At 39.5% G+C, this 57,671-nt stretch carries 54 protein-coding genes (2 of these 54 cut by a window edge); 26 read left to right on the top strand and 28 right to left on the bottom strand.

What is annotated here, in order from left to right; genetic code table 11:
- The 9 genes from purH to rsmD all read right to left on the bottom strand — a co-directional run.
- A protein-coding gene (gene purH, locus H5157_RS06120; RefSeq protein ID WP_024603688.1) for a bifunctional phosphoribosylaminoimidazolecarboxamide formyltransferase/IMP cyclohydrolase crosses the window boundary here: on the bottom strand, positions 1-1,226 show its 5' portion. Its footprint begins 361 nt before the window's first position; 1,226 of the gene's 1,587 nt are visible here — the first part of the coding sequence; its start codon is at positions 1,224-1,226; its stop codon lies beyond the left edge, outside the window.
- Between the two features lie 325 nt (positions 1,227-1,551).
- The gene (fis, locus tag H5157_RS06115; RefSeq protein ID WP_002957804.1) at positions 1,552-1,842 is read right to left on the bottom strand and encodes a DNA-binding transcriptional regulator Fis; all 291 of its coding nucleotides are present in this window, start codon (positions 1,840-1,842) and stop codon (positions 1,552-1,554) included.
- A gap of 19 nt (positions 1,843-1,861) precedes the next feature.
- The gene (gene dusB, locus H5157_RS06110; protein WP_182724402.1) at positions 1,862-2,833 is read right to left on the bottom strand and encodes a tRNA dihydrouridine synthase DusB; all 972 of its coding nucleotides are present in this window, start codon (positions 2,831-2,833) and stop codon (positions 1,862-1,864) included.
- Between the two features lie 282 nt (positions 2,834-3,115).
- Positions 3,116-3,997, bottom strand: coding sequence for a 50S ribosomal protein L11 methyltransferase (gene prmA, locus H5157_RS06105; protein WP_002957801.1), 882 nt, complete (start codon positions 3,995-3,997; stop codon positions 3,116-3,118).
- Positions 3,998-4,065: 68 nt separating this feature from the next.
- On the bottom strand, positions 4,066-5,916 hold the full coding sequence (gene rpoD / locus H5157_RS06100; RefSeq protein WP_002957800.1) for an RNA polymerase sigma factor RpoD: 1,851 nt from the start codon (positions 5,914-5,916) through the stop codon (positions 4,066-4,068).
- Between the two features lie 390 nt (positions 5,917-6,306).
- Positions 6,307-8,058, bottom strand: a complete 1,752-nt coding sequence (gene dnaG, locus H5157_RS06095) for a DNA primase (RefSeq protein ID WP_165744708.1) — start codon at positions 8,056-8,058, stop codon at positions 6,307-6,309.
- Positions 8,059-8,302: 244 nt separating this feature from the next.
- Positions 8,303-8,749 carry a GatB/YqeY domain-containing protein gene (locus H5157_RS06090; RefSeq protein ID WP_007376027.1) on the bottom strand — a complete coding sequence of 149 codons (447 nt, stop codon included), beginning with the start codon at positions 8,747-8,749 and terminating at the stop codon, positions 8,303-8,305.
- A gap of 19 nt (positions 8,750-8,768) precedes the next feature.
- A complete protein-coding gene (gene rpsU / locus H5157_RS06085; RefSeq protein ID WP_002957797.1) occupies positions 8,769-8,984 on the bottom strand; it encodes a 30S ribosomal protein S21 in 216 nt (71 codons plus the stop codon).
- Positions 8,985-9,129: 145 nt separating this feature from the next.
- Positions 9,130-9,735: a 16S rRNA (guanine(966)-N(2))-methyltransferase RsmD gene (gene rsmD / locus H5157_RS06080; protein WP_182724366.1), complete on the bottom strand. Its 606-nt coding sequence runs from the start codon at positions 9,733-9,735 to the stop codon at positions 9,130-9,132.
- 207 nt (positions 9,736-9,942) lie between these two features.
- Here rsmD and ftsY point away from each other — a divergent pair, with 207 nt between their 5' ends.
- The 4 genes from ftsY (at position 9,943) to rpoH (ending at position 14,776) form a co-directional block, all read left to right on the top strand.
- Entirely contained in the window at positions 9,943-11,850 is a 1,908-nt protein-coding gene (gene ftsY, locus H5157_RS06075; protein WP_182724365.1) for a signal recognition particle-docking protein FtsY, read from the top strand.
- Between the two features lie 87 nt (positions 11,851-11,937).
- A complete protein-coding gene (gene ftsE, locus H5157_RS06070; RefSeq protein ID WP_002957793.1) occupies positions 11,938-12,615 on the top strand; it encodes a cell division ATP-binding protein FtsE in 678 nt (225 codons plus the stop codon).
- Positions 12,612-13,598: a permease-like cell division protein FtsX gene (gene ftsX / locus H5157_RS06065; RefSeq protein ID WP_002957792.1), complete on the top strand. Its 987-nt coding sequence runs from the start codon at positions 12,612-12,614 to the stop codon at positions 13,596-13,598. The genes ftsE and ftsX overlap by 4 nt, the downstream gene beginning before the upstream one ends.
- A 314-nt stretch (positions 13,599-13,912) precedes the next feature.
- Positions 13,913-14,776, top strand: a complete 864-nt coding sequence (gene rpoH, locus H5157_RS06060) for an RNA polymerase sigma factor RpoH (RefSeq protein ID WP_002957791.1) — start codon at positions 13,913-13,915, stop codon at positions 14,774-14,776.
- A gap of 344 nt (positions 14,777-15,120) precedes the next feature.
- On the opposite strand, the gene H5157_RS06055 is transcribed toward rpoH, so the two are convergent.
- Genes H5157_RS06055 through gpmM form a run of 4 tightly spaced genes read right to left on the bottom strand, consistent with a single transcriptional unit; the run spans position 15,121 to position 19,920 of the window.
- Positions 15,121-15,882, bottom strand: coding sequence for a divergent polysaccharide deacetylase family protein (locus H5157_RS06055; protein WP_024597557.1), 762 nt, complete (start codon positions 15,880-15,882; stop codon positions 15,121-15,123).
- A gap of 50 nt (positions 15,883-15,932) precedes the next feature.
- Positions 15,933-17,198, bottom strand: coding sequence for a S41 family peptidase (locus H5157_RS06050; protein WP_024597558.1), 1,266 nt, complete (start codon positions 17,196-17,198; stop codon positions 15,933-15,935).
- A gap of 34 nt (positions 17,199-17,232) precedes the next feature.
- On the bottom strand, positions 17,233-18,372 hold the full coding sequence (locus H5157_RS06045; RefSeq protein ID WP_182724364.1) for a murein hydrolase activator EnvC: 1,140 nt from the start codon (positions 18,370-18,372) through the stop codon (positions 17,233-17,235).
- 3 nt (positions 18,373-18,375) lie between these two features.
- The gene (gene gpmM / locus H5157_RS06040) at positions 18,376-19,920 is read right to left on the bottom strand and encodes a 2,3-bisphosphoglycerate-independent phosphoglycerate mutase (RefSeq protein ID WP_002957786.1); all 1,545 of its coding nucleotides are present in this window, start codon (positions 19,918-19,920) and stop codon (positions 18,376-18,378) included.
- A 603-nt stretch (positions 19,921-20,523) separates the two neighbouring features.
- On the opposite strand from gpmM, the gene H5157_RS06035 reads away from it, so the two are divergent.
- The 4 genes from H5157_RS06035 to gpsA are packed head-to-tail and all read left to right on the top strand — an operon-like array spanning position 20,524 to position 22,775.
- Positions 20,524-20,955, top strand: a complete 432-nt coding sequence (locus H5157_RS06035) for a rhodanese-like domain-containing protein (protein ID WP_002957784.1) — start codon at positions 20,524-20,526, stop codon at positions 20,953-20,955.
- Between the two features lie 31 nt (positions 20,956-20,986).
- Positions 20,987-21,244, top strand: coding sequence for a glutaredoxin 3 (grxC, locus tag H5157_RS06030; protein ID WP_182724363.1), 258 nt, complete (start codon positions 20,987-20,989; stop codon positions 21,242-21,244).
- Between the two features lie 34 nt (positions 21,245-21,278).
- A complete protein-coding gene (secB, locus tag H5157_RS06025; protein ID WP_002957782.1) occupies positions 21,279-21,764 on the top strand; it encodes a protein-export chaperone SecB in 486 nt (161 codons plus the stop codon).
- Positions 21,765-21,767: 3 nt separating this feature from the next.
- Positions 21,768-22,775, top strand: a complete 1,008-nt coding sequence (gene gpsA / locus H5157_RS06020; RefSeq protein ID WP_024597561.1) for an NAD(P)H-dependent glycerol-3-phosphate dehydrogenase — start codon at positions 21,768-21,770, stop codon at positions 22,773-22,775.
- A 68-nt stretch (positions 22,776-22,843) separates the two neighbouring features.
- Here the strand turns inward: gpsA and trmL are convergent, their stop codons facing one another.
- Complete coding sequence (trmL, locus tag H5157_RS06015; RefSeq protein WP_002957780.1) at positions 22,844-23,308, bottom strand: tRNA (uridine(34)/cytosine(34)/5-carboxymethylaminomethyluridine(34)-2'-O)-methyltransferase TrmL; 465 nt, start codon at positions 23,306-23,308, stop codon at positions 22,844-22,846.
- 160 nt (positions 23,309-23,468) lie between these two features.
- Here trmL and H5157_RS06010 point away from each other — a divergent pair, with 160 nt between their 5' ends.
- The gene (locus H5157_RS06010; RefSeq protein WP_076914922.1) at positions 23,469-24,332 is read left to right on the top strand and encodes a cation diffusion facilitator family transporter; all 864 of its coding nucleotides are present in this window, start codon (positions 23,469-23,471) and stop codon (positions 24,330-24,332) included.
- Here the strand turns inward: H5157_RS06010 and H5157_RS06005 are convergent.
- Genes H5157_RS06005 through H5157_RS05995 form a run of 3 tightly spaced genes read right to left on the bottom strand, consistent with a single transcriptional unit; the run spans position 24,295 to position 27,328 of the window.
- Positions 24,295-25,242, bottom strand: coding sequence for an alpha/beta fold hydrolase (locus H5157_RS06005; protein ID WP_182724362.1), 948 nt, complete (start codon positions 25,240-25,242; stop codon positions 24,295-24,297). The genes H5157_RS06010 and H5157_RS06005 overlap by 38 nt on opposite strands.
- Before the next feature lie 3 nt (positions 25,243-25,245).
- Positions 25,246-26,661: an ATP-binding protein gene (locus H5157_RS06000; RefSeq protein ID WP_182724361.1), complete on the bottom strand. Its 1,416-nt coding sequence runs from the start codon at positions 26,659-26,661 to the stop codon at positions 25,246-25,248.
- Positions 26,639-27,328, bottom strand: coding sequence for a response regulator (locus tag H5157_RS05995; protein WP_002957776.1), 690 nt, complete (start codon positions 27,326-27,328; stop codon positions 26,639-26,641). Before H5157_RS05995 ends, H5157_RS06000 begins: the two co-directional genes overlap by 23 nt.
- 164 nt (positions 27,329-27,492) lie before the next feature.
- On the opposite strand from H5157_RS05995, the gene H5157_RS05990 reads away from it, so the two are divergent.
- On the top strand, positions 27,493-27,981 hold the full coding sequence (locus tag H5157_RS05990) for a periplasmic heavy metal sensor (protein ID WP_039488264.1): 489 nt from the start codon (positions 27,493-27,495) through the stop codon (positions 27,979-27,981).
- Between the two features lie 72 nt (positions 27,982-28,053).
- Here the strand turns inward: H5157_RS05990 and yacG are convergent, their stop codons facing one another.
- The 8 genes from yacG to nadC all read right to left on the bottom strand — a co-directional run bounded on the left by yacG (position 28,054) and on the right by nadC (position 36,371).
- Positions 28,054-28,284: a DNA gyrase inhibitor YacG gene (yacG, locus tag H5157_RS05985; RefSeq protein WP_024597564.1), complete on the bottom strand. Its 231-nt coding sequence runs from the start codon at positions 28,282-28,284 to the stop codon at positions 28,054-28,056.
- A gap of 111 nt (positions 28,285-28,395) precedes the next feature.
- Entirely contained in the window at positions 28,396-30,072 is a 1,677-nt protein-coding gene (pilB, locus tag H5157_RS05980; RefSeq protein ID WP_149603263.1) for a type IV-A pilus assembly ATPase PilB, read from the bottom strand.
- Between the two features lie 126 nt (positions 30,073-30,198).
- Positions 30,199-30,840 carry a dephospho-CoA kinase gene (gene coaE / locus H5157_RS05975; protein ID WP_182724360.1) on the bottom strand — a complete coding sequence of 214 codons (642 nt, stop codon included), beginning with the start codon at positions 30,838-30,840 and terminating at the stop codon, positions 30,199-30,201.
- Between the two features lies 1 nt (position 30,841).
- The gene (locus H5157_RS05970; RefSeq protein WP_182724359.1) at positions 30,842-31,735 is read right to left on the bottom strand and encodes an A24 family peptidase; all 894 of its coding nucleotides are present in this window, start codon (positions 31,733-31,735) and stop codon (positions 30,842-30,844) included.
- Positions 31,736-31,897: 162 nt separating this feature from the next.
- The gene (locus H5157_RS05965; RefSeq protein WP_182724358.1) at positions 31,898-33,127 is read right to left on the bottom strand and encodes a type II secretion system F family protein; all 1,230 of its coding nucleotides are present in this window, start codon (positions 33,125-33,127) and stop codon (positions 31,898-31,900) included.
- Positions 33,128-33,214: 87 nt separating this feature from the next.
- On the bottom strand, positions 33,215-34,558 hold the full coding sequence (locus H5157_RS05960) for an O-antigen ligase (protein ID WP_182724357.1): 1,344 nt from the start codon (positions 34,556-34,558) through the stop codon (positions 33,215-33,217).
- Positions 34,559-34,621: 63 nt separating this feature from the next.
- Complete coding sequence (locus H5157_RS05955; protein ID WP_200219551.1) at positions 34,622-35,035, bottom strand: pilin; 414 nt, start codon at positions 35,033-35,035, stop codon at positions 34,622-34,624.
- A 484-nt stretch (positions 35,036-35,519) separates the two neighbouring features.
- A complete protein-coding gene (gene nadC, locus H5157_RS05950) occupies positions 35,520-36,371 on the bottom strand; it encodes a carboxylating nicotinate-nucleotide diphosphorylase (RefSeq protein WP_182682553.1) in 852 nt (283 codons plus the stop codon).
- A 326-nt stretch (positions 36,372-36,697) separates the two neighbouring features.
- Between nadC and ampD the strand changes: the two genes are divergently transcribed.
- The 7 genes from ampD (at position 36,698) to H5157_RS05915 (ending at position 46,350) form a co-directional block, all read left to right on the top strand.
- Complete coding sequence (gene ampD, locus H5157_RS05945) at positions 36,698-37,252, top strand: 1,6-anhydro-N-acetylmuramyl-L-alanine amidase AmpD (RefSeq protein WP_024597570.1); 555 nt, start codon at positions 36,698-36,700, stop codon at positions 37,250-37,252.
- A 13-nt stretch (positions 37,253-37,265) separates the two neighbouring features.
- The gene (gene ampE / locus H5157_RS05940) at positions 37,266-38,117 is read left to right on the top strand and encodes a beta-lactamase regulator AmpE (protein WP_182724356.1); all 852 of its coding nucleotides are present in this window, start codon (positions 37,266-37,268) and stop codon (positions 38,115-38,117) included.
- 352 nt (positions 38,118-38,469) lie between these two features.
- Positions 38,470-39,219, top strand: a complete 750-nt coding sequence (pdhR, locus tag H5157_RS05935; protein WP_002957764.1) for a pyruvate dehydrogenase complex transcriptional repressor PdhR — start codon at positions 38,470-38,472, stop codon at positions 39,217-39,219.
- 90 nt (positions 39,220-39,309) lie between these two features.
- Positions 39,310-41,976, top strand: coding sequence for a pyruvate dehydrogenase (acetyl-transferring), homodimeric type (aceE, locus tag H5157_RS05930; RefSeq protein ID WP_002957763.1), 2,667 nt, complete (start codon positions 39,310-39,312; stop codon positions 41,974-41,976).
- Positions 41,977-41,986: 10 nt separating this feature from the next.
- Positions 41,987-43,903: a pyruvate dehydrogenase complex dihydrolipoyllysine-residue acetyltransferase gene (aceF, locus tag H5157_RS05925; protein ID WP_182724355.1), complete on the top strand. Its 1,917-nt coding sequence runs from the start codon at positions 41,987-41,989 to the stop codon at positions 43,901-43,903.
- 205 nt (positions 43,904-44,108) lie between these two features.
- On the top strand, positions 44,109-45,533 hold the full coding sequence (gene lpdA / locus H5157_RS05920; RefSeq protein WP_024604548.1) for a dihydrolipoyl dehydrogenase: 1,425 nt from the start codon (positions 44,109-44,111) through the stop codon (positions 45,531-45,533).
- A gap of 136 nt (positions 45,534-45,669) precedes the next feature.
- The gene (locus tag H5157_RS05915; protein WP_024594643.1) at positions 45,670-46,350 is read left to right on the top strand and encodes a tRNA-uridine aminocarboxypropyltransferase; all 681 of its coding nucleotides are present in this window, start codon (positions 45,670-45,672) and stop codon (positions 46,348-46,350) included.
- Between the two features lie 10 nt (positions 46,351-46,360).
- On the opposite strand, the gene H5157_RS05910 is transcribed toward H5157_RS05915, so the two are convergent.
- Positions 46,361-46,876, bottom strand: a complete 516-nt coding sequence (locus H5157_RS05910; RefSeq protein WP_024604547.1) for a hypothetical protein — start codon at positions 46,874-46,876, stop codon at positions 46,361-46,363.
- A 936-nt stretch (positions 46,877-47,812) separates the two neighbouring features.
- Here H5157_RS05910 and H5157_RS05905 point away from each other — a divergent pair.
- From H5157_RS05905 to H5157_RS05890, 4 genes are read left to right on the top strand one after another with little or no spacing between them, the layout of a single operon-like run.
- Positions 47,813-48,817 carry a Fe(3+) ABC transporter substrate-binding protein gene (locus tag H5157_RS05905; protein WP_039488277.1) on the top strand — a complete coding sequence of 335 codons (1,005 nt, stop codon included), beginning with the start codon at positions 47,813-47,815 and terminating at the stop codon, positions 48,815-48,817.
- Entirely contained in the window at positions 48,817-50,448 is a 1,632-nt protein-coding gene (locus H5157_RS05900; protein ID WP_182724354.1) for an iron ABC transporter permease, read from the top strand. The genes H5157_RS05905 and H5157_RS05900 overlap by 1 nt, the downstream gene beginning before the upstream one ends.
- Positions 50,449-51,498 (top strand): ABC transporter ATP-binding protein, encoded by a 1,050-nt coding sequence (locus H5157_RS05895; protein WP_182724353.1) that lies wholly within the window; start codon positions 50,449-50,451, stop codon positions 51,496-51,498.
- Between the two features lie 48 nt (positions 51,499-51,546).
- On the top strand, positions 51,547-52,446 hold the full coding sequence (locus H5157_RS05890; protein WP_182671418.1) for a Dyp-type peroxidase: 900 nt from the start codon (positions 51,547-51,549) through the stop codon (positions 52,444-52,446).
- A gap of 7 nt (positions 52,447-52,453) precedes the next feature.
- On the opposite strand, the gene argR is transcribed toward H5157_RS05890, so the two are convergent.
- Positions 52,454-52,921, bottom strand: a complete 468-nt coding sequence (argR, locus tag H5157_RS05885; RefSeq protein ID WP_002957753.1) for a transcriptional regulator ArgR — start codon at positions 52,919-52,921, stop codon at positions 52,454-52,456.
- Positions 52,922-53,146: 225 nt separating this feature from the next.
- On the opposite strand from argR, the gene mdh reads away from it, so the two are divergent.
- A complete protein-coding gene (gene mdh, locus H5157_RS05880) occupies positions 53,147-54,079 on the top strand; it encodes a malate dehydrogenase (protein ID WP_002957751.1) in 933 nt (310 codons plus the stop codon).
- Between the two features lie 85 nt (positions 54,080-54,164).
- Here mdh and ispB read toward each other — a convergent pair whose 3' ends face one another.
- Positions 54,165-55,136: an octaprenyl diphosphate synthase gene (gene ispB / locus H5157_RS05875; RefSeq protein ID WP_024596483.1), complete on the bottom strand. Its 972-nt coding sequence runs from the start codon at positions 55,134-55,136 to the stop codon at positions 54,165-54,167.
- Positions 55,137-55,558: 422 nt separating this feature from the next.
- Here ispB and rplU point away from each other — a divergent pair, with 422 nt between their 5' ends.
- The 4 genes from rplU to folA all read left to right on the top strand — a co-directional run.
- Complete coding sequence (rplU, locus tag H5157_RS05870; RefSeq protein ID WP_002957748.1) at positions 55,559-55,870, top strand: 50S ribosomal protein L21; 312 nt, start codon at positions 55,559-55,561, stop codon at positions 55,868-55,870.
- 16 nt (positions 55,871-55,886) lie between these two features.
- Positions 55,887-56,144, top strand: coding sequence for a 50S ribosomal protein L27 (gene rpmA / locus H5157_RS05865; RefSeq protein ID WP_002957747.1), 258 nt, complete (start codon positions 55,887-55,889; stop codon positions 56,142-56,144).
- A 138-nt stretch (positions 56,145-56,282) separates the two neighbouring features.
- Positions 56,283-57,440 (top strand): Obg family GTPase CgtA, encoded by a 1,158-nt coding sequence (gene cgtA, locus H5157_RS05860; protein ID WP_002957746.1) that lies wholly within the window; start codon positions 56,283-56,285, stop codon positions 57,438-57,440.
- A 73-nt stretch (positions 57,441-57,513) separates the two neighbouring features.
- On the top strand, positions 57,514-57,671 hold the beginning of the coding sequence (gene folA, locus H5157_RS05855; protein WP_182715894.1) for a type 3 dihydrofolate reductase. Its footprint extends 334 nt past the window's final position; only the first 158 of its 492 coding nucleotides appear in the window; the start codon lies at positions 57,514-57,516; its stop codon lies off the right edge, out of view.

The raw sequence follows: 57,671 nt of genomic DNA, 5'->3' as shown, positions 1-57,671 counted from the left end.
GAAGGCTGGCGCTTAGAAACAACTTTTAAGTCGCCCTGCGTTACCATGCCTAAGTCGCGGTCTTGAACTAAAATACCGCCGTTAACGCGTTTAATATCTTGGCCTGCGGCTTTACCTGTCCACTGTCCACACTCTAATAGGCGCACGTTCTTTTTAGCTTCAACAATTTTTGCAGCGTCGCTCGAAATACTAGGTGCAATAATAACTTCAACAAACTGACGGTCAACAATTGCTTGTGCAGTTGCTGCATCTAGCTCTCGGTTAAAGGCAATAATGCCACCAAATGCTGATGTAGGGTCTGTTTTAAAAGCGCGCTCGTATGCTTGTAGAATATTGTCCCCAATTGAAACACCACACGGATTAGCATGTTTTACAATTACGCACGCAGGTACGTCAAATTCTTTAACACATTCAAGTGCTGCATCGGTATCTGCAATGTTGTTAAACGAAAGGGCCTTACCTTGCAATTGAGTTGCTGTTGCAACTGATGCTTCAGCAATGTCATTTTCAACATAAAAAGCAGCATCTTGATGTGAGTTTTCACCGTAACGCATATCTTGCTTTTTAGTGAACTGCATATTGATAGTACGTGGGAATTTAGTCTCTACAGCAGCTTCCTCGGTGTAATCAGGCACCATTTTACCGAAGTAGTTAGCAATCATGCCATCGTATTGTGCAGTGTGCTCGTAGGCGGCAATCGCTAAATCAAAACGTGTTTTGTACGTTGTTGAACCATTGTTGTTTTGCATTTCGCTAATAACACGGTCGTAGTCGCTCGCGTTTACCACGATTGTTACATCTTTGTGGTTTTTAGCTGCTGCACGAACCATTGTAGGGCCGCCAATATCAATATTTTCAATGGCATCTTCAAGGCTGCAGTTTTCTTGAGCGACTGTATTCGCAAAGGGGTATAAGTTAACTACAACTATGTCGATAGCAGAAATGTTGTTATCTGCCATTACGCTTTCATCTTGTCCGCGACGGGCTAATATGCCGCCGTGAATTTTTGGGTGAAGAGTTTTTACGCGACCATCCATGATTTCAGGGTGGCCTGTGTGATCTGATACTTCAGTCACTTTTATGGCGTTATCAGCAAGTAGTTTACATGTGCCGCCAGTTGATAAAATATCAACGCCTTGCGCTTCAAGTGCGCGGGCAAATTCAACAATACCGGTTTTATCAGACACACTTAATAGTGCGCGACGAATGGGACGATGAGTATCCATTGTAGTTTGATTTCCTCAGTTAATGAGCTAGCTTAGAAGCGGGCATTTTAACTGATTACTACTCAAAAAACGACTTATAAAGGCTCAATAAGCGTGAGCATTTTGCAATTTAGTTAATAAACTGTAGGCATAAAAAAAGCACCCTAAGGTGCTTTTTTTGCATAATACCAGTTGTATTGGATTAGTAAGTAGTAATAACGATAGAAAAACAAGTCTATAACAAGGCAAAAATTTTGCAGTGTAGTTATTCTACATAAAAAACTTTTGACGACGTTATGGGCTTGTTTAGCTCGTTAGAATACTTACGCTTTCAACATAATTGGTATTAGTTCATGCCGTATTTTTTAAGCTTTTTACGTAAAGTACCACGGTTGATACCTAGTAAAATTGCTGCACGAGTTTGGTTACCACGTGTATATGTCATTACTTCTTCAAGTAATGGCGCTTCTAGCTCTGAAAGAACAAGGTCGTAAACGTCTTGCACATCTTGACCGTTAAGCTGCTTTAAATAGTGGTGAACAGCTTTTTTTACTGCATCACGCAATGGCTGCGGTTTCTCGTGTGACTGAACATGAGGGTTAGTGATAAATGGAGAAGTCACGTTTTGTTCGAACATTATTAAGTCTCTTTCTTTCTTAGTTAGCTGCTAGTGTTTTAAAGTATTGCTCTAATGCGACGACCTGTGCCTGTGGGTTGTCGAGCGCATTAAATACTCGCCTAAACTGACCATCACTGTCATGGGTTTGCAAATACCAAGATACATGTTTGCGAGCAATTCGCGCTCCCATTGGCTCACCGTAAAACATATGGAGGTTTGTTAAATGCTCCATTAATATACTGCGCACCTCTGCAATAGCAGGTGCCTGTAAATGTTCCCCAGTTCGCAAATAGTGGTCTATCTCCCTAAATATCCAAGGGCGACCTTGGGCGGCTCGGCCAATCATAATGGCATCTGCACCCGTATAGTCTAAAACCTGTTTTGCTTTTTCTGGTGATGTAATATCACCATTGGCAACAACAGGAATCGACACTGAACGTTTTATATCCCTAATCGTGGCGTACTCAGCATCACCTTTGTACATACATGCGCGCGTACGCCCATGTACAGCAAGTGATGCAATGCCATAACGTTCAGCTATTCTCGCAATCTCTACACCATTACGGTTATCCGGATCCCATCCTGTACGGATTTTAAGTGTCACAGGTATATCAACAGCATTAACGACTGCATCAATAATCTCTTCCACAAGTTCAGGAAACTGTAATAAGGCAGAGCCTGCGAGTTTCTTGTTCACTTTTTTTGCTGGGCACCCCATATTGATATCTATGATCTGTGCACCATTAGCAACATTGAATTGTGCGGCCTGCGCCATAAGCTCAGGATCTGCTCCTGCAATTTGCACCGCGCGTATACCCGACTCACCGCTGTGATCCATACGGTTCATCGACTTTTCTGTTTTCCAAACCTTAGGATTTGACGATAGCATTTCAGACACAGCTAAGCCCGCACCTAAGCGTCGACAAAGTTGTCTGAATGGTCTGTCTGTAATGCCTGCCATTGGCGCGACAATTACATTATTCTCAAGTTGGTATTTACCGATACGCACTATATTCAATAGGCCTCTTTTCAAGGGGCGCTAAGTTTACGGTTTTTTTCACAAAAATCAAAGGCTATAAATTGAACAAAAGTAACTTTTTTTTGCCCTTTTCGTATTGACATTTGATAACCACATGACAAGTAGGTTGATTTGTTTGAAATTCATACAGATTTTATTTTTTACAAGATAACTAGAAAATTTTTTGATATGTAAAAAAATAGTAAAGCCTGTTAAATACAGGCTTTACATGCATGTTTTGAGTTAATACTCTAGATTTGATTGTTCGATTTATTACGCTTTTTTAGTGCCACTTACTCGAGTCCAATCACCTTCAACGGCAATGTCATCTAGTTCAATAAACGGTGCATAAATGTCAGCAACCGATTGTGCTTGTTCTTCTAAAATACCTGACATGGCAATTTTACCACCTGGCTTTAATAACCCTAAAATCACACTATGTAATTCGCGAAGTGGCTGGGCTAAAATATTGGCCACTACTATATCTGCACTAAACTCAGGTTGGTTTTCTGGAAGGTATACTTCGAGTTTGTCTGCAACACCATTTCGGTTCGCGTTATCAAGGCTAGCTTCAAGCGCTTGAGGGTCAATATCTATCCCAATCATACGCTCTGCACCTAGTTTTATAGCTGCAATACCTAAAATGCCTGAGCCACAACCAAAATCAACAACCGTTTTACCCGTCAGATCTTGGCTTTCTAACCATTTAAGGCACAAGGCCGTTGTTGCATGCGTACCCGTGCCAAAAGCAAGGCCAGGGTCTAGCAATACATTTACAGCATCAGGGTCAGGAATGTCGCGCCAGCTTGGGCAAATCCATAGTTTTTCGCCAAATTGAATAGGGTGGAAGTTATCCATCCATTCACGTTCCCAGTCTTTATCTTCAAGTTGCTCGATTTTGTATACTAAATTGTCTTTTAGCTCATCATGGCGCTTCAATAACGCAACGACTGCGTTCATATCATGATTAGCTTCGAACAGGCCAATAACTGTGGTATCAGCCCAGAACACAACGGTGCCAATTTTAGGCTCGTAGATAGGGGTGTCTTTTGCGTCAATAAAGGTTACTGAAGCGCTACCCGCTTCCATTAATAGATCGCTTACGGCATCAGCTGTTGCAGCATTGGCATTAATACGAATTTGGATCCAAGCCATGGTTATTTCCTTCAAATAGAAAAAAGGCCGCTATAGCGGCCTTTTTAGTTTATATAGTAGCGCTAAAATTATTTAGCGTCTAAAAAGCTTTTCAGTAAATCTGAGCGAGAAGGGTGGCGTAATTTACGCAGCGCTTTCGCTTCTATTTGACGAATACGCTCACGTGTTACGTCAAACTGTTTACCTACTTCTTCTAAGGTGTGGTCGGTATTCATATCAATACCAAAACGCATACGTAGTACTTTAGCTTCACGAGCTGTTAAGCCTGCAAGTACATCGTTAGTTGCGCCACGAAGAGATTCCATTGTTGCCGAATCGATTGGCGAATCAATAGTTGTATCTTCGATAAAGTCACCTAAGTGAGAATCTTCATCATCACCGATTGGTGTTTCCATTGAAATTGGCTCTTTAGCAATCTTAAGTACCTTACGGATTTTATCCTCAGGCATCATCATGCGTTCTGCTAATTCTTCTGGATTTGGCTCACGACCCATTTCTTGTAACATTTGACGAGAGATACGGTTAAGTTTATTAATCGTTTCAATCATATGCACAGGGATACGGATTGTTCTTGCTTGGTCAGCAATAGAGCGTGTGATTGCTTGACGTATCCACCACGTAGCATAAGTAGAGAACTTATAACCACGGCGATATTCAAACTTATCAACCGCTTTCATCAGACCAATGTTACCTTCTTGGATTAAATCTAAGAATTGTAAGCCACGGTTTGTGTATTTTTTAGCAATTGAGATTACAAGACGTAAGTTAGCTTCAACCATTTCTTTTTTCGCACGGCGTGCTTTCGCTTCACCTATGCTCATTCGACGGTTGATGTCTTTAATACGCTCAATGCTTAAACCTGTTGTTTGTTCAATAACAGATAATTTATTAATGCTACGAATGATTTCTGGCTTAACTTCTTCAAGTTTAGCTGAATACTTTTCGTTACCTGAAATTTCTAAATCAACCCAAGAAGCGTCAGTTTCGTTATTAGCAAAATGCTTAACGAATGTTTTCTTTGGTAATTTAGCAATTTGAACAGCTTGCTTCATGATTAGGCGTTCTTGAACACGAACACGATCCATCATTTCACGCATGTTATTTACCATGCGGTCAAACTGTTTAGGTATTAATTTAAATGTTCTGAAAAGCTCACCAATTTCAAAAATGGCTGCTTGTGATTCAGGATGCGAACGACCTTTAGCTTCAAACGTATCACGTGCTTTATTATATAAATCACGTAAATTTTCAAAATGAATACGAGCTTCTTCAGGATCTGGCCCTGTGTCTATCTCTTCTTCATCTTCATCATCGCTATCAGCATCATCTTTGTCATCTTTATCGTCGTCCTCAAGTTGCTTAGCACTTAATTCTGAACCGATGTTAGTTGCTGAAATTGGCGCTGTATCTTCATTAGGATCGATAAAGCCAACGATAATATCGCTTAAACGCATTTCTTCAGCTTCAAACTTATCCCACTGCTCTAGTAGGTAAGTGATTGCTTCAGGGTACTCTGCAACAGAAATCTGTACTTGATTAATGCCTTCTTCAATACGTTTAGCGATTACAATTTCGCCTTCACGTGTAAGAAGTTCAACAGTACCCATTTCGCGCATGTACATGCGAACTGGATCCGTTGTACGGCCGATTTCTTTTTCTACAGTCGCAAGGGCTGCAGCGGCAGCTTCAGCTGCGTCTTCGTCTGTCGTTGTTTCTTGCATCATTAATTCATCAGCATCAGGCGCGTTTTCGCTAACCTTGATACCCATGTCATTAATCATGCTTATGATATCTTCTACTTGATCTGAGTCTATAATGTCTTGTGGAAGGTGATCATTTACTTCTGCAAAAGTTAAGTAGCCTTGCTCTTTACCTTTCTGAATCAGAAGTTTTAATTGTGACTGAGGAGTTGGATCCATAGAGATTGTTTCTTCCACTCTGATAAGTTGATACAACAGGCGCCATCATGTAGTTTGCATTAAAGCTAACTAGAATAATGTGACGCAGTGAATAGCACAGTATAACAGTTTAAATCAATTTTGACTAGGGTCTGTTGGTCTTTCAGGATTAAAGTTTGTTCTATCCAAGGGGGGGTTAATCGCGGCGCGAGGTTTGTAACCTAGTGGGCTAAGTAAAAACCGAGCAACAAAGAGTAAACCTCCCTTGGGTCGAACCCAAAGGGCAGCGCGTGTTTGGTATTTATGCTGCGTTATCGCCTATTTATGTGGAATAACCACACTACATAAGCTCTGTCTTGTCTAAATACCAAACACACTGCTGTAAACTTAACCTCGAAAGATAAACAGACCCTAACTGTTAGTCGCTTTTAACGCTGTCATTAACAAATGACACTCAAGCCTTTCATCGCTACTAAGGCCTTGTGTCTTGTCCTTTATTAATAGGGTCTCGAGTCGATAATTTAAACACTGATCTTCAATAAACTTGAAAGTATTTTTAAAAACCGTCTCTAAACGTTCTTCATTTATCTCATGTTGCCACGTTGCAAGCTTGATTAATGGCTCGTAATCTTCAGTTCCTCGAAAAAACTCGAGCAGTTGCGCAGTGGTCACATTTTCTTTTTCTAAAGCTTGTTCTTGTAATCGTAATAACAGCCCTATGCCAGCAATGTTCATTTGTGCAAGCTCAGGTAAATACGGCACACTTTTAGCTAAATTAGGGTGCTGGATCAATATACCGATAGCTTGGCGCATAGGTGTTATTTTAAATTTACGTTCAATAGAGTGTTGTTGTTTAGGCGTTTTTAAACGGCTATTCAACTGCTCACGCGTTCTGCCAATTAAGCGTCCTAATTGTTCAAGAATGTTTTCTTGATAAAACTCACTTGGAATTTTTTCAATTAGTGGAAGTGCTGCACTAAGAAGTTTAGCTTTTCCTGAATCGAGTGTTAAATCAACCTCTTGGCTTAATTTATTAAACAATACTTTGGTAAAGTCATCTGCTTGGCTTAGGCGCAATTCGAATTGCTCCTTACCTTCTTTTTGTACAAGCGAGTCAGGGTCTTCGCCATCTGGTAAAAATGCAAATTGTAGTGCTTTACCATCGTTTAAATAAGGGAGTGCATTTTCAAGTGCCCGCCAAGCAGCGTCACGGCCAGCCCTGTCGCCATCGTAACAACAGATTACTTTATCAGTAGTTCTAAATAAAGTGTGCATGTGCTCGCTTGTTGTTGCTGTCCCCAGTGATGCAACTGCATATTCAATCCCTTGTTCAGCTAAGGCAACAACATCCATATAACCTTCAACAATCATTACATGATCAAGTTTTTTATGGGCTTGCTTTGCTTCGTAAAGCCCATAAAGCTCAAAGCCTTTATGGAAAATTCGGGTTTCTGGCGAGTTTAGATATTTTGGCCCTTGGTCGGCTTGCATTACACGCCCACCAAATGCAATAACGCGTCCGCGTTTATCGCGAATAGGGAACATTAGGCGATCGCGAAAAAAATCAAATTGTCTGCCTGGTGTTTTTTCTGAAGCTAGCTTTAGCTCAACCAATTGCTCTTTTTGTTCTTTATTACGACCAAGCTGTAGGCATAGCCCATCCCATTCACTGGGAGCGTAGCCAATCATAAATTTTTTAACAGTTTCACCGCTTAAACCACGGCCTTTAACATACTCAATAACAGCAGCAGAATTACTATGGTGTTTTAATTGGTGCTGATAAAAGCGAGCAGTATGAAGCATTAAGTCGTAATCGGAGCGCTTTTGCGCAGCCGTACGCTCTGGTGCTGAATTTGCGCCTTGTTCTCGAGGTACTTCTAAGTTAAGCATGCTGGCTATTTCTTCAATAGCATCTACAAACTCTAGCTTTTCGTACTCCATTACAAACGAAATTGCATTACCATTAGCGCCACACCCAAAGCAGTGATAAAACTGTTTGTCTTGCGATACAGTAAATGAGGGAGATTTTTCGTTATGAAATGGGCAGCAAGCTTGATAATCCTTACCTGCTTTTTTTAGACCTACTTTTGAGTCTATCAGGTCGACAATATCGGTTCTGGCAAGTAAATCGTCTATAAAGTTACGTGGGATCTTTCCGGCCATTAGTAAAATACAGTCCTGAAATAATAAGAAGAAGAACGAATATGAAATTTACTTTTTTATACTTGCTTGATGCAAAATATAGTGTGCTTTAACTTACCAAAATGACAGCGAAATAAATAGGGAAGCTATAAAAAATTTCATTTTAAAGTAACCTAATCGGTGTACTTTTTATTAAAGTTAAAAACAAAGAAACCGAGCGCTAGGCTCGGTTTACTTCAATCATACTTTAATGTATGTGGGAGTATTAGGCAGTTAATCGTTGCTTAATTAAACCAGAAATCTTACCCATATCGGCTCGACCTTCAGCTTTGCTTTTGATTATACCCATTACTTTACCCATGTCTTGCATACCTGCTGCATTAGTATCAGCAATAGCCGCGTCAATGAGAGCAATTATTTCTTCTTCACTCAATTGTTGAGGTAAAAAAGTTTCAAGCGCTACTATTTCATTGGCTTCAATATCAGCTAAATCATCACGCCCAGCATCTTTGTACTGAGTGTAAGAGTCACGACGTTGTTTAACAAGCTTCACTATAACGGAGGTAATACCTGCGTCGTCTAGCGTTATTTGCTCGTCAATTTCACGTTGCTTGATTGCAGCAAGTACCATACGAATAGGGTTAAGACGTTGCTTGTCTTTAGCTCTCATCGCATCTTTTTGCGCATCTTTTAGCGTTATTAAAAGGCTCATTTATACAAGACCTAATATATTAGTATAATTTAACGCGACGAGCGTTATCACGAGAAAGTTTTTTCATGTGACGTTTAACTGCAGCAGCTTTTTTACGCTTACGCTCAGCTGTTGGTTTTTCATAGTGCTCGCGACGACGAACTTCTGAAAGGATTCCTGCTTTTTCACATGAACGCTTGAAGCGACGAAGTGCTACGTCAAACGGTTCGTTCTCTCTTACTTTAATTACTGGCATTAAAAATTCACCTACCTAAATTATGAGCGTTGCTCAAGTTGATCAAACATTGATCAAGTGGTTCAAAAATGGTGCGGTATTGTAATCCGAAGCAACACCACATGTAAAGGACAATATTAACAGAAACGCATTACGTTAAACAGTATTAATTTGCTTGGCGCTGGTACAGTTGGCAAAGTACTTGCCCCGCCTTTTTTTCTTTAATTAACAACCAGTTGGTTGGTGTTTCTAAGGCGGCTAGCTCTGCCTCTACTTCAACATAAATTAATGCGTCGTTGCTTAACCATTGGTTTTTTTCTAATAAATCGCAGGTTGTTTGCGCTAAATCTTTACGAAATGGTGGGTCAACAAATACAAGATTAAAGGCTTTGTTTGTGTTTTTTTGCTCTAAAAAGGAGAGCGAATTAGTATGTTTAACGTATGCGTTGTCGAGCTTTAAAGTGCTAATATTTTGTCCTAATTGCTTAGCAGCTAATGAGTCGAGTTCGATAAATGTAGCGCTTTTAGCATATCGTGATAGCGCTTCAAATCCCAATCCACCAGAACCGGCAAAACAATCAAGTACATTTGCGTCACGCGTATCTTGCATTAGCCAATTAAATACAGTTTCTTTAATTCGATCGGTAGTAGGTCTCAAGCCTTCTACGTTTTTAACCGGGAGTTTACGGCCTCGAAATTGACCACTAATCACTCTAATAAAGCCATCACTGGGCTTGTTAGCAGCTTTATTTTGCGTTGTTTTTTTTCTCATTTAGCTCACTAAAAAATGGTATATGGTATCTAGCTCAGATAATATTATGGGCGATTACGTGTAGCTTCATTTTTCAACCGCATTAAAAGTGTTACTATTAAACACTTACGTTTTGAATGGTTGTATTTATTAGCAACTATTGCTGGGCATTGCCAAGCTATTTCAAATTTTAGTTTATCAGATTTTTATAAGTGGTTATTAGCAAGTATGACAAAAAAAAGTAAATTCATGTCGTGGCTCGGTTTTGGCAAGTCAGATAAAAAAGAAGCAGAGCAAAAAGCAGCAGCTGATAAACAACAAGTATTAGCGCAAGAAGAGGCCCAGAAGCTAGAGCAAGAAAAACTAGCGCAAGAGCAAGCTGAAGCTGAACGGTTAAAAGCAGAGGCTGAAACAGAGCGTTTAGAACAAGAACGCCAGCGTGCTGAAAACGCGGAAAAGATTGCCATTGAGCAGGCCAATGCTGAATTACTTGCAAAACAGCAAGCAGATGCCGAGGCGCAAAGACAAGAACATGCGCAACGTTTAGCCGATCAAGAAAAAGAGATGCGCTTAGAGCAAGAACGATTAGCGGCAGAAAAAGTAGAGGCTGAGCGACTAGAGCAAATACGCCTTGAAAAACAAGATGAGGCAATCAAAGCCGAAAAGCTTGCAATAGAGCAAGCGAATGCTGAGTTATTAGCAAAAGAACAAGCGGATGCTGAAGCTCAAAGGCAAGAGCGAGCGAAGCGCTTAGCAGAACAAGAAGCGCAGATGCTTTTAGAGCAAGTACGTATTGCAGCTGAAAAAGCAGAGAATGAACGTTTAGAGCAAGAACGCATTGCGGCTGAAAAAGCAGAGAATGAACGCTTAGAGCAAGAACGCCTTGCAGCTGAAAAAGCAGAAAACGAGCGTTTAAAGCAAGAGCGCCTTGCAGCTGAAAAAGCAGAGAATGAGCGTTTAGAGCAAGAACGCCTTGCAGCTGAAAAAGCAGAAAACGAGCGTTTAGAACAAGAACGCCTTGCAGCTGAAAAAGCAGAGAATGAACGCTTAGAGCAAGAACGCCTTGCGGCTGAAAAAGCAGAGAATGAGCGTTTAGAGCAAGAACGCCTTGCAGCTGAAAAAGCAGAGAATGAACGCTTAGAGCAAGAACGTATCACAGCAGAACTTGCAATTGAAGAAGCTAAAAAAGCCGAAAAGCCAAAAAAAGAAGGGTTTTTCTCTCGTCTAAAAAAAGGCTTGTTAAAGACTCGCGTTAATATAGGTTCTGGTTTTGCGTCTATTTTTAGTGGAAAAAAAATAGACGACGAATTATTTGAAGATCTTGAAACTCAATTACTCACCGCCGATTTAGGCGTTGATACTACCATGAAGTTGATTGATCGTTTAACTGATGCAGCGAACCGTAAACAGTTAAAAGATGGTGATGCGCTTTATGAGTTAATGAAACAAGAAATGGCTGCGATGCTTAAAACGGCAGAACAGCCTTTAGTCATAAGCGAAGATAAAAAGCCGTTTGTTATTTTAATGGTAGGTGTAAATGGTGTTGGTAAAACAACGACTATTGGTAAAATGGCTAAGCAATTTCAAAACGAAGGTAAGTCGGTTATGCTGGCTGCTGGTGATACGTTTAGAGCGGCAGCTGTTGAGCAGCTTCAGGTTTGGGGTGAACGTAACAGCATTCCCGTTATTGCACAGCATACAGGTGCAGATAGTGCATCAGTTGTGTTTGATGCATTCCAAGCGGCTAAAGCACGTAATATAGATGTGTTAATTGCTGATACAGCTGGGCGCTTGCAAAATAAAGATAATTTAATGCAAGAGCTTGAAAAAATAGCTCGTGTAATGAAAAAGATTGATCCTGATGCGCCGCACGAAGTGATGTTAACTATCGATGCAGGCACAGGGCAAAATGCAATTAGCCAAGTAAACCTGTTTAATCAATGTGTTGGTTTAACTGGTATTACGCTTTCAAAACTTGATGGAACTGCAAAGGGTGGTGTTATTTTTGCGGTTGCAGATAAGTTTAATATTCCAATTCGTTACATTGGTGTTGGTGAAGGTATTGATGATTTACGCGCTTTTAAAAGCGATGATTTTATTGATGCGTTATTTAGCCAAGATGAGGACGACGTTTAATTTACCAAAAAAGGGAGCTAGCTCCCTTTTTAATTGCGAGGAATACTAATTTCATTAATGTGTTAATGGAGTTGGCATAATAAAAAGATGATAAATTTTCAGCAAGTAAGTAAGACCTATCCTGGAGGGCACCGCGCCCTCGAAAAAGTTAATTTTCATATTAAACCGGGTGAACTTGCCTTTTTAACTGGCCACAGTGGTGCGGGTAAAAGTACGTTGCTTAAGTTAATTAGCTTAATGGAACGTCCTTCAGCAGGTAGTGTATTTATCAACGGTGTTGATTTAAACAAAGTAAACTCGCGTCAAATTCCTTATGCTCGTCGTGATATAGGTATTATTTTTCAAAATCATAGGTTATTAGAGCGCTATACTATTTTTGATAACGTGGCATTACCTCTCATTATTGAGGGGACTCACCATAAGCAAATAGCTAAACGGGTCCATGGCGCGCTTGACAAGGTAGGCCTAATTGACAAAGTGAAATGTCATCCTTCAATGCTCTCTGGAGGCGAACAACAACGTGTTGGTATTGCCAGAGCTATTGTAAACTCCCCACCAATTTTACTAGCTGATGAACCAACAGGTAATCTTGACCCAGAGCTTTCAATGGAAATACTCAAGTTGTTTGAAGACTTTAATAAACACGGTACCACTGTTCTTATCGCAACGCATGATTTGGGTTTGGTTGCACGTATGAAGTATCGTAGCTTAACCTTAAAAGATGGCCGTATGCTTCAAGACCCGCTTGCTGAGGGGGCACTATGAGTTTACTTTTTAAAGGTCGCCAAAATAGTAACGACAAGCAAAAAAAATCAGTATTAGCTGGCGGTTATTTTTTTATTATTAATATTTTTCGCCAAGGTGTGCATAGCTTAGGTGAAATGTGGCGCACGCCGCTTGCGTCTATGATGACTATCGCTGTACTTGGTTTGAGCCTAACGTTACCTGCAACACTTTACTTAGTCGTTAAAAACGTACAGCAAGTGAGTAGTGGCTTTGAAGAGGCGAGTGAAATATCGTTGTTTGTAAAAGAAAGTATGAACGAGCAAGAAACGCAAACATTAGTAAAGCGTTTAGCACTTTACCCAGAAGTGGAAAGTGTTGAGTTTATTTCAAAACAACAGGCATTAACAGAATTTAAAGACGTATCTGGCTTTGGGCAAGCTTTGGAGTATTTAGATAAAAATCCATTACCGGATGTGGTACTCGTTACTCCAACAAAACGTCACAGACATCCAAATGCAGCTAAAGTACTGCTAACTAAATTAGAAAGTGAACGTGAAGTTGATTTTGGTAAGCTCGATATAGCCTGGTTAGAGCGTTTAAATGCATTACTAGATTTACTCAAAGAAAGTGTAATAACTATCGCATTATTACTACTTACCTCAGTGACACTTATTATTGGTAACACCATTCGTTTGTCGATCATGGATAAAAAAGAAGAAATACAAGTAATGAAGCTAGTAGGCGCAACGAACACCTTTATACATGCCCCATTTTTGTGGACCGGTATTTGGTATGGTGTAATAGGTGGTTTGTTTGCCTTTATATGCGTAGGACTGATGATGTGGTGGCTTTCAAGCGCTGTGAGCAGTGTAGCGGGGGTGTATCAAACAAGTTTTTCGTTAATAGGATTATCGCTTAATGAACTCGGCTTTTTAGTGTTACTTGCAACAAGCTTAGGATTTGTAGGCTCGTACCTTTCTGTAAATCGATATATTAAAGAAATAGAACCCGATAAAGTATAAAAAACCCTGCAAACTATAAGTGAACCAACCCAGCTTGATATGCGTATCGTATCGGACTGGGTTGTACCTCCCGTTACTAAAACTGTCATATTTGTGTACTATCCTCCCATAAAGTAATGAGTTGTAAATAAGGTGATACAGCGAGGTTAACCTGCTGCAATCCCTCAATTCATCACTTATTCAGTCGCTTGTAGTAGACTAAACACATACTAAAAACTGCTTGATTTATACTTTTAAAAAGTTTTAAATTGGGGTTAGCACTCTTAGGGAAAGAGTGCTAAGATAGTTTCAAATGTTTATCACCGAGGTGAAAAATGAGTAAAGATTTATACGCAATGGCACTTACAGTCGGACAACAAAGCGCAAGCATGGACGGTTACCTTCAAGCGGTAAGCACTATTCCTATGCTTAAAGTTGAACAAGAGCAAGAACTTGCTAAAAGACTTCAGGAAGAAGGCGATCTTAGTGCTGCCAAGCAACTCATTATGTCGCATTTACGCTTTGTAGCACATATTGCTAAAAGCTACTCGGGATACGGCTTACCACAAGCTGACCTTATTCAAGAAGGTAATATAGGCCTGATGAAAGCGGTTAAACGTTTTGACCCTACAGTGGGTGTACGTTTAGTGTCGTTTGCAGTGCATTGGATTAAAGCCGAAATTCACGAGTTTGTTCTTAAAAACTGGCGCATAGTTAAAGTTGCAACCACTAAAGCGCAACGTAAATTGTTTTTTAATCTTCGTAAAAACAAAAAGCGTTTAGGCTGGTTCAACCAAGCTGAGGTTAGCACTGTTGCTAGCGAGCTAGGTGTGAGTGAAAAAGAAGTACGTGAAATGGAATCGCGCATGAGCGGACAAGACATGGGCTTTGACCTAACTGGTGACGATAACGACGATGCACCAACAAGTACATACTCTCCAGTACAGTATTTAACAGATGGCGCAGCTGACTTAGCTGACGACGTTGAACAAGAGCAGTGGAAAGAGCAAGCGCATACCCGTTTATTTAGCGCACTTAAAACACTAGATGAACGTTCACAAGATATTGTTAGCGCGCGTTGGTTGTCTGATGATAAAGCGACGCTTCAGGAGCTTGCACAAAAGTACAGTGTATCTGCTGAGCGTGTTCGTCAGCTTGAAAAAACAGCGATGAAAAAGTTACAAAGCGCTATGAGCTAATACTGCTCAAGCAGCAAAATTTAAAAAGCCCTGCATGAAAATGCGGGGCTTTTTGCTTTTGAGTAGGTTGGTTTGAGCGAAGCGAAACCCAACGATAAAATATCTAATCAAGTAATACCGATACTCTGCATTATCGAATGGTTATACCAATCCGCAATAATACTTAATCATTTTGCGGGGCTAAACGTGTCGCTACCTGCGTTAAAAAAGTCTCATTTAGAACAACTGAATAGTGAATTTTTTGCCTAGCTATCAACACGTTTTTCCGCCCTCAAAATAGACCACTTAATTAAGCGAATTGGTATTAGTTTATTATTCGGATATAGCATTATTTAAAGCTTATATTACCTAGCACTCACTCCCTTTCCCTCAGCATGCGCTAACTGAATGTACTTACGTTCAACTAATTGCGAAACAGGTACGAGTTCAAAACCTTGCTTAGTTAGCTCTGGTAAGGCATGGCGTAAAAACTCGATGGTTTCAGGGTAGGGGTGAGCAATTGCAATGGCAAAGCTATGGGAAATGGCTAGTTGTTTTAACTCTTCAAGCCTTAGCTGCAGTTGTTCTGGTGTAGTTATGTTGTCTAAAAACACTTGGCGACTAATATTAGCAACACCCAAAAAGTTAGCGGCATTTTGTGCCTGACTCAAATCGGTTGTGCGACTATCTAAAAAATATAAATGACGCTTTTTAAGTACTTCCATTGTCCACTTCATAGCTTGGCTTTTTTGCGTAAGCGCTGAGCCCATGTGGTTATTAACGCCTTTAACTTGCGGTAAACTAGCGAGAGCTGTTCCAAGAGTTTGCTGAAGCTGCTCTTTATTCATATTTAAAGTAAGCGCACCAGGCCCTAGTTCTTTACCGTTAAGTGCTTGCATAGGTACATGAAGCAATAACTCTTTATTTGATTGACTGGCAAGTGTTGCAAAAATTTGCGAATAAGGGGTATGGGGCAAAATTGAATACGACAATTGCCCAGGTAAGGAAAGGAACTCTAAGTCCCGTTGATGATAGCCTATATCGTCTATCACTATTGCTATTTGCTTGGCGCTAATTGTTGCAGAGCTAAAACAAATAGCTAATGTTAGCCATTTTATTATTTTCACGTTTATAGTTTTTATTATCTTTTTAGCTTTATTTATACAGCTTATACAAGCTATTGCATGCTGAGTAATTGTTTGGCTTTAACCAACTGTAAATCGGTTAGATTACCAGTAAGTAATTGCGCATTATTGTTAGTGTGTTCATTTTTTATTATAACGGCTTTATTACTTTGTGAAAGGTTTGTTTGATTAACCGCCACATCTGGGGTTATTCCTATTCCATCAATCGATTTACCTAACGGTGTGAAGTATTTCGCTGTGGTGAGCTTTAATGCGGTATTGCCATCACCGAGTGGAATGAGTGATTGTACAGAGCCTTTCCCAAAAGATTGGCTGCCAACAATGGTTGCTCGGTTATTATCTTTAAGTGCTGCTGCAAGTATTTCGGCTGCAGAGGCAGAATTTTCGTTTATAAGCACAACTATGGGCGCATTTTTTAGAATGTCTCCACGCTTTGCATAAAATGCTTGGTTAGCATCGTAAAAACGTCCTTTAGTCGTCACTATAGTGCCACTTTGTAAAAATAGGTCTGATACAGCCACTGCGCTTTGTAATGTCCCCCCTGGGTTATCACGTAAATCAATTACTAAGCCTTTAAGTGGGTAGCCAAAATGGCTTTGCAGGGCGGCAACTTGTAGTGCAACTTCATGTAATGTGTGGTTAGAGAAGTTATTGATAGCTATGTAACCAGTTCCAAAATCTAAAAGTTCGCTTGTTACACTTTCGAGGTTTATTTGGCGACGTGTGACATGAAAAGTGAGTGGGTTTTTATTGTTATCGCGATTTACAATTATATCTATATTCGAAAATTCACTGTCTCTTATTAGTGTTGCTACTTCGTCGATAGTACGGTTTTGAGCTGCGTTGTTGTTTACACTTACAATAATATCGCCTGGTAAAATACCTGCTGCTTTTGCGGGCGAATTATTAACCACGTTAACAATAGTCATATTCTCGTCTATGTTCTTAACTTCTATACCAATACCTGTGTAACGACCATTTGTATTATCAAATAATGAGGCTAATTCATACTCATTTAAGTACTTAGAATAGGAGTCGAGTTTTGAATATAAACGCTCAAACTGCTGGTTGTTATATTTAATATGGTGGCTATTTTGTAAGGTGAGATCTTCAACGTAATAGGTATGAATGTTAAAGAGTATTTCGTCTATTTGTTGTCTTTTAAGATCTTTAATTGAGCTTGCTAGTGCATTACTAGTAAAGGTAATTAGGGTTAGTAATACAAGTAAGTACAGACTTATATAAAAGTCTGCACTTTTTTTATTAACGGTATTTATTGTGTGTTTTTTAGTTGTCATCAGCTGCTCCAAGGCGGTGCAGCGATTTATCTAATTAAATACGTTTGCACCATTTTACAGGATTTACTGCGCGTCCTTTGTGGCGTATTTCAAAGTATAGACCAGAACTTGCCTGTCCGCCGCTTTGGCCTACTAAAGCGAGGGTTTCGCCTTCACGTACCATATCCCCTACATCTCTTAGTAGCGTTTGAGCGTGGCCATATAGGCTCATAAAACCTTCACCATGGTCTACAACAATTACCCATCCATAACCTTTTAGCCAATCGGCAAATACAACTTGCCCGTTGTGCACGCTATTAATATTAGTGCCTTCTTTTGCACCAATTAATACGCCTTTCCAATCAATACCACCATGTTTACGTTGGCCGAATGTGTGCTCTAACTTGCCTTTGCTCGGCCAGTCTAATTTTCCCTTACTCTTATTTAGGCCAAGTAATTCTATTTTTTGTGTTTTTTCTTTTTCGAGCTCTTTAATCGTTGTTACTAAAGTTTGTTGGTTTTCTTTTAAATAATTTATTGAGCTTTTAGTGCTGTTGAGCTGAGCTTGTAAGTTTTTAAGGTTAGCTTGGCGTTCACTTTGTGCATTAAGTAATGCAGTTTGGCGCCTTTTTTGTTCATCATATAAAAGCTCTAGTTTTTCTTGCGTTTTAACGAGCTCTTCTTGGTTTTGTACTATTTGCTGTTGAAGATCTTTTAGATCTTCGATTTGTTCAATACGGGCTTTATTTAAGTAATTGTAATAGCTAAGTGTGCGCTCAAACTTGGCTGTGTCTTCTTGATTCAACAGCATTTTAGAGTAGTCGTCGCCACCGGCCATATAGGCACTTTTGAGTTGCGCGGCTAAAATTTTCTGAAACTGAGTGTGTTTTTTATCAAGCTCATCGGCTTTACTTTGTAACTCTTTTTGCTGTGTTTTAGTCTCTTTTACGGATTGCTCTGCCATGTTAAGTGCTTTAGCATTTTTAGCTATATCGAGTTCATGGCTTTTTAGATTTTTTTGTAGCGACGCTATTTTTTTTCTTTGGGCGTTATATTCAGCTTGGCTTTGCTCAAGTGCATTTTGAACCTCTGATAAGTCTTTTTTAGTACGATCTTCATTAGCAACTGCAGATGCAGCCACTAATGAAGTTAGTATCAAACCGCACTTAATTAACCGGTTAATACGTTTGTTCATGTGTTATTTCAACATCATGATAGGCGTACCAGTCATTTCTTTTGGTTGCTCCATACCCATTAAGTGAAGCATTGTTGGGGCTACATCACTCAAGGCTTTACCTTGCATTGGCTCTGCATCGCGACCAACATAAATAAAATGCACCGGTTCGCTAGTGTGGGCAGTATGTGCTTGGCCTGTTTTGAGATCAGCCATTTGCTCAGCATTACCATGATCGGCTGTAATTAGTGCTTCACCACCAAACTCTTCTAGCGCATCAACAACACGTCCGATACAGCTATCTACAGCTTCACAAGCTTTAACAGCGGCTTCAAATACACCTGAGTGACCAACCATATCGCCATTAGGGTAGTTACAAATAATAGCATCGTATTTACCGCTTTTAATTGCTTCTACCAGTTTGTCGGTTAGCATTTCTGAGTTCATTTCAGGTTGTAGGTCGTAGGTTGCTACTTGCGGCGAAGGAATTAGCTCGCGTGTTTCACCTTTAAATTCGCTTTCACGTCCGCCACTAAAGAAAAATGTAACGTGTGCGTATTTTTCGGTTTCTGAAATACGAAGCTGTGTTTTATTATTTTTTTCAAACCATTCACCGAGTACGTTTATTAGTGGTGTAGGTCCAAATGCAACAGGTGCGTCTATATCGGCTGCATACTCTGTCATCATTACAAATGCGCTAAGCTCTGGCGTTCTTTTTTTAGTAAAACCATCAAATTCAGGCTCAACAAAAGCGCGGGTAATTTCGCGGGCTCTATCTGCTCTAAAGTTAGCAAAAATAACGGTGTCACCATCGTTTATTGAAGCCGGAGTGGCACCTGTTGGCGTAATAGTCGTAGCTGCTACAAACTCGTCGTTTTCGTCGCGCTCGTACGCTGCATTAAGTGCTTCAACACCATTATCAAAATTAAAGTCGCCTTCGGCGAGCGTCATTACGTTGTAAGCTTTTTCTACACGGTTCCAACGGTTGTCTCTGTCCATTGCGTAGTAACGGCCAATAAGTGATGCTAAACGTCCGCACTTAAGTTTACTAAATAACGCTTCAATTCGTTCGATTGATGCTTTTGCGCTACGTGGAGGTGTGTCACGGCCATCTAAAAATGCATGGAAATAGACTTCTTTAGCACCACGTTTTGCCGCTAGTTCGATACTTGCAACTATATGATCTTCATGGCTATGCACACCACCTGGGCTTAAAAGACCCATTATGTGAACCGCTTTACCAGCACTTACTGCTTTGTCTATGTTTTCAACTAAGGCTGGGGTTGAATCAAACTCGCCATCGTTAATTGCTTTGGTGATACGGGTAAAATCTTGATACACAATGCGCCCTGCACCTAAGTTTACATGGCCAACTTCTGAGTTGCCCATTTGACCATCAGGAAGACCAACATCTAAACCCGAAGCAGATATTAATGTGTGTGGGCGGGTGGCCCATAAGTTGTCTAATACAGGTGTGTTAGCTGCAAGAATAGCATTACTTTGCGTATCTTCGCGGTGTCCCCAACCGTCTAAAATCATTAATACCAGTGGTTTTTTATGCTCTGTCATAATAGCTCCTGAAAATTAGTATCTGTTGATGGATACTGTGCACCTAAAAAGGTTTATTAGCGTGGTTTTAGCATACCGTGTTTTTAAGCTAGGATCAGCATTGAAAACAAGATATTAAATATTTTTACTTATACCTTATTGACTAACATGAACTCTGCTTGAGATAGATTTATTATCCAGAGTTCTGTTAACTATATATGGGGGGCTTTATCGTTTTTTAAACGTCTCTAAGTGCTCCTAAACTCGCATTTTAGGTTGGTTTGGGTATACTTGCGTGGCTAAAGTACAAAATCCTTAAAATATTAGGGCGTGTTGCACTTTGGTGGTTGAATTTGCAGCAGTATGTTTGGTTTTTAGGCAAGGCAGAGCCTATGAAGTGTGGTTACTCCCCATAAATAGGCGATAACGTAGCATAAATACCAAACATACGCTGCCCGCTGGGTTCTTTCTAGGGACTATTACCTCTTTGTTGCTCGGTTTTTACTTAGCCCACTAGGTTACAAATCTCGCGCCGCGATCTAATCGCCCCTAGATTGAACAAATTTCAATCCACAAAGGCCAACACGCCCTAGGTTTAAAACATAATTTCATAGTGGAAGTAGAATGGATCAATATATTGAATTTATTACAAATCATCCCATTTTAAGCCTTGCTTGGGTTGGTATTGTTTTCCTTATTGTTAGTGGCTGGATAAAAAGTAAGCTTTCAGCTGTTCGTCAAATAAATCCCCAGCAGCTTACGTTACTTATTAACCGTGATGACGGTCAAGTAATCGATATACGTGCGCAAAAAGAGTTTAATGCAGGGCGTATTTCTGGTGCTGAGCACTTAAGCCCAGAGAATGCGAAAAAATCTGACTTTTCAAGCCTTGAAAAGTACAAGACTAAACCCATTATAGTTGTATGTACTACAGGTATGACTGCCCAAGGTACTGCAGCCGCTATGAGTAAAGCTGGTTTTGAACGAGTTTACTTATTAGCAGGTGGCATGGGTGCGTGGCAATCTGCCAGCTTACCAACTACAACAGGTCGCTAATCAGTTTAGCTAGGCCGATAGAGGATTTATTATGAGTAATGTTGTTTTATACACCAAGGCGTATTGTCCATTTTGTCAGCGTGCTCTTTCGCTTTTAAACAGCAAAGGCGTTGAATACACAAATTATGATATTGGTGTGCAGCCTGAGCTACGCGATGAAATGATTGCCAAAGCAGGTGGTGCAAGCACAGTACCGCAAATTTTTATTAATGATGAATATATCGGTGGCTGCGACGACATGATGGCTATTGAAGCGCAAGGTAAACTTGACGCTAAGCTAAACGCTTAATTTAATTATAATAACGAACAAGTTAGGAATAACAATGAACGAAGAAAATCAAAACGTAGCAGCTGCTGAAGCTGGCGCACAATTTACTATTCAACGCATTTACACTAAAGATGTATCGTTTGAAACGCCAAACTCTCCGGCCATCTTTCAAAAAGAATGGACACCAGAAGTTAAGCTAGACCTAGATACACGCTCAAACAAGTTGGACGAAGGTGTATTTGAAGTTGTTTTAGCGCTAACTGTAACTGCATCTATTGGTGAAGAAACTGCGTTCTTATGTGAAATTCAACAAGCAGGTATTTTTACTATTGCTGAAGTTGAAGAAGTGCAACTTGCGCACATGCTAGGTGCATTTTGTCCTAACGTGTTATTCCCATATGCACGTGAAGCTGTTTCAAATCTTGTTAACCGTGGTACTTTCCCACAGCTTAACCTTGCGCCAGTTAATTTTGATGCGTTATTTGCACAATACATGCAACAACGTACTGCGCAAGCTGACCAGGCTTCAGCAGACGCATAACTTATGAGTACAGCAACTACAGCTGTTACTGTATTAGGGGCGGGGTCTTACGGCACCGCCCTTGCTATTTGTTTAGCCCGAAATGGTCACCAGGTGACACTTTGGGGAAGAAATAGCGACGACGTTGCCACGCTTGCAGCTGAGCGGAAAAATCAACGTTACTTACCTGATGCTCCTTTCCCAGATACTCTTACTCTTGAAGCTAACCTACAACATGCCGTTGCTAGCAGTGCTATTGTACTTGTTGTTGTGCCAAGCCATGCTTTTGGCGACACGCTTGCGCAGATAAAACCTGCATTGCAAGAGGGTGCTAAAGTAGCGTGGGCAACTAAAGGGCTTGAGCCTAATACTGGACGTTTGTTACAAGAAGTTGCTTTGCAAGAATTGGGTGATGACATACCACTTGCGGTACTTTCGGGGCCTACGTTTGCAAAAGAAATGGCGATGGGGTCACCTACAGCTATTTCAGTGTCTTCTACGTCACCTGAATTTGCGCAGCAACTGGCCGATTTACTTCATTGTGGTCGCTCATTCCGTGTGTATAACAATGATGACTTTATTGGTATACAGCTCGGTGGTGCGGTTAAAAATGTAATTGCAATTGGTGCCGGTATTTCGGACGGTGTAGGTTTTGGTGCTAATGCGCGTACCGCGCTCATTACCCGAGGCCTTGCAGAGCTCACTCGTTTAGGCTGTGCTTTGGGTGCTAAGCCAGAAACCTTTATGGGAATGGCAGGCCTTGGTGATTTAATACTAACCTGTACAGATAACCAATCACGTAATCGTCGATTTGGTTTGGCGTTAGGTAAAGGCGAGAGTGTTGATGCTGCTATTGAGTCTATTGGCCAAGTAGTTGAAGGCTTTAGAAACACTAAAGAAGTGTATTTACTAGCGCAGCGTGCTGGCGTAGAAATGCCAATCACAGAGCAAATTTATAAAGTACTTTATGAAAATAAAGACATGAAAGAAGCCGCTATGGCTCTTTTAGGACGAGAACAACGCGCTGAATAAGCGCTTGAGCTAGGCCTTAACTAAAAAACCGACATTATGTCGGTTTTTTATTGCCTAACGGATTATATTTACTGGGCGTTAGGGAAGCCCAACTGACGCCACGACTCGTAAACAAACACGGCGACTGCATTTGACAGGTTCATACTACGACTATTTGCTTGCATAGGAATACGTACACGCTGATCGTTTGGTAATGCTTGAATCATTTCATCAGGCAGGCCGCGTGTTTCAGGACCAAACACTAAACAGTCGCCAGCTTCGTAACTTGCTTCATGATGAAATTGACTGCCTTTAGTTGTACAGGCATACACTTTTTTAGGTTTGCATTTCTCAAGGTAGTCCTCAAATGAGGCATGGCGTTGAACATGGCTAAATTCATGGTAATCAAGGCCCGCACGTTTCACGCGTTTATCGTCCCATTCAAAACCTAATGGCTCAATTAAATGTAATGCATAGCCAGTATTGGCACATAGGCGAATAATATTACCTGTGTTAGGCGGTATTTCAGGTTGGTATAAAACAATATCCAGCATAATGAGCCTTATAAAATAATCTGTAGTTTGACGAAGGGCAGTATACACGAAACCTTTTAAAAAAATGATATACTCAACACATTCAATACAGTGATTAATGGATACACGCGTGCATAACCGTAGCTACGAATTTTGGGTTAAAACTTCCAGCATTGTTACCATGGTCATGGTTAGCTTAATGATCGGCGCAAAAACATGGGCCTGGCTGGCTTCTGGCTCGGCTTCAATGCTTGGCTCGTTAACTGATTCGTTAATGGATATTACTGCCACCGCTATGAGCTTTTTAGTGTTGGGTTACGCACTGCGCCCAGCAGATGATGACCATAGATTTGGACACGGAAAAGCTGAAGCACTTGCAGGACTTGGCCAAGCCGCATTTATTGCAGGCTCAGGTTGCCTACTTGCTTTTCATGGTATTGAGCGATTATTTAACCCTATACAGTTAAGCCATTCTTTATTAGGTGTGTGGGTAAGTATTTTTGCTATTGCGTGTACGCTCGTCATTGTATTTGTACAAAACAAAGTGGTTAAGTATACCGATTCAATTGCTATAAAAGCCGACTCAGTACATTACAAAGGCGATTTAATATTAAACGCTGCTGTGCTGTTAGCTATTTTGTTAGCTTATTATGGCGTGTTGTATGCAGATCCTATTTTTGCAATAGGTGTAGCGGGTTACTTACTTTATAACAGCTGGGATATAGCTCGCGATAGTGCCGATCATTTAATGGATAAAGAGCTACCTGATGATGAAAAACAAAGCATATTTGACATAGCCAGAGCCCATGCTGATGTGCATGGCGTGCATGATATTCGTACTCGCCAAGGCGGAAAAGTTAAGTTTATTCAAATGCACTTAGAGCTTGATGATCATTTAAGCTTGATTCGCGCGCACAATGTGGCTGATGAAGTAGAGGCAATGCTCAAAGAACGTTTTGAGTCTGAGGTAGATATACTGATCCACCTCGACCCTTTGTCAGTACTTGTTAAGCCGTCACCGACTCACAAAATTGATAAAAGTTAGTTAATAGCGGCTTTCGAATTTCGTCACGTTCAAAAAGTAGCTCGTGTTTAGCGCCTTCAAAACTCTCAATCGTTGCATGAGCATGCCTTTTTGCAATACTGTACTGTGCTTCGTTGTTTACCACTGTATCGCTAGCTGCACTTGCTATAAACAAAGGGATTGATACGTTTAGGTTATCAACAGACTTTAAAAACGATATTGTAGCTGCTAGCCAGCCAAACGTAACGCCACCTAATTGTATGTTAGGTTCTAATTTATAGGTTTGCCTAAAGTAGGTGTAACGCTTCTCGCTGCTAGTAAGTACGTTTTCGGTAAATGGGATCGGGTTGTAGTTGCCTTGTCCAAATGCATAGCAAGAGTGTAAACCAAGTAAAGTGGCTAATTTAACAATAAACTTCGTTGGTATTTTTGGTACGTCTTTTGTAAAAATATCAAACATAGGAGCAGACAAAAACACGCCTTTATAGCTATTTTCAAATTTTGCTAAATAATCAATAGCAATGGCGCCACCCATTGAATGAGCTAGCATGACTTTTTTACCTTGCCAATGCTTTGAAACTATTTGCTGATCAAAGTTATTTAGGTCACTGCTGTAGTTATTATAATGTTTTACAAAGCCTTTATGTTTATTTTTAAGGAGCCTGTAAGAGCGGCCCTGACCTTGATGATCCATAATAAACACAGCAAAATTATTACTATACAGCTCCCATAGCAGTTCTTTATATTTTTCTAGGCCTTCAATACGCCCTGTACTTACTACTATTGCGGTTGTCGCGTTTTTAGGGATTGCGTATGCGTAAAATAGCTTTCCTGATGGCGTATCTAAGTAGCTTTTAATTAAATTTTCAGTATAAAAAACATTAATGGCCTCTTGATTGCTCTCAAGCTGGGCTTCTGAACTATAAAACATGCTTTACTCTTTTATTAATGGCAAGGTTATATTAGCACACAAGCCACCTAGTTCTTTATTTGATAATACTAAACTGCCACCATGCGCAGTAATAGCATTTTTAGCAATCGCCAGCCCTAAACCCGTGCCACCACTTACGCGATCTCGCGCATCTGATTGCCTAAAAAAGGGCTCGCAAAGCTTGCTCAGTTGCTCATTTGGCACACCAGAGCCATCATCACATATTTCTATATAAATGGCATCTGTATGCTTTAGGGCAATGCTAATTGTATTATTTGCGTATTTAATGGCGTTGCGAAGTAGGTTTTCAAGCGCACTGGCAATAAGGCCTTCGTCGCAATTAATATTTACGTCTACAGCGCCCACTATATTTAGCTGCTTATTATTTTGTTTTGCTTCAAACTGCGCATCGTTAATAACGTGATCTACAATTATTTGTAATGATTGTTTTTGCAGTGAAAGCGCTTGGCTTTTTGCTTCTAAGCGAGAAACTTGCAGTACGTCAGCAATCATTTTATCGAGCTGGTTAGCCTCTTTTTCTATGCGTAATAAATACGATTGGCTAGCGTCGTTAGCTTGCATTTGTGCAAGTCCGGTAGCCATTTTTAAACGTGTAAGGGGTGAGCGTAACTCATGTGATATGTCGGCTAATAAGCGTTTTTGTGAGCTAATTAAAAGCTCTAACTGATTAGCCATGCTGTTAAAATCTCGCCCAAGTATTCCGAGTTCATCTTTACGGTTTACAGAAATATCGGCCCTTGCACTTAAGTTACCCGCAGATAATTTAATAGCTGCTTTTTTAAGGCTATTTATAGGGGCTATTAAGTTACGGCTAAATACAAAACTTAAAATGAGAGATGCAACAATTGCGATGACTATTTTCATCCAATTAGGCATTAGCTTAAAGCGCATTATTAGCGGCGGTTGATGGTTAATATCTATTTCATAAAGATAAAAACTCCCTTCAGGCACTTTTATATTAACAGGGCCGAAGGCTTGGTATTTTTCAGTGAAAATAATTTGCGGTGACATGTTTTGAGTAAAGTTTAATAAACTTAAGTCGATGCTCTCTGGCACTTCTTTATTACTAAGTGAGTCATCGGATTGTGCTGCGCTTAAATATAAAAGTTTACGCTTTGATAGGCGAGGGTGAACTAATACTTCGCTTAGGGTGCGCTTATGTTTAACAGCAGATCGCTCAATGCTTTTAGCGGTATATATCAGGTTTTTTTTCATCGGCCCATAAAGTGGCTCGTTAGATACCGCATTAATAGCGGTAATATTACTTAAAAATACAAGCGCTGCTACGGTGCCGATTATAGTTAACCAAAACCAAATAAATATTTTAAAAAACAGGTAGTGCCTAGGGTGCTTTAACCAAGCAAAGTAAGTACTTTTATTCGCCTTGGATAAAGACATAACCTGTACCTCGCATTGTTTTAATTCGCTCACCTGGAATATGCTCTGCTATTTTTTTGCGGATATTACTTACATGCATATCGATAGAGCGATCAAAAGAAGCTAAGCGCCTACCTAGTACTTCTTCACTAATTTGCTCTTTACTAACCACTTCACCTGCATTTTTACACAATAGCGTGAGTATTTCGTACTCTGTACCAGTAAGCGTTAGTGTAGAGCCGTCTATTGAGGCCTCTCGAGCTGCAAGGTTAACAGTAATGCCATTAACGAGTAACTTACTCGTTGTAGCTACATTTAAGCTATTAATGTGCTCTATACGGCGAGTTATCGCTTTTACGCGGGCAAGTAATTCACGATGATTAAAAGGCTTTGGAATGTAATCGTCAGCGCCTAGCTCTAGACCAAAAATACGGTCAAAGTCTTCACCTTTTGCTGTAAGCATTATTACCGGTGTGAGTTTTGTTTGCCTAAGTTGTTTAAGTACTTCAAAACCATCAAGCGTTGGTAACATTACATCTAGCAATATCAGGGCGTAGTCATTTGCTTGTGCTAGTTTAAGGCCTTGTTCACCGTCGTGTACGCTTTGTATTTCAAAGCCTTGGGCAGTTAAATATTCACTTAATAGCTCACAAAGGCCAGTGTCGTCATCAATCATTAATAGTTTCATTTACAAACCCTTAGAGTTGTTTATAGCGTTATTTTACCCGCTAAATAGTGCAAAGGTGAATCTTTACACAACCTTTACACTGCTTTGCGTTACTTTGCGTTGAGTTAGGTATAGTTAACTCACTGGCTTAGTAGCCACAACCACCCAATATTAAGGTAATGATTATGACTAAATTAAACACACTTTCAAAATTAGTACTTATCTGTGGCTTAGCAACAGCAACGCTTGGTGCTGGTAGCGTGTTAGCTAAAGGCGACGGACATAAGCAAGGCCATTCTCAAGCTCGTTTTTTACTTTCTGAGCGCGGCGTTGAAAAATTAAACCTAACAGATGAGCAGCAAACTAAGCTAAAGGCTATTTTTGAAGCGCAAAAAACACAAATGAAAGCACTGCGTGGCGACGATAAAGAAGCCCGTAAAGCGATGCGTGAAGCGCACAAAGCAAAAATGGATGCATTACTTTCGGCTGCAACATTTGACGAAAATGCAGCAAAAGAGCTATTAAATGAACGTCATGAAAAAGGTGAGCAATTTGGTTTAATTAAACTAAAAACACAACACCAAGTAATGCAAGTGCTTAACGCTGAGCAAAAAGAGAAGTTTGCTAAAATGCAAAAGCGTATGAATAAAAAGCACCGTAAACAAAAAAGTTAATTTTACTTTTTTGTAAATACTAAAAAACCAGCGTAATGCTGGTTTTTGTATTTAGGGCATTATGAAGATAAATTATTTAAAAAAGTCATCTTCATTTTTAGCCATCATTGCCTCAATATCTTCTATCATGTCTTGGCTAAACTCTTGTGCCGAGGTAATTGGTGCAGAAATTTTATTATTTTCGAACGACCATTCACCTAAATCAATTAGTTGGCAGCGCTTTGAGCAAAAAGGGCGAAATGGGCTTTGCTCTGACCATTCAACTTTAGTTTTACAGGTTGGGCAGTTTACAACAGTAGGCATAAATTACTCTCTACAAATTTTTGGTGCATATTACATTACTTAGATATGAGTCTCTAGATATAAGGCTCTGAGCTTAAAGCTTAGAGCCTTATATCTTTTACTGTGGGACTTTTAAAAATTGGTTACGCGGTTAATTTCACCAAGGGATGTAAGGCCATCGGCTGCTTTGCGTAAACCCGATAAACGTAAATTATTAAAACCGGCTTTAAGTGATACGTCTGCTATTTCAAGCGAATTACCACCGCGCATAATAATTTGGGCAATTTCAGGAGTAATTTGCATTACTTCGTAAATACCCACACGCCCTTTGTAACCATCAGTACAGCTATCACACCCTTTAGGCATATATAACGTCATTTCTTCAATTTGCTCGGCACTAAATCCTTGGCGAGCAAGTTCTTCACTCGGAAGTTGTTCTGGCGTTTTACATTTAGGGCATAAACGACGTGCTAAACGCTGGGCTATTATTAAGCTAATCGAACTTGCTACGTTATAAGCGGGTACACCCATATTTAATAATCGAGTGATTGTTTCCGGCGCTGAGTTTGTATGCAATGTTGATAAAACCAAGTGACCTGTTTGCGCCGCTTTTATTGATATTTCTGCGGTCTCTAAGTCACGTATTTCACCTACCATAACTACATCAGGATCTTGACGTAAAAATGCGCGCAGTGCGTTGGCAAAAGTCATGTCGGCTTTAATATTTATTTGTACTTGGTTTACACCTTCAAGGTTAATCTCAACCGGATCTTCCGCAGTACTAATATTACGCTCAGGTTGGTTTAGTATATTTAAACCTGTGTATAGCGATACTGTTTTACCAGAACCGGTGGGCCCTGTTACTAGTATCATCCCTTGAGGCTGGGCAAGCGCATCCATGTAGAGCTTTTTCTGCTCAGGCTCATAGCCTAATACATCAATGCCTAACATAGCGCTTGATGAATCAAGAATACGCATTACTATTTTTTCGCCCCACAAGGTAGGCATGGTACTTACACGAAAATCGATACTTTTGCGTTCAGTAATTTTTAGCTTAATACGACCATCTTGTGGTTTGCGTTTTTCGGCAATATCGAGTCTCGACATAACCTTAATACGCGCAGAAAGCTTGGTGGCTAATGTATTAGGTGGGCTTGCAACTTCATGCAAAATACCATCGATACGAAAGCGAATACGGTACTTGTGCTCATACGGTTCAAAGTGTAAATCAGAGGCGCCTTTTTTAATGGCATCCATTAAAATTTTGTTGATATATACGATGATAGGCGCATCATCTTTATCGTCATCTTGTGGTGCTGTATCTCTTTGGCTTTCTGAGTCTAAATCAGCAAATTCTTGAAACTCGTCATCAGTTAGATTTAAGCTGCCAGTGGCATCTAGCAACTGCTCAATTTTGTTATCGAGTTGAATATAATCAACAACAACAATTTCGCATGAAAGACCGGTACTAAACTCAAAGTTTTCGAATGCGCCGTAATCTGTTGGGTCTGATGCTGCTATATAAACTTTTCGATCTTTTTGAACAAGCGGTAAAATGTGATGTTTACGTATAAGTTTTTCTTTTACGAGGTCGGCCGGGATTCTTGTAGGATCAAAGTCTTTTAAATCAAAATAAGGTACGCGAAACAAATCAATACATTGTTCAGCTAAATCTTTACTATCGATTTTTCCACATTTAGAAATAAGCTCAGCTGTTGAGGCAAATTCATTTTGTTTGTTTTTAACCGTGTCGGCATCAATGCGGCCAAGGGTTATAAATTTTCTCAATAACGGTGAGTTAATATTCATTGCGCACCTGTTTTATTCCTTCAATAGTAAGCAATTTATCAGAAAAAAGAAGGGGATTACATCACCTTTCATTCATTGTTGTGATTTTACTAACTAAAATACGAGTTTGTGTGAGTTAGGACAGTGTTATTGTGAGTTAGTTTTGTTGTGTAATGCATATTGTAGGTACTTTTTATGAAGATCAACAAGTTCTATATTCACTAGGTTTAAACTACGGTCGTTATTTAAAATATCATCCGCTTTTTGTTGCTTATCATCACGTGACATTTGCGAGGCAATAATACTTTTAACTTGCTCACTACTTGTGTTGTCACGTTTTGCTGTACGCGCTACTTGTACAGAGGTTGGTACGTCAATAAGTAAGGTATGGTCGCAATATTTATCAAGGTTGTTTTCAAACAATAAAGGCGCTACTAAAACAACATAAGGGCTAGTTGCATTATTTAAATCGTTTAGTATTTTTGCGCGAATAAGAGGGTGTAGCAACGCATTAAGCCATTCTTTGTCACTGTTGTTAGTAAATATTTTTGCGCGAAGCTCTGCTCTATTTAATGTGCCGTCGGGCAATAAAATATGCTCACCAAAGTGGGCTGTAATCGCTTTTAGCCCTTTGCTATTTGGGAGTACGACTTCACGCGCAATTATATCGGCATCAACTATTGTAATCCCAAGCCCTTCAAACATGTCACTTATGGCCGTTTTACCACAGCCAATACCACCAGTTAAACCTAGTACCCAGCTATTAACTTTAGTAATTTGCTCACTCATTTTAATAACCAATTAAATTAAAATAAGCGCCTTGAATTTGGTTGCCCCAAAGCATGGTGATCCAGCCTGCTATCGCTAAATAAGGGCCAAAAGGGATAGGGGTCGCTTTGTCTTTACCTTGTATGCTCAACAGCGCAATACCTATGATGGCACCCACTACGCTCGAAAGCAGAATAATAGTAAGCAATGACTGCCAGCCAAGTAACGCCCCAAATACAGCAAGCAACTTAAAATCGCCATAACCCATGCCTTCTTTACCGGTTAGTAACTTAAATAACCAAAACACGCTCCATAAGCTTAAATAACCACAAGCCGCACCAATAATGGCATCGGTTGGTGTAATTGTGTAACCCATTACCGAGGCAATGAGTGCAAGCCATACTAGCGGTAGTGTAAGTTGATCTGGCAGTAACATGTGGTCAATATCAATAAAGGTCAGAGCTACCAATATCCACGTTACAAAAATATATAAAAGGGCTTGCTCGGTCGCACCAAAGCTATAGGCAACAATTAAACTTAATAGGGCAGTAATTAGCTCTACAGCAGGGTATCGGGCCGAAATAGGATTACTGCAACTTGCGCATTTACCTTTAAGTATTAACCAACTAATAATAGGAATATTTTGCCAAGGCTTAATGGCTGTTTTGCATTTAGGGCAGGTAGAGTTGGGTTTTACTAAGTTAAAAGGCTTATTGATATTGGCTTGTTTAGATTTATTAGCTGTAAGCTCATCATCTAGCAATATGCGGCATTCGCTTTGCCACTCACGTTGCATCATCAGTGGTAAGCGATAAATAACCACATTTAAAAAACTACCAATACACAAACTAATTAAGCCAATAGTGGTTAAATAAAACCACAACTGGCTTTGCATTACTTCAATAATACTTTGCATCATATTACCTGAAAATTATTTTAAAAATTAAGCGTTTAAAAATTAAGTGAAGTATTTATCACATAGAGAAGTGAAAGAGAGTAAACGAGAAGACATTAATAGCTATGCCTTACCAGAAAGTAAGCCTCTCTTTTATTTTCTGTAAATTGTTATTTTTAGTAATTAAATAACAGAGCCAAGTTGGAAAATAGGTAAGTACATCGCAACAATCAAGCCACCAACAAGTACACCTAGTACAGCCATAATAAGTGGCTCAAGTAAGCTTGAAAGGCCGTCTACTGCATCATCAACTTCTTGCTCGTAAATAGTAGCTACTTTAGCGAGCATGCCGTCTAGTGAGCCAGATTCTTCACCAATCGCAACCATTTGTATTACCATATCAGGGAATATTTTTGAGTTACGCATTGCCCAGTTCATCTGATTACCTGAACTAACCTCAACTTTAATATCTAAGATGGCATATCGGTACACTGCGTTACCTGAAGCGCCTGCGGCAGAGTCAAGCGCATCAACCAGCGGCACACCTGCAGCAAACGTAGTCGACAGAGTTCGTGCATAGCGAGCAACAGCTGCTTTGTTTAAAATCATACCAATTACTGGCAGTTTTAGTATAGCTCGGTCGGTTGCATCTCTGAGCTTTAAACTTCTTAGTTTTGCTTCTTTAAAAGCGTATCCAAAAGCTACAATAGCGATTAGTATCATCCACCAATATGCTTGCATAAAGTCTGATATGCCAATAACAAACAAAGTGAATGCAGGAAGCTCTGCCCCAAAACCTGCAAATATATCTTGAAACTGCGGCACTACAAATATTAATAGTATTGAGGTTACAATGCCGGCGATTACTAATACTGAAATAGGATAAAACATCGCTTTTTTAATTTTTGATTTTAGCGCTTCGGACTTTTCTTTATATATAGCAACTCGGTCAAATATTTTATCAAGTGCACCAGATTGCTCGCCAGAGGCTACAAGGTCGCAATATAAATCATCAAAATAACGTGGGTGTTTTCTAAGTGCAGTAGATAGTGGTTGCCCCGCTTTTACTTCATCAGCAATAGTTTCCATTAATTTGGCGACACTTTTATTGGTCGAGCCAGAGCCAATCATTTCAATGGCCTGTATTAAAGGAACGCCCGCCATCAACATAGTCGCAATTTGGCGAGTAAGTAGTGCTATATCTTTAGGGGTTACCTTTTGAACACTTTGAATACCGAACAGTGGTTTTGCTTTACGCTTCACTTTTGAAGGAGTGATACCTTGCTTACGAAGCTGAGCTTTTACTAATGCAATACTATTACCTGTAAGCTCGCCTTCAAGTTTCTTCCCTCGTGCACTTACACCGACCCACTGAAAAGTATCGAGGCCTTTATCTTGTTGTTTTTTTGCCATTAAGAGTACCCAGCTGAATTTGGTTTAAACTTCATTATTACAAGCATAACTTAAACTAATGATTCTTGGTAGAAAAGTTGAAGCGTTTTAAAATCGCTGTCCTACGGACCAAAATCTAGGTCCATAAATATAGCCCTTATCTGGGTCAATATTATTATATATGCTTATCGCTTTTTGTAAGTAAAGGTACCATGTAAAAACAAATAAAATGGCAATTAAAGTTTTTAAGGGTTTATTTATTGAAATGCTTTGGCCTCTTTTTTTATCAACTCTACCAAGTAGCAACCCCCACATTATAAATAAGAGTGTTTGCGAAACCGGCATTACATGCACACCAGAAAATAGTGAGTATGTAATTCCTATAGCAAAAGAATAAAAGAGGCTTTCAGTAATGATGTCTTTTTTATGCTTTTTTAAATGTGTTATCGCTTTTTTAAATGTTGTAAAAACAGCGGTTAAAATACATATAAGGGCGATAAGACCCCATTCATTTAAAATTTCAATTAATGAATTATGAGGGTGACTGTAAGGAGCTGAACTGCCAAGTGACATTTCAAATACTCCAGGACCATTGCCGATAAATAAATGCTTTAAAGATAGGCTTGAAATAGTATTAAACCATAAATCAATACGGCCCGAGGTGGATGTGCGTAGTATTTCAGCACCTCCTCTATTTAATGAGTCCAGAGCATAAAAAGCAATACAACTTAATATAAAGCAGGCTAATCCGGTAAGTACTTGCTTTTTTAATGTAGTTTTTAAAGCAAGAGCAAAAATAGAGAAAGCTAAAAATGAGAGTAAGGCCCCACGAGCTTGGCCAATAAATATTAATAATAGGTTTAAAAACAAAATAATAAATACAATGCGCTGAATGCTTTTAAACTTTAGGAGTAGCACCAAAAAGGGAAGAATAAACACCTGTACTTGGTTAAAAAAGCGAATGTTAATAAAACCTGAGTAGATTATGTAGGGGTTTAAGGGTTGTTGTTCAGATAGCGTAAAAATTATATTAAGTAGACATATTAAAATGAGGCTTGTATGGGTTATCAGTAATGCATAAACAATAAATAAAATAGGTTTTTTATTATTTATAGTACTTACATAATACATGGTGAAAATAAGTAAGCTTATATGAAATGTGTACAGCAGACTAAAACTTTGCTCCACACTCATCAATGCAGATAAGCAACCAAAAAAAATGAAAATTAAGTATAACACACTGCTTTTATTATTTAGTGAAAGCTTAAAAGTAGGTTTTTTATTACCTAAAAAAGCTGTAAGCACTAGAATACTTGTGAAAAGTAAAAAAGCTATTTGGATGATACGTTGGTGGTTATGGTAGTCGTATGAAATTATGGGAATTAAAGGTATTAGCGTAAACAGAAAAAACAAGCTGATAAGCGATGGCTTTTTTATATTTATTATATTCATGAATGCTGATTCTTACGCATTAAAAAAGCGCCAAACTAGGCGCTTTTAGTAATCAAGAAATGATTAAGATTGTGGACATGTTTTAGGTGCCAAAGTTGAGTCTGTAAGATTAGATGTTTTACAAGACCAAGCTCCAGCGTCTGTTCTTGTCCAAGTTAGTTTTGCATCTTTGATTTGTGTAGGAGCATTAACAACTACACATTCAATTGTTGTTTCTCCAGGTGTAATTGTGCAATTTTGTGTTGGTGATGTTAAGCCCATTTGCTCTAAAGTTGGTGTTGTGTCACCATTGTTTTTTGCAATCTCAAAACCAGTTCTACCAGATGAGATTTCAGCTAAGGCTGCTGTTAATTTCGAAGTCGATTGGTATTTAGAGTACGCAGGCAATGCAATTGCTGCAAGAATACCGATGATTGCTACTACAATCATTAATTCAATTAGGGTGAAACCCTGTTGTTTTTGAGTCATTGTTTTCATGTTTCCTCTCCTAAAGGATAGATTTTTGTAACTTAAATCACTTAAGCGGCAAAATGCCTCACTCAATTTAACTGATTTACTTTACAGTTTTACTTAAAATTAATTTTATTACACTTTAGCTTTAGAGTATGAAACACAAAAGCCGAATGTGAATTCATTATGTTTAGTACTAATTATAAAAGTTTACTAAATGCACTACATGTTGTAGCAACAAATAGTATAGGCATAAAGTAAGTAGTTTAGTTGCTTTAGTTTTTAATTATGTCTTTAAAAACTAAAGCAACTAGTTATTTATGACTACCTTTTTAAATAAAATAGTACAACAGAATTAGTCTACCATTTTATTTTAGTATTTAGCACGTATCTTCTTATAAAAAAAGCTATTTTATTTAACAATTTGTTACAAAGTAAGCCTTTTGGGTTATTTAATGCTTTTTTACTTAACTTGTCAATTAATTAGCGGTATTAATTACCCATTATTACTTTAAAATTGTTCAAAACGCATCGATAAATCGATTGATTGTAAGTTTTTTGTTAATGCCCCGCTTGATATAAAATCGACACCTGCTTGTGAATAAGTTTTGAGCGTTTCTAGGGTCATATTGCCTGAAACCTCTAGTTTGGCGCGCTTATTGGTTAAAATTACTGCTTGCTTAATTTGCTCTACGCTAAAATTGTCGAGCATAATTATGTCGGCGCCAGCTTCAATTGCTTGCTTAAGTTCAGGGAGTGATTCTACTTCTACTTCGACAGGTTTGTTTGGGTGGTTTTGTTTAGCCTGAGTTACGGCTTTGTTTATTGTGCCACAAGCCGCTATATGATTTTCTTTAATTAAAAATGCGTCAAATAAACCAATACGATGATTTGCACCCCCACCACATTTTACTGCGTATTTTTGAAGTGCTCTAAGGCCTGGTATGGTTTTGCGTGTATCGAGTAGTTGCGTTGTTGTGCCGCTTAGCTCTTTTACATAATGTGCTGTAGTAGTGGCTGTACCCGATAACGTTTGTACAAAGTTAAGTGCAGTACGCTCGGCAGTTAATATTGAACGCGCTGAACCAGTGGCTGTAAATAATGTGCTGTTTGCTTTAACTGCGTCGCCATCATTAATAAGTACATTAACCTTAACGCTTGGGTCTACTTGTTTAAATACTTCAAGGATGATGTCTTTTCCGCAAAAAATACAGTCTTCGCGGGTGATTACTTTGGCGTTTGCTTGCTCATTTTGAGGGATCAATTGCGCGGTAATATCGCCTTCTTGTGCTGTTTGATAATTTAAATCTTCGTCAAGTGCAAGAGTAACAAGCTGAGTAATAAGAGTGTGCGAAATAGACATGGAATGCTCATAAGCGTTAATAAATTAAGCAAATTTTACTATGTTTATAAAAGAAAGAGAAGCGATTGCCTTTTCACCAATATAAAGATAAGTGCTTATAGTAAATTAGTATCTACGTGTGGGTTTGTATTACCTGTAGATGAGGTATTATATCTCGCTTTTAATTTCAAAAGTTACGTTACATGAGCGGACGTAAATTAGCACCTACGTGTGGGTTTGAATTATTTGCAGGTAGGGTTTTATACCTGTTTGTTACTATCATTGTTTTAATAAATCCTTTAGCATCAGTGCTATGTATATCTTGATATTTATATAATAAACGTATCATGAAAATAGATTTAGACGGTGTTTTAAGTACTGTAGCGCAGCGGCCTTGTTCGCATTTTGATGAGCGCCCTGATGAGGCTGATATTTCTTTACTGGTTATTCACAATATATCTTTGCCAGCAGGGCAGTTTGGTACACCTTTTGTTGATGAGTTATTTATGGGTAGCATTGACTGCAATGCTCACTCGAGTTTTAGTGACTTAAAAAATTTACGTGTATCGGCCCATTGCTTTATAAAGCGCACCGGTGAGGTTATACAATACGTGCCTTTTGAAAAACGTGCTTGGCATGCTGGCCAATCTAAGTTTGAGGGCGTATCTGCTTGTAATAACTTTAGCATTGGCATTGAGCTTGAAGGTACCGACACCACGCCATACTCTTTAGCGCAATACGAAGTATTAGCTACACTTAGTAAATCTATAATACAACGCTATCCAAAAATTACCCCTTCGCGTATTGTTGGGCATTGCGATATTGCCCCGGGACGTAAAACCGATCCTGGCAGTAGCTTTAATTGGCCATTGTTTTTTAATATGCTTGAACAACTAAGTTAAGAGAGTTATTTCCATGATTTTAGTTTCTATAATAATTGCATTAATACTGGAGCGTTTAGGGGCTCGGTCTAATTACTGGCAGGTAAGCTATTACACAAATGGTTATTTAAATCGCTCTAACAAACTACTAGGTGACAAAGGCTTATTTAGTTCTGCTCCGGGTTTTTTAATTTGGCTTTTACTCCCAGTAATAGCAATAGCGTTTATTTATTGCTTATCTGATTTTGTACTATGGCAGTTAGCTATTAATATTGCCGTGCTTTTGGTTTGCTTTGGTTGTGCCAAGCAGCGTGCTTTATATAAGTCGTACTTAAATGCCTTAACGCGAGATGACGGTACTGCTGCATCTTTATATGCGTTGCAAATAGGTCAAAAGCGTACTGATGATCAAGATGGTGGCGAAACCTTTGGGCAAACATTGGCGTGGGTAAACTTTAGATTTTACTGTGCGGTGATTTTTTGGTTTGTTGTTTTAGGTGCGCCAGGCGCGGTTTTATATGCACTGGTACGTACTTTAGCTGATTTAGTACGAGATGATCATAAAGTAATATTTGCTAAGCGTTTTAAACTTATACATAAACTACTGTTCTGGCTTGACTGGTTGCCTGCACGCATCACCAGCTTTGGTTATTTAGTAATAGGTAACTTTAATAAAGGCACAAGTTGTTGGCTACGTTACGTACTTAACTTTAAATCTCCAAATCGCGAAGTAGTAACATGTACTGCACTTGCTGCAGAGCAAGTTGAAAAGCGTTATTACGGCTGTACCTACGAAGCCACGTGTATGATTAAACTTGTTAAGCGCAATGTATTATTTTACTTAGTACTTATAGCGTTGCTTACATTATTTGGTGGGCTGTCTTAAGTTGATGCCTTTTTAATAAAGTACCTTATGTAATGTAAGGTGCTTTAATCTCTTCCTGCAGTTTTTAAATTCAATAAAATAGAGCTAATATTCTAATTCATTCTGGTCAGACCAATTGTTTTCATCCCAAATACGTTATAACAATTTTTGCAAATTGCGCATTGTTTGATCTTCGTTCAAAATGCGTTACGCTACTTTAATTGCTCAAACTACCTGTAAATTGACAGCTAATAGTGTTTTTGATACCGTATTGAAAATTTTTGGTATGACCAATTTACCTTTTGGGTAAATCACACTACTTAAAGCCCCGTTTTATGGGCTCTTGGTATTTATACAACGCGGACGTTGATTCATGTCTTTAAAGATTAAAGCAGCAAAATTATCTGATGTTATTTTACAGCAACTTGAGAATATGATTCTTGAAGGCTCGTTAGCACCAGGTGAAAAGTTGCCACCAGAGCGTGAACTAGCAAAGCAGTTTGAAGTGTCTCGCCCGTCACTGCGTGAGGCAATTCAAAAATTAGAAGCGAAAGGTTTAGTTACGCGTCGCCAAGGTGGCGGCACGTTTGTAAAAAATCAGCTCGAAGAAGGGCTTACTGATCCACTTTTTGATTTGATTAGTAAGCACCCTGAGTCGCAGTTTGATTTACTTGAATTTCGTCATGCATTAGAAGGGATTGCTGCTTACTACGCAGCACTGCGCGGGACCAGCAACGATTTTAGCAAAGTAAAACAAAGCTTTGATGAAATTGCCTTAGTTAATGATGATTTACAGCAAAAAGCAAAAGCAATTAATGCATTTCACTTTAGCGTGGCAGAAGCCTCGCACAATGTGGTGTTACTGCATTTAGTTAGAGGTATGAAAGCGCTGCTTGAGCAAAATGTATTGCAAAATTTAACTGTTCTATTAAAAAAGTCAGATATTAGCAGTCAGTTAGCCCAACACAGGCGTTTATTAATGGATGCCGTTATTGACGGTAATCCAGAACAAGCCCGTTTAGCAAGTAATGCGCACTTAGCATTTATCGAAGAAGCACTACTTGAAGCAGGCAAAGAGCATTCGCGAATTGAACGTAGTTTAAGACGCACTAAACAAAATTAAGTTAGTACATAACTACTTTGAACACACAAATTAAGTAGCTGTGATATTAAATTAACAATATTCGTATTTTAAACATAAGGAAACCTCCATATGTCTGAAGTCAATAAAATTGACGTAGACGCGCTAGAAACACAAGAGTGGTTACAAGCTCTTGAATCAGTTGTGCGCGAAGAAGGTGTTGAACGAGCTCAGTTTTTACTTGAGCAAGTATTAGAGCAAGCCCGTTTAGACGGCGTTGATATGCCAACGGGTATTACCACGAACTACGTTAATACTATTCCTGTAGATCAAGAGCCTGCTTACCCAGGTGATGTAAATCTTGAACGTCGTATTCGTTCAATTATACGTTGGAACGCGATTATGATCGTTCTACGTGCATCTAAAAAAGATCTCGACTTAGGCGGCCATATGGCGTCTTACCAATCATCTGCTGCATTTTATGAAGTGTGTTTTAACCACTTCTTTAAAGCACCAAATGATGTAGACGGTGGTGACTTAGTTTATTACCAAGGTCATATTTCTCCAGGTATTTACGCACGAGCATTTGTTGAAGGTCGTTTATCGGCTGCGCAACTAGATAACTTCCGCCAAGAAGTTGATGGCGAAGGCTTACCATCGTACCCACACCCTAAGTTGATGCCTGAGTTTTGGCAGTTCCCTACGGTATCAATGGGCTTAGGTCCTATTTCATCAATTTATCAAGCACGCTTCTTAAAATACTTAGATGGTCGTGGCTTAAAAGACACTAAAAACCAACGTGTATATGCGTTTTTAGGTGACGGTGAAATGGATGAGCCAGAATCACGTGGTGCTATTTCTTTCGCTGCACGTGAAAAATTAGATAACCTTTGTTATTTAATTAACTGTAACTTACAGCGTTTAGACGGCCCAGTTATGGGTAACGGTAAAATTATTCAAGAGTTAGAAGGCTTGTTTAAAGGCGCTGGCTGGAACGTAATTAAACTAGTGTGGGGCAGCGGTTGGGATATTCTGCTTGCTAAAGACACAACAGGTAAATTACTACAGTTAATGAACGAAACAATTGATGGCGATTACCAAACATACAAAGCTAAAGATGGCGCATACGTGCGTGAGCATTTCTTTGGTCGCTACCCTGAAACAGCTGCCCTTGTTGCAGATATGACAGATGATGAAATTTTTGCGCTTAAGCGTGGTGGTCATGAGCCATCAAAACTATTTGCTGCATTTAAAAAAGCAGAAGAGACAAAAGGTCGTCCAACTGTAATTCTTGCTAAAACTGTAAAAGGTTACGGCATGGGCGAAGCCGCTGAAGGTAAAAACATTGCGCACCAAGTGAAAAAAATGGACATGTCGCATGTTGCACATTTACGTTCACGCCTTGGTCTTGATGACTTAGTATCTGAAGAGCAATTAAAAGAATTACCATACCTAGAGCTTGAAGAAGGTTCACCAGAGTACAAGTACCTACATGCGCGTCGTGATGAGCTTAAAGGTTACACACCTAAGCGTATCCCACGGTTTAGTGAAAAACTTACGTTGCCAGAAGTAGATGCATTTAAGCCACTACTTGAAGAGCAAAAGCGTGATATATCTACTACTATGGGCTTTGTTCGTGCACTTAATATCTTATTAAAAGATAAAGGCATTGGTAAAAATATCGTACCAATTATTGCAGATGAAGCGCGTACATTTGGTATGGAAGGTTTATTCCGTCAAATCGGTATTTACAACCCGCATGGCCAAAACTACACGCCACAGGATCGTGATATTGTTTCTTACTATAAAGAAGCAACGTCTGGTCAAGTATTGCAAGAAGGTATCAATGAGTTAGGTGCTATGTCGTCATGGGTTGCTGCTGCAACTTCATACAGCACTAACGATTTACCAATGATCCCATTTTACATTTACTACTCTATGTTTGGTTTCCAACGTGTTGGCGACATGGCATGGATGGCGGGCGATCAACAAGCACGTGGTTTCTTATTAGGTGCTACAGCGGGTCGTACAACGCTAAATGGTGAAGGCTTACAACACGAAGATGGTCACAGCCACATTCTTGCAAACACGGTTCCTAACTGTGTTTCTTATGACCCAACTTACGCGTTTGAAGTTGCAGTTATTGTACAAGACGGTATTCGTCGTATGTACGGTGACGACCAAGAAAATATTTACTACTACCTAACGCTTATGAACGAAAACTACCATCAGCCAGCTATGCCAGAAGGCGCTGAAGAGGGTATTCGTAAAGGTATTTACAAGCTTGAAAGTTACGAAGGTAAAAAAGCCAACGTACAGCTATTAAGCTCAGGTACTATTATGACTGAAGTGCGCAAAGCTGCTTCAATCTTAAGCGAAGAATATGGTATTGCATCAGATGTTTACTCAGTAACATCTTTCAATGAGCTAACGCGTGATGGTCAAGATGTTGAGCGTTTTAACATGCTTAATCCTGAAAGCGAGCAAAAAACAGCATTTATCACAAGCGTATTAAACGACTCTGTGACTGTTGCAGCAACGGATTACATGAAAAACTACGCAGAACAAGCGCGTTCATTCATTCCAAGCAGCAACTACAAAGTGTTAGGTACAGATGGTTACGGTCGTTCTGATAGCCGTGAAAACCTACGTCGTCACTTTGAAGTTAACGCAAGCTACGTTGTTGTTGCTACGTTATCTGAACTTGCTAAACGCGGTGAAGTTGAGAAGTCAGTAGTTGTTGAAGCACTTAAAAAGTTCAACATCGACACTAACAAACTTAACCCACTGTACGCATAAGAGGTTTGCAATGAGTATTGAAATTAAAGTACCTGATATTGGTGACGACGAAGTAGAAGTAACCGAAATATTAGTAAGCGTTGGCGATAAAGTAGATGTTGACCAATCATTACTAAATGTTGAAGGCGACAAAGCATCAATGGAAATACCTGCTTCTCAAGCGGGGACTGTAAAAGAGATTAAAGTTAACGTTGGCGACACCGTTACAACAGGCTCTTTAGTATTTTTGTTTGAAGGCGAGAGTGAAGGCACTGATGAGAAAAATACATCAGCCGCTGCTCCAGCTAAATCTGAAGAGGCAGCACCAGCTGCTTCTACAGGTTCTTCAATTAAAGAAGTAACTGTACCAGATATTGGCGATGATGAAGTTGAAGTAACTGAAATCATGGTTGCTGTTGGTGACACCGTTGAAGAAGAGCAATCTATCTTAAACGTGGAAGGCGACAAGGCAGCAATGGAAGTTCCAGCTCCATTTGCCGGTACAGTTAAAGAAATTAAAGTAGCCGCTGGCGACACAGTTAAAACTGGCTCGTTAGTGTTTGTTTTTGAAGTAGCAGGAAGTGAATCTGCAGCACCGGCTAAAGAGTCGGCTCCTGTAGAAGCGCCAGCTGAGAGCTCAACAGCAAGTTCAGCACCAAGCACTAAAGAAGTTAACGTGCCTGATATTGGTGGCGATGAAGTTGAAGTAACTGAAATTATGGTTGCCGTTGGCGATGAGGTTTCAGAAGATCAATCAATCTTAAACGTTGAAGGCGACAAAGCTGCAATGGAAGTACCAGCTCCATTTGCAGGTACAGTTAAAGAAATTAAAGTAGCCGCTGGCGATAAAGTATCGACTGGTTCATTAATTTTTGTATTTGAAGTTGCAGGCAGTGCGCCAGCGGCATCTGCACCAGCTGAAAAATCAGCACCTGCAGCAGCGGCTAAAACTGAGTCAGCAACGGCTCAAGCAGCACCTGCAAAAGCAAGTAATGAAAGTTTCACAGAAAACAGCGCGTATGCTCATGCATCACCCGTTGTTCGCCGTTTAGCGCGTGAGTTTGGTATTAACCTAGCTAACGTTAAAGGCACTGGTCGCAAAGCCCGTATAGTTAAAGAAGACGTGCAAAACTATGTTAAAAACCTAGTTAAGCAAGTTGAATCTGGTCAATTATCTGCAGGTAGTAGCGCAGGTGGTAGTGAGCTTGGTCTTATTCCATGGCCTAAAGTAGATTTTGCTAAATTTGGTGAAATTGAAGAGAAAAAACTGTCTCGCATTCAAAAGCTATCAGGTAAAAACTTACACCGTAACTGGGTACAAATCCCACATGTTACACAGTTTGATGAAGCTGATATCACAAGCCTTGAAGTATTCCGTAAAGAGCAAAATGCACTTAGCGAGAAGAAAAAGCTTGGCGTTAAAATCACACCACTTGTGTTTGTGATGAAAGCAGCGGCTAAAGCACTTGCAGACTTCCCAACATTTAACTCTTCACTGTCTAGCGACGGCGAAAGTTTAATTCTTAAGAAGTACATTAACATCGGTGTTGCTGTTGATACGCCAAATGGTTTAGTAGTGCCAGTGTTTAAAGATGTTGATAAAAAAGGCATTATTGAATTATCACGTGAACTAATGGAAGTATCTGTTAAAGCACGTGACGGTAAGCTTACATCGTCTGATATGCAAGGTGGCTGTTTTACTATCTCTAGCCTTGGCGGTATCGGCGGTACGGCATTTACGCCGATTGTTAATGCGCCAGAAGTTGCTATTTTAGGTGTATCTAAATCTGAAATGAAACCTAAATGGAATGGCAAAGAGTTTGAACCAAAACTAATGGTTCCGCTGTCTATGTCATACGACCATAGGGTTATTGACGGAGCATTAGCTGCACGCTTTACTGTGACTCTTGCAAGTTACATGAGCGATATTCGCCAGTTGGTGATGTAACCAGTTTAGTAAAATTGGTATACGCAATAAAATAAATAGAATCAAATCCCAGCCAGTTGTTTTTAGCTGGGATTTTTACCATTTGCAATGATACAATCTTTGTACGAATTGCATCACTTTGTGCGCTGCTCACTCTTTCTGCCTTGCAGAAACATGGCAGTTAAATTTTAGGGCAGTGTCCCGTTCAAACAATTAAGGTAAAAGCATGAGCAACGAATTAAAAACTCAAGTTGTTGTACTAGGCGGTGGTCCTGGTGGTTATTCTGCGGCTTTCCGTGCTGCTGACTTGGGCTTAGAAGTTACATTAGTAGAATCTCGCGAAACATTAGGTGGCGTATGTCTTAATGTTGGTTGTATTCCTTCTAAAGCACTTTTACACGTAGCTAAAGTGATTGATGACGCAGCAGAAATGTCATCTCACGGTGTTACTTTTGGCGCACCAAAAATCGATCTTGACCAAGTTCGTACTTGGAAAGATTCTGTAGTTGGCCAGTTAACTGGTGGACTAGAAGGCATGGCCAAAATGCGTAAAGTGAAAGTTGTATCTGGATACGGCAAATTCACTGGCAGCAATACTTTAGTAGTTGAAGGCGCAGACAGCGCTACAACTATCACGTTTGATAACGCGATTATTGCAGCAGGTTCTAAACCAGTTAACTTACCTTTCATCCCAGAAGATGACCGTGTAATTGATTCAACTGGTGCATTAGAACTTAAAGACGTACCAGAAAAACTACTTGTACTTGGTGGTGGTATTATCGGTCTTGAAATGGGTACGGTTTACCGTGCGCTAGGTTCTGCAATTGATGTTGTAGAATTTGCTGATCAATTAGTACCAGCCGCTGATAAAGACATTATTAAAATTTACCAAAAATACGTAAGCAAAAAATTCAACGTAATGCTTTCAACTAAAGTTGTTGGTGTTGAAGCTAAAGAAGACGGCTTATACGTAACGTTTGAAGGTAAAAACGCACCAGCAGAACCAGTACGTTACGACAAAGTACTTGTTGCAGTTGGCCGTACTCCAAACGGTAACTTACTTGATGCTGAAAAAGCGGGCGTAAACGTTGATGAGCGTGGCTTTATTAATGTTGATAAGCAATTACGTACTAACGTAAGCCATATTTTTGCAATTGGTGACTTAGTTGGACAGCCTATGCTTGCGCATAAAGCGGTTCATGAAGGTCATGTTGCTGCAGAAGTTATTTCTGGTCAGAAGCATTTCTTCGACCCTAAATGTATTCCTTCAATAGCGTACACAGACCCAGAAATCGCTTGGGTAGGTGTTACTGAGAAAGAAGCAAAAGAGCAAGGCTTAAAAGTTGAAACTGCGGTATTCCCGTGGGCAGCATCTGGTCGTGCAATTGCATCTGCTCGTACTGAAGGTTCTACTAAACTTATCTTTGATAAAGAAAGTGGCCGTATAATCGGTGGTGCTATGATCGGTATTAACGCGGGCGAAATGCTTGGCGAAATCGGTTTAGGTATTGAAATGGGTGCTGATGGTGAAGACTTAGCGCTTACAATTCATGCTCACCCAACATTGAATGAATCAATCGGCCTTGCAGCTGAAATTTTTGAAGGTTCAATCACTGATTTACCAAACAAAAAAGCAGCTAAAAAGAAGTAATTTAACTTCTTAGTATTTGCTTAAAAAACCCAACTTCGGTTGGGTTTTTTTATGTCTATTTTTAACTTAGATAAATATAAGATTAAATAACAAGAAGTCGTTACAATGCGCGCTTAATTAATTGAAGGTAAATACAGTGAAAAACTCAGTTTTAGCATTACGCGCTCAACAAATAAGTGAATCTCGTCGAGAGTTTAATGCTCGAGGCGGTAAATTAGATCGCTGTGAACAATGCCTGATTGCTAAGCACTACTGTATTTGCAAAGGTGTTGAGCATGCAGATTGTAAGGCCGCTGTGTGCTTACTGATGTATCATAATGAAAGCTTTAAACCTTCTAATACAGGGCGTTTAATTGCTGAAATAGTGCCAGATAACCACGCATTTAGATGGGATAGAACAGATCCTAACCCCGCTCTTTTAGCTTTAATAAATGATTCGCAGTATCAGCCTATGGTCGTCTTTCCTGCTGAAGATGTAGAAGAGGGCAGAGCCATTACAGAAGTGAGTATTGAATCAGGTAAAAAGCCGCTATTTATATTCTTAGATGGTACGTGGCGCGAAGCTAAAAAAATGATTCGCAAAAGCCCTTATTTAGATAACTTGCCTGTACTTTCTGTTACTGCTGATAAACTATCTGATTACCGATTACGTGTAGCCCCTCATGCGCATCAACTAGGCACTGCTGAAGTGGCTATTATGGTATTAGCACTTGCGGGCGAAATGGATGCATCGACAAAATTAGAGCAGCATTTTATTAAGTTTCGTGATGCGTATTTATTGGGTAAGCGCAATAAAGGCCGACCGCTAGAAGGTTAATTTTACGAAGTTAAGCAAATGCTTGCTGATTTTTTAAGTGAGCAAGTGCTTTATTTTGAATTGCTCTGAAGCCTTCTTCAGATGTTAATTGTAAAACAGTATTATACAATTGACTTATACTATTATGCACTTGAATAAACGAGATACAGTCTTCACCAATCATTTCTTTTGCTTCTTCAACTCGTTTTAAAAAGTAGCAGTTAATGTCTATTTTGCCATTAAATTGAGTCGTTGCAATTGCGTCTGCTATTCTATTAAGTTGATAACTAAACTCATCAGGTCGAGCACCTTCACCCCACTTGCTAATACGAATGTCGCGTTCTAACTGAATAATTTCGTTAAGTATATTTTTAAACTCACTCATTGGCATATTTAAAAAGTTATAACCTTTGGGGTTAAATAAAGCTTTATAGGGATTTTCGCTGGGGGTTTGGGCACTAAATACACCAATTGGTTTTGCTGTACTTGCGTCTGATACTTTACATAAAAAGGTATTACTTTGAGATGTTTTAAAATTCATATCCATTGAGTATTTATGATCCTTGCGTTATTTAGTTATCGGCGCAATTAATAAAAAACTTAGCGAAATTTAAAATATTAATAAAGTATTTTAAGGTCTTAGCATTGATTTGCTGTGACGCGATATTACTCAGTAAAGATTAGTGATAGTTGCTCAGTGCTTTACTCACCCAAATTTTAGGCAAAGAAAAGCGCGCTCTATCTCTAGGCGCGCTTGCGGAATCTTCTAATTTTCTGCATCCTGCAATTGAACTTAATCAACTCCAATTTTCACTAATCCATGTTTATTACTATATTACTTTTTAGTTCTATGTAATGTAGACCGTCCGGGCCTGTATCCTTTAATTCCTAAACATCCTGTAGGGTAAATACTATTACCAAATCCTTAATTACACTTCCTAGTGTATCCTTGTTTTAACCAATCCCTTGTGTTGCCTTAAAGGCCTGTCCATTTATTCCTTCAACATCCTGTTGAACAACTTAGCCTTGTTGTTATCCTTTTCGCATCTTCCTGACGCTGTCCTTTTTACAACATTGCGTTGTGATACTCATCCTGAGCCTGTCCTAAAATCCGTGTTGTCCTGATAACCTAATCATTGGTTGGTTGAGTAAGCAGTCCATTTCCTTTTACTCAATAAGCGTCATTGCTTGGTTGATGCGTAAATTATAGTGCAATAGAGCAACTAAAATAGAGATAAAACTACATTCAATTAGTGTTTTTGCAATAGTAATAAAAATAAATTTAATATAATTCATGTGCTTAACTGTTTTTAGGTTGTTTTTTATCTTGTTTTTTACTCATTAGCTGTCACATCCGTAAGACATCTCTTACACCGTATTTCCTTTTTGGGCGTTATTTACATATTTACATTTATTTAAAGTGTGCACTTTTAGAATGAGCACGGTAGAATTCGTTGATAATAATAGTTATTTAGGTGGAATAATGAAGAAAGTATTTGCACTTGTTTTAGGGGTAGTTGCATCGGCACCAGTCTTTGCAAACGATGTTGTTAACATCTACTCTTTTCGTCAACCGTTTTTAATTCAGCCAATTTTAGAAGATTTTACAAAGCAAACAGGCATAAAAACCAATGTTGTTTTTGCTAAAAAAGGGCTAATTGAGCGTGTTAAACGCGAAGGCAAGCACAGTAAAGCTGATTTAGTATTAACCTCTAACTTTAGCGCGCTTATTCAATTAGAAGATTTAAAATTAACACAAACTATAAAAAGTGACAGTGTAAATAATAATGTTCCAGCCGCATTTCGTGACGGTGATGGCCAATGGGTTGCGCTTACTAAGCGAGTGCGTAATGTATATTCATCAAAAGAGCGAGTTGGTGAGTTACCTAAGCTCACTTATGAAGATTTAGCAGACTCTAAATACAAAGGACAAATTTGTACGCGCTCTGGCAAACATCCATATAATTTAGGTTTAGTGGCTTCTATGATTGCACACCATGGTGAAGCGCAAACTAAAGAGTGGCTTGAAGGTGTTAAGGCTAATTTAGCACGCAAGCCCCAAGGTAACGATCGTGCTCAAGTTAAAGCTGTTAAAGAAGGTTTATGTAACTTGGCATTAGGTAATAGTTACTACCTTGGCAAAATGCTAGAAGATAAAGAGCAAAAAGGTTGGGCTGAGGCCGTAAATATTAACTTTCCGAATCAAACTAATCGTGGCTCACACATAAATGTTTCGGGTGCGGTTATTACCAAATATGCTAAAAACCCTGAAAATGCATTAAAGCTCATCGAGTATATGACCGATAGCAAAGCACAAAACATGTATGCCTCATTAAATATGGAGTATCCAGTTAAGTCGGGTGTTGAACTATCAAGTTTGGTTGCCTCTTGGGGTAGTTTTAAAGAAGACAGCTTGCCACTTGATGAGATTAGTAAATATCGTCCGTTAGCGCTTAAGCTAATTGATGAGGTGAAGTTCGATCTTTAATGACTAATAAATTTAAGCTGTCTAAATGGCAGCTCTTTGCGTGGTCGACAGGCTTAATTCTATCGGCTCCGTTGTTTTTTCTTCTTTTTGAATCTCTACAAGGTAGCTCTGAGGTGTTTTCTCACCTGTGGGATACCGTGCTTTGGGATTACATAAACAATACCGTATTGCTTGTTTTAGGTGTTTGCGTCCTTAGCTGCGCCATAGCTTTGCCACTTGGGTGGCTAACGGCTTACTGTAGTTTCCCGGGTAAAAAACAGTTTGAATGGGCTCTTATGCTGCCCCTTGCTATGCCCACCTATATTATTGCCTATGTATACACTGATTTATTAGATTATGCGGGCCCTGTACAAATAGCACTGAGAGACTGGTTTGGCTGGCAATCGCCTAATGACTATTGGTTTTTTGATATACGTACACTACCCGGCGCCATAGTTATGATTGCCTTGGTGCTTTACCCGTATTTATTTTTAATTTTTAAAACGGCCCTTCGCGAGCAGTCATTCAAATTAGTACAAGCTAGCCAGTTAATGGGGCTATCTCCTTGGCAAAGCTTTTTTAAAGTCAGCTTAGTACTCTCTCGTGGGGCAATTGTGGCGGCCCTTGCACTTATTAGTATGGAAACCATGGCCGACTTTGCAACAGTAAGTTATTTTGCCGTAAGTACATTAACAACCGCCGTATACGATACGTGGTTTGGTTATTACTCACTTACAGCGGCCGCTAAAATATCGGGTGTGATGTTACTGCTGTTATTTTTAGCATTAATGGCAGAGCGTTTTAGTCGCCGAAACCAAGCGGTATTTGAGCGCCAATCAAGTGTAAATAGCGAATCGCTCTATGTATTAAAAGGAAAGTCTGCTTGGCTCGCAACGGCATTTTGTAGCTTTATTTTACTTATCGCTTTTGTAATTCCTATTGCAGTACTTATAAATTACGCCATTACCTACTTTGATAAAGCATGGGATGTTGAGTTTTTTAGTTACGCTTGGCAAAGTTTAAAAGTGGCAGGGGTTGTAAGTGTTATAACCATTACATTGAGTGTTTTTGTGGTTTTTTATCAGCGTGTTGCAAAGCAAGCGTATCCGCTTATTCCTGGTCGTTTAGCAAGCACAGGTTATGCGTTGCCAGGAACTGTACTCGCTATTGCGGTTTTATTACCTCTTACATTATTAGAGAACACTATTAACACAGCACTCGAGCCGTATAACTTAGACATTGGCTTACTGCTTACAGGTAGCATTCTTACTATTATTATTGCTTATATTGTTAGGTTTTACGCCATTGCACACGGAGCAATTGAGTCGAGTTTTTTACGTATTAGTCCATCACTTGATATGGCAAGCCAATCAATGGGTAAAAGCCAAGGGCAAACGCTGCGTTTAGTGCACCTACCTTTACTGCGAAGAGGATTGCTCACTGCTGCCTTATTGGTATTTATTGAGTGTATGAAAGAGTTGCCAGCTGCGCTATTGCTCAGACCGTTTAATTTTGAAAGCTTAGCTACTCATGTATTTCAGTATGTGAGCGACGAGCAATTAGAGCTTGCTTCAATATCTGCATTATTTATTGTTATCGTTGGGTTTATTCCTTTGTATTTTATTAATCGTTCTATGGAGCAGCGTAGTTAAATGAGTAGTTTAATTTTACAAGGCGTGGGCTATCACTATAACGGCACAAAGGTTATTCACGATTTAGATTTAACAGTGGGTAAAGATGAAATTGTTTGCCTACTCGGGGCGAGTGGATGCGGCAAAACAACCACATTAAAGGCGATTGCAGGTTTAATTGAAGCCAAGCAAGGGTCTATTTTTATAGACGGTAAATTAGTGAGTGATGAGCAATCTTTTGTCTCACCTGAGCATCGTAACATCGGCATGATGTTTCAAGATTATGCGTTGTTTCCGCATTTAACGGTGGCAAATAATATTGCATTCGGGCTTAGTAATATGAGCAAAGCTCAAAAGCAGCAACGCGTTGATGAAATGCTTAAGCTTGTACATTTAATTGGCTGTGCTGACAGGTTTCCACACCAGTTATCGGGTGGCCAACAGCAACGCGTCGCTATCGCTCGTGCATTAGCTTATAAACCTAGTTTATTACTCCTTGATGAGCCTTTTTCAAACATCGACACACAAGTGCGCTTTGAATTAATTGCCGATATACGTCGAATTATTAAAGCAACTCAAGTATCTGCTGTGTTTGTTACACACTCAAAAGAAGAGGCGTTTGCGTTTTCAGATACACTTGCCATTATGCATCGCGGTAAAATTGCACAACAAGGCACGCCTGAGCAGCTTTTTGCATCTCCATGTTCAAAGGAGGTTGCAGAGTTTCTGGGTCAGGGCATATACTTAAGCGCAGAAGTGTTAACCGCAACTGAATATAAAACACCATTTGGTTTAGTCGAATCTTATGTTGAGAGTAAGCATAATGTAAGTGCAGGGCTTATATATGTGCGCCCTCATCAAATAGAATTAGTGGCAGATAACCAAAGTGACAAATTCAGCAAGCGAGCTACAATCATAAGTCGTCGCTTTATTGGTTCGGCGTATGTTTATTCGCTTGTTATTGATGAACAAGAAATTGAAGTTGCTGCACAATATGGCCAGTCATTTGAAAATAATGATCAGGTTATAATAAAAATAAAACCTCACACGGTGAATTTTTTCGAATCGTAATTAATTTGTTATTCGCTGTGTTTTTATCTGTAAAACTAAGGAATAACAATGGCGCAAGCGCAATCAGGGATTTGTGCTGAAGCAAACTTACACGGTTTGCACTTATTTTTTAATGTGTTTGATGGTCAAGATGAATCACTTCGCGCAAAGTTAAAACAAGTAAGCGCTATTGAAGAAGAATTTAGCGATCAATTTTCAGAATCAATGCTCTCTTGTATGGTTGCTATTGGTGCGCAATATTGGCCGCATATCCTCCCTGAATACATCCCAAGCGAATTACAGAGCTTTCCCAATATAACCCATAGCGATCACCAAATGAGCGTACAACCGTGCGATTTATTTGTGCAAATTCGCTCTGACCGTGAAGATGTTAACCATTTATTTGCGCTGCAAATTTTAAAATTATTTGCCCCCGATGTTGAGCTGGTGGAGCAAATTCGTAATTTTCGTTTTTTAGATGGTCGTGATTTTAACGGTTTTATTTATGGTGGCGACACCGCACATGGAAGAAAAAAGCGCGCTACGGCTTTAATCAGCAACCCTGGTAGCTTTGAAGATCAGGGGAGTTATATTCATGTTCAGCGTTATAAACATGATTTAACTATGTGGCAGCATTTATCATTGAGTGAGCAAGAGCAAATAATGGGACGTACGCGTCTTGATAACACGCTAATTACCCCAGCGATCGAAACCAGCCATGCTTCGCGAAGTGAGCTAAAAGACGAAGACGGACAACCGCTACTATTAAATCAAAGCATGCCTTATGGCGACGTGTATGAGCAGGGAATGTTATCAATTACATGCGCTTGTACGGGCACCGCATTTGAAAAAGTACTTAATAGTCGTTTAGGGGAAGGGGATTGCTACGACCACTGGCTTGATTTTACTCAAGCCGATATGGGCTCTGCTTTCTTTGCACCTTCAATAGGGTTTTTAAAACAAATTTAGTTTGCTATTAAACTGTATCAAATAAAATGCGAACACGTTCAAGTGTTACATCTATTTCAGATATTTTAGCAGGAGCGATAAAAATAGTATCGTCGCCTGCAATTGTTCCTAGTACGCCATCTGCTTTACCTAATGAATCTAATAAACGTGCAATAAGCTGAGCAGCACCTGGGCTGGTACGAATGATGATCATCATTTCGTTGTGCATAATGTCGATTACTAATTGGCGTAATGGGCTTTTAGCCGTAGGTACACCCATTTCAGCAGGTAAGCAGTAAACCATTTCTTGTTTGGCATTACGTGTGCGTACAGCGCCAAATTTACTTAACATGCGTGATACTTTACTTTGGCTTATATTGTCAAAACCTTGATCTTTTAACGCATCAACTATTTCGCCTTGAGAGCCAAAATTTTCTTCTTTTAATAGTGATTTAAATGCTTTTACCAGTGCTTCTTGTTTATCTTGTGGTTGCATAGTCTTTATTCGTTTTTGTTATTTATGCCGCAAATTCTACACAAAAATGAATAATTATGCAGCAGTTGTTTAGTTAACTTGCCAGTTTGATGCGTTAAATCACATAAGTTTACGACTATGGTCGAAAATATACTTGAAATAGACAGGATAAATTTGTTTTTAGTCGCTAATTTCATTATCTTAAGAGCCACAAATGTTTCCTACCTCAAATTACGGAGAATTCCAATGAAAGTTGCTGTATTAGGTGCTGCAGGCGGTATCGGCCAAGCGTTGTCTTTATTATTAAAAACAGGCTTACCAGCTGGCTCTGAATTATCACTTTATGATGTTGCACCAGTAGTACCAGGTGTTGCGGTTGACCTTTCTCACATCCCAACAGATGTTAAAGTTGCAGGCTTTGGCGCAGACGATTTAAATAAAGCGCTTGAAGGCTCTGACATCGTTCTTATCCCAGCGGGTATGCCGCGTAAACCAGGTATGGATCGTGCTGATTTATTCAATGTAAATGCTGGCATCATCAAAACGTTAGCAGAAGGCATTGTTGCCAGCTGTCCTAAAGCGTTAGTAGGTATTATTACTAACCCAGTAAATGGCACAGTTCCAATTGTTGCTGAAGTATTCAAAAAAGCAGGTACTTACGACGCTAAACGCGTATTCGGTATTACTACGCTTGACGTTATTCGTTCAGAAGCATTTGTTGCTGAACTTAAAGGCGTAGACGTAGCAACTGTAAAAGTACCAGTAATTGGTGGTCACTCAGGCACAACTATTCTGCCTCTACTTTCTCAAGTTGAAGGTGTTTCTTTCACTGATGAAGAAGTTGCTGCACTTACTCCACGTATCCAAAATGCGGGTACTGAAGTTGTAAATGCTAAAGCAGGCGGTGGTTCAGCTACGCTATCTATGGGTGCTGCTGCAGCTCGTTTTTGTATGTCTTTAGTTAAAGGCCTACAAGGTGAAGAAGTTGTAGATTACGCTTACGTTGCTGTTGAAAATGGCGATGCAGAGTACTTTGCACATCCAGTACGTTTAGGTAAAAACGGCGTAGAAGAAATTCTTTCTTACGGCGAACTAAGCGCATTTGAAACAAAAGCAAAAAATGACATGCTTGAAACTCTGAAAAAAGACATCAAAGAAGGTGTTGATTTCATGGCGTAATAGCCGCTTTAAGCAACAAAAAAGCCTGCATTTGCAGGCTTTTTTATTGCTCAGAATTAATGTCACACTGTGTAACTAGTTAAAACTAGTGGTCGCGGTCAACCGCAATACGGGCAAGGCTTATAAGTGCTTGCTTATAGTCAGACTCAGCTAAAAAGTCTAAACAGGCAATGGCTTTTTCGGCCTCAAGCTCTGCTTTTTGCATTGTAAACTCAAGCGCATTAGTTTGTTTTAGTGCAGTTAAAATTTCTTCTAAATGCTCCATACCATTACTGTGCTCTATTGCATCACGAATGAGCTGTGTTTGCTGCTCGCTACCATGTTGCATAGCATAAATAAGCGGAAGGGTTGGTTTGCCTTCAGCTAAATCATCGCCAATGTTTTTACCTAGCTGCTCAGCATCTGCATTGTAATCGAGTACGTCATCTACTAGTTGAAACGCAGTACCTAAATGCATACCGTATAGGTTTAGTGCATCAAGTGTCGCTTGGTCTTGCTCTGTGATAATGGCAGCAAGGCCTGTAGCTGCTTCAAATAATTTAGCCGTTTTAGAGTAAATAACCTGCATATAGCTGGCTTCAGTCGTATCTGGGTCATTGCAGTTCATCAGCTGCAATACTTCACCTTCAGCAATAATGTTTGTTGCATCGGCAAGTACTTGCATAATCTGCATTTTTCCAAGGCCAACCATAAGCTGAAATGAGCGAGTGTAAATAAAGTCACCAACCAATACGCTAGCAGCATTACCAAATTCAGCATTTGCTGTAGGCGTGCCACGTCGTAAGTTTGATTCATCTACAACATCATCATGCAATAGCGTTGCTGTATGGATAAACTCAACAATTGTTGCAAGTGTTATGTGATCTTTACCCTGATAACCGAGCGCTTTGGCTGCTAAAATAGCCAGCATTGGACGAACGCGTTTGCCGCCACTGCTAACTATATATAAACCAAGCTGATTAACTAACGCCACATCTGAGCGCATTTGCGCATGTATAAGTTGATTGACGTCATTCATATCGCTTTCGATTAACGCCTGGATAGCTTTTATATCCATTGATCTCCGAGCCAATTTTTATGTGTGAACGGCGCAGATTGTACAACAAAAAATGCACTAGCTCGATATTTTGTGACGATTGATTGAAAAAACACTATTAAAGTACTTAATTTAGACTGAATTAGCCAAGATAACTGATTAATTGATAATCAATATAGAGTTTATGGTGTGCTTAGATATTGAGCTGTGAGGGTCATATTTGAGTACATTAATTTATTTCGGCTAAGAGTTAAAAAGCGCTTGGCAAAAGGGCCAATTAATATAAAATGGGGTAAATATTGAATTGCTCTCAAAGCAGCTACTTTTTATTCATTTTAATTACAAAATAGGCTTGCTAGTTATTTCGCGTTAGCGTAAACTTCGCGCCCTATCGAAGAATATTTTAGTTGCGCCGATTTGAGGGTGCACAGACGGAGTTAATTATGTACGCGGTTTTCCAAAGTGGTGGTAAACAGCATCGTGTGACTGAAGGTCAAACGATTCGTCTTGAAAAATTAGACGTTGAAACTGGTGCGGCAGTAGAATTTGATTCAGTACTTTTAGTTGCTGATGGTGAGAAAATCGAGATCGGTGTACCGTTCGTAAACGGTGGCAAGATAACAGCTGAGGTTGTTTCACATGGTCGCGGTGAGAAGATTAAGGTTGTTAAATTTAGACGCCGTAAGCATTCTCGTAAGCAAATGGGCCATCGTCAATGGTTCACTGAAGTTAAAATCACTAGCATTAGCGCTTAATTAGAGGTACTTAGAAATGGCACATAAAAAAGCAGCTGGTAGTACTCGTAACGGTCGCGATTCAGAAAGCAAACGCCTAGGTGTTAAGCGTTTTGGTGGCGAATCAGTTCTAGCGGGTAGCATCATTGTTCGTCAGCGTGGAACTCGTTTCCACCCTGGTACTAACGTAGGTATCGGTAAAGACCACACTATCTTCGCAAAAGCAGATGGTAAAGTTCAGTTTGAACAAAAAGGTCCTTTAAACCGTAAATACGTAACTATCGTAACTGAGTAATCAGTAAGGTAGTTAAAAACCCCGCCTTTGCGGGGTTTTTTGTTTTGTAGTCAGCCAATATATACCCAAGCCTGCATTTGTGCTGGCTTGGGTATATAATAGAGTTATTAAACAAGCCAATCCCTAAAGTGAGTAATCATGAAGTTTGTAGATGAAGTAGAAATTCGCGCAGAAGCTGGAGACGGTGGCAGCGGCATCGTGTCTTTCCGTCGTGAAAAATATGTTCCAGATGGTGGACCAGACGGCGGTGACGGTGGAGACGGTGGTAGTGTTTATCTACAAGCTGATGAAAACTTAAATACCTTAATTGATTATCAGTTTGAGCGCTTCCATAGAGCTGAACGTGGTACTAACGGTCGTAGCCGTAACTGTACAGGCCGAAAAGCTGATGACTTATTTGTTATGGTGCCTGTAGGCACACGCATCATGGATGTTGATACCCAAGAGGGACTTGGCGACTTAACTCAACATGGTCAACGAATTTTGGTTGCAAAAGGTGGTTTCCACGGCTTGGGGAATGCGCGTTTTAAATCAAGTACTAACCGAGCACCTCGTCAAAAAACATTAGGCACACCAGGTGAAGTACGTAACTTAAAATTAGAGTTACTATTATTAGCTGATGTTGGCTTACTTGGACTACCAAATGCCGGTAAATCTACGTTTATCCGCAGTGTATCTGCAGCAAGACCAAAAGTAGCTGATTACCCATTCACGACGCTTATTCCTAATTTAGGTGTGGTACGTCCTGAAGCAAATAAATCATTTGTTATAGCCGATATTCCGGGTCTAATTGAAGGTGCATCTGATGGCGCAGGCCTAGGTATTCGCTTTTTGAAACATTTAGAGCGTTGTCGTGTGTTATTACACATTATTGATGTAATGCCGGTAGATGGTTCAAACCCTGTTGATAATGCGTTTTCGATTATTAACGAGCTGCACCAATACAGCCCTAAATTAGCTGAGAAGCCACGCTGGTTAGTATTTAATAAAATAGATTTATTACCAGAGGATGAAGCAAAAGCGTTATGCGAATCGATTGCAGAAGAGCTGGGCGAAACTGAAAATATCTATCACATTTCAGCAATTAATAAACTTAACACTCAACCATTAATCCACAACATAATGACACTACTTGATAGCATGCCTAAAGAGAAGTTTGTACAAGTGGAAGATGAAGAAGTTGAATTTAAGTGGGATACCTATCATGAAAAAGCCACTAAAGGTAAGGGCAATGATGATGATTGGGATGACTGGGATGAAGATGATTACGACGTAGAAGTTGTCTACGAGCGTTAATTAAATAGAATTTACTAAAAAGGAGCTTATGCTCCTTTTTCTTTGTTTAAGAATAAAGTACTAGGTGTATATTATGATAATTTCAATGATTGCAGCAATGGCAAATAACCGTGTAATTGGTCTAGATAATAAAATGCCATGGCATTTACCTGCAGATCTTCAGCATTTTAAAAAGGTCACTACGGGTAAGCCTGTGATCATGGGTCGTAAAACTTTTGAGTCTATAGGCCG

Source organism: Pseudoalteromonas sp. SG43-3 (assembly GCF_014164385.1).
Taxonomy (GTDB): domain Bacteria; phylum Pseudomonadota; class Gammaproteobacteria; order Enterobacterales; family Alteromonadaceae; genus Pseudoalteromonas; species Pseudoalteromonas distincta.
Note: the sequence above shows the minus strand (reverse complement) of the source record. Positions and strands in the feature narration are given on the sequence as shown.

What these genes read in the sequence shown, in the direction of transcription:
- ftsY (WP_182724365.1), top strand. Translation starts at nt 9,943, where the DNA reads ATGACAAAAAAAAGTAAATTCATGTCGTGGCTCGGTTTTGGCAAGTCA.
- H5157_RS05960 (WP_182724357.1), bottom strand. Translation starts at nt 34,558, where the DNA reads ATGAATATAATAAATATAAAAAAGCCATCGCTTATCAGCTTGTTTTTT.
- lpdA (WP_024604548.1), top strand. Translation starts at nt 44,109, where the DNA reads ATGAGCAACGAATTAAAAACTCAAGTTGTTGTACTAGGCGGTGGTCCT.
- ampD (WP_024597570.1), top strand. Translation starts at nt 36,698, where the DNA reads ATGAAAATAGATTTAGACGGTGTTTTAAGTACTGTAGCGCAGCGGCCT.
- H5157_RS06010 (WP_076914922.1), top strand. Translation starts at nt 23,469, where the DNA reads ATGGTCATGGTTAGCTTAATGATCGGCGCAAAAACATGGGCCTGGCTG.
- ftsE (WP_002957793.1), top strand. Translation starts at nt 11,938, where the DNA reads ATGATAAATTTTCAGCAAGTAAGTAAGACCTATCCTGGAGGGCACCGC.
- H5157_RS05955 (WP_200219551.1), bottom strand. Translation starts at nt 35,035, where the DNA reads ATGAAAACAATGACTCAAAAACAACAGGGTTTCACCCTAATTGAATTA.
- H5157_RS05900 (WP_182724354.1), top strand. Translation starts at nt 48,817, where the DNA reads ATGACTAATAAATTTAAGCTGTCTAAATGGCAGCTCTTTGCGTGGTCG.
- H5157_RS06050 (WP_024597558.1), bottom strand. Translation starts at nt 17,198, where the DNA reads ATGACAACTAAAAAACACACAATAAATACCGTTAATAAAAAAAGTGCA.
- rpsU (WP_002957797.1), bottom strand. Translation starts at nt 8,984, where the DNA reads ATGCCAGTAATTAAAGTAAGAGAGAACGAACCGTTTGACGTAGCACTT.
- rpoH (WP_002957791.1), top strand. Translation starts at nt 13,913, where the DNA reads ATGAGTAAAGATTTATACGCAATGGCACTTACAGTCGGACAACAAAGC.
- coaE (WP_182724360.1), bottom strand. Translation starts at nt 30,840, where the DNA reads ATGAGTGAGCAAATTACTAAAGTTAATAGCTGGGTACTAGGTTTAACT.
- gpmM (WP_002957786.1), bottom strand. Translation starts at nt 19,920, where the DNA reads ATGACAGAGCATAAAAAACCACTGGTATTAATGATTTTAGACGGTTGG.
- rpoD (WP_002957800.1), bottom strand. Translation starts at nt 5,916, where the DNA reads ATGGATCCAACTCCTCAGTCACAATTAAAACTTCTGATTCAGAAAGGT.
- H5157_RS05990 (WP_039488264.1), top strand. Translation starts at nt 27,493, where the DNA reads ATGACTAAATTAAACACACTTTCAAAATTAGTACTTATCTGTGGCTTA.
- prmA (WP_002957801.1), bottom strand. Translation starts at nt 3,997, where the DNA reads ATGGCTTGGATCCAAATTCGTATTAATGCCAATGCTGCAACAGCTGAT.
- H5157_RS05905 (WP_039488277.1), top strand. Translation starts at nt 47,813, where the DNA reads ATGAAGAAAGTATTTGCACTTGTTTTAGGGGTAGTTGCATCGGCACCA.
- secB (WP_002957782.1), top strand. Translation starts at nt 21,279, where the DNA reads ATGAACGAAGAAAATCAAAACGTAGCAGCTGCTGAAGCTGGCGCACAA.
- cgtA (WP_002957746.1), top strand. Translation starts at nt 56,283, where the DNA reads ATGAAGTTTGTAGATGAAGTAGAAATTCGCGCAGAAGCTGGAGACGGT.
- dnaG (WP_165744708.1), bottom strand. Translation starts at nt 8,058, where the DNA reads ATGGCCGGAAAGATCCCACGTAACTTTATAGACGATTTACTTGCCAGA.
- ispB (WP_024596483.1), bottom strand. Translation starts at nt 55,136, where the DNA reads ATGGATATAAAAGCTATCCAGGCGTTAATCGAAAGCGATATGAATGAC.
- rpmA (WP_002957747.1), top strand. Translation starts at nt 55,887, where the DNA reads ATGGCACATAAAAAAGCAGCTGGTAGTACTCGTAACGGTCGCGATTCA.
- H5157_RS06035 (WP_002957784.1), top strand. Translation starts at nt 20,524, where the DNA reads ATGGATCAATATATTGAATTTATTACAAATCATCCCATTTTAAGCCTT.
- fis (WP_002957804.1), bottom strand. Translation starts at nt 1,842, where the DNA reads ATGTTCGAACAAAACGTGACTTCTCCATTTATCACTAACCCTCATGTT.
- aceE (WP_002957763.1), top strand. Translation starts at nt 39,310, where the DNA reads ATGTCTGAAGTCAATAAAATTGACGTAGACGCGCTAGAAACACAAGAG.
- H5157_RS05910 (WP_024604547.1), bottom strand. Translation starts at nt 46,876, where the DNA reads ATGGATATGAATTTTAAAACATCTCAAAGTAATACCTTTTTATGTAAA.
- mdh (WP_002957751.1), top strand. Translation starts at nt 53,147, where the DNA reads ATGAAAGTTGCTGTATTAGGTGCTGCAGGCGGTATCGGCCAAGCGTTG.
- H5157_RS05970 (WP_182724359.1), bottom strand. Translation starts at nt 31,735, where the DNA reads ATGCAAAGTATTATTGAAGTAATGCAAAGCCAGTTGTGGTTTTATTTA.
- H5157_RS06090 (WP_007376027.1), bottom strand. Translation starts at nt 8,749, where the DNA reads ATGAGCCTTTTAATAACGCTAAAAGATGCGCAAAAAGATGCGATGAGA.
- H5157_RS06005 (WP_182724362.1), bottom strand. Translation starts at nt 25,242, where the DNA reads ATGTTTTATAGTTCAGAAGCCCAGCTTGAGAGCAATCAAGAGGCCATT.
- pilB (WP_149603263.1), bottom strand. Translation starts at nt 30,072, where the DNA reads ATGAATATTAACTCACCGTTATTGAGAAAATTTATAACCCTTGGCCGC.
- gpsA (WP_024597561.1), top strand. Translation starts at nt 21,768, where the DNA reads ATGAGTACAGCAACTACAGCTGTTACTGTATTAGGGGCGGGGTCTTAC.
- H5157_RS06045 (WP_182724364.1), bottom strand. Translation starts at nt 18,372, where the DNA reads ATGAACAAACGTATTAACCGGTTAATTAAGTGCGGTTTGATACTAACT.
- rsmD (WP_182724366.1), bottom strand. Translation starts at nt 9,735, where the DNA reads ATGAGAAAAAAAACAACGCAAAATAAAGCTGCTAACAAGCCCAGTGAT.
- H5157_RS05890 (WP_182671418.1), top strand. Translation starts at nt 51,547, where the DNA reads ATGGCGCAAGCGCAATCAGGGATTTGTGCTGAAGCAAACTTACACGGT.
- yacG (WP_024597564.1), bottom strand. Translation starts at nt 28,284, where the DNA reads ATGCCTACTGTTGTAAACTGCCCAACCTGTAAAACTAAAGTTGAATGG.
- aceF (WP_182724355.1), top strand. Translation starts at nt 41,987, where the DNA reads ATGAGTATTGAAATTAAAGTACCTGATATTGGTGACGACGAAGTAGAA.
- H5157_RS05895 (WP_182724353.1), top strand. Translation starts at nt 50,449, where the DNA reads ATGAGTAGTTTAATTTTACAAGGCGTGGGCTATCACTATAACGGCACA.
- H5157_RS05965 (WP_182724358.1), bottom strand. Translation starts at nt 33,127, where the DNA reads ATGGCAAAAAAACAACAAGATAAAGGCCTCGATACTTTTCAGTGGGTC.
- trmL (WP_002957780.1), bottom strand. Translation starts at nt 23,308, where the DNA reads ATGCTGGATATTGTTTTATACCAACCTGAAATACCGCCTAACACAGGT.
- ftsX (WP_002957792.1), top strand. Translation starts at nt 12,612, where the DNA reads ATGAGTTTACTTTTTAAAGGTCGCCAAAATAGTAACGACAAGCAAAAA.
- nadC (WP_182682553.1), bottom strand. Translation starts at nt 36,371, where the DNA reads ATGTCTATTTCGCACACTCTTATTACTCAGCTTGTTACTCTTGCACTT.
- grxC (WP_182724363.1), top strand. Translation starts at nt 20,987, where the DNA reads ATGAGTAATGTTGTTTTATACACCAAGGCGTATTGTCCATTTTGTCAG.
- H5157_RS05995 (WP_002957776.1), bottom strand. Translation starts at nt 27,328, where the DNA reads ATGAAACTATTAATGATTGATGACGACACTGGCCTTTGTGAGCTATTA.
- ampE (WP_182724356.1), top strand. Translation starts at nt 37,266, where the DNA reads ATGATTTTAGTTTCTATAATAATTGCATTAATACTGGAGCGTTTAGGG.
- argR (WP_002957753.1), bottom strand. Translation starts at nt 52,921, where the DNA reads ATGCAACCACAAGATAAACAAGAAGCACTGGTAAAAGCATTTAAATCA.
- rplU (WP_002957748.1), top strand. Translation starts at nt 55,559, where the DNA reads ATGTACGCGGTTTTCCAAAGTGGTGGTAAACAGCATCGTGTGACTGAA.
- pdhR (WP_002957764.1), top strand. Translation starts at nt 38,470, where the DNA reads ATGTCTTTAAAGATTAAAGCAGCAAAATTATCTGATGTTATTTTACAG.
- H5157_RS06000 (WP_182724361.1), bottom strand. Translation starts at nt 26,661, where the DNA reads ATGTCTTTATCCAAGGCGAATAAAAGTACTTACTTTGCTTGGTTAAAG.